Raw genomic sequence first — 57,671 nt, 5'->3', positions numbered from 1 at the left:
TCACTTAGTTTACAATCCACCTAAAGTGGAAGGTAAGGATGATGAAACTGGCGAAGACCTAGTACAACGTCCTGATGATCAAGAAGAAACAATCCGTAAGCGTTTAGCTTCTTACCATAGTGAAACTGAGCAATTGGTTGGCTTCTATCAAGGTCGTGCTGCTTCAGGCGAAAATGCACCGACTTACGATAAGTTGAATGGCTTGCGTGCGATTGATGAAGTTCAAAAAGATCTTTTTGCTATTTTGGATAAATAATCTAAACAGCAAATTTAAAAGAGCTCTTTAAATAGGGCTCTTTTTATTTTGGAGAGGTAAATGTTGAAGTTTGTTCTTATCCTTGTCGTTATTTTAAGTGTTTTACTGTTACTTTTTCTATTATACCAAAGTCAAAAAATGCTACGTCATGTGCAGAAACAGCAGGCGATTGAAAATAAAAAATATGGCAAGCCACGCCAGTTACACCCAAAATTACAGCAGACTAAAAAAGATCAGGATTAATGTATTTCTTTGAGTTTGATGGGCTTTGTCGCTCCAAACTCAAAACGATCTTTCCAATTACAGACATCGGCTACGATACATTCACCACATTTCGGTTTACGTGCGATGCAACAGTAACGACCATGTAAAATAAGCCAATGATGTGCATCAACAATGAATTCTTTTGGAATAACTTTGATGAGTCGATGTTCTACTTCTAGAACATTTTTTCCTATCGCAAGTCCAGTGCGATTACCGACACGAAAGATATGCGTATCGACCGCCATAGTTGGATGACCGAAAGCTGTATTCAAAACAACATTCGCTGTTTTTCGACCCACACCAGGAAGTGCTTCGAGTTCTTTACGTGTTTCTGGAATATTTCCTTGATATTGATCAACTAAAATTTGACAGGTTTTAATGACGTTTTCAGCTTTAGAGTTATAGAGTCCGATGGTTTTAATATAACTCTTTAATCCTTCAACACCGAGATTTAGAATGGATTGTGCTGTATTGGCAATAGGGTAAAGTTTATCAGTTGCTTTATTTACACTCACATCAGTGGCTTGGGCTGAAAGCATAACTGCAATCAATAGCTCAAAAGGAGATGAGTAATTGAGTTCAGTTTGTGGAATCGGTCTTTGTTCTCGTAAGCGCTCGAAGAAAGTTTGAACTTGCTTCTTAGTCATATTTTTACTCGACATTTAGACCTCCTGTAATTCTTTTAATTGTGTTTGTAGGGCATCAAGTTGTGCTTGCTTTCGCGGATCAAGTCGAACACTTAATTGTTTCTCCAGTTTTTTGATTTGAGTTCGTATTTTGGCGAGCTCAATAGTGGTTTTAGCATCTTGTGTGCTATGGTCTTTTGCTTTTTCAACTAATGTTATAGTCGGAACATTTTTCAAAGCCTGTGAAAATTGTGCGAAAAATTCAGTGTCAATTTCGGCTCTAACTACAGGACCTTTGCGGTCGATACGACGTTTTTCTTCACGTTGAATATGTGCGTAGTAACGCTGACGGAGATTATCCTGCTCGTTAATGCGTTGATCCTCCGTGGGGATGGGATTGTTATCAGGGACTAGGTCAATACAATCAACAGGACAAGGAGGGATGCAGAGCTCACAACCTGTACACAAATCTGTCAGAATTGTGTGCATGAGCTTACCACTTCCGATAATTGCATCAACAGGGCAAGCACTGATGCACTTGGTACAACCAATGCATTCATCTTCGCGAATAATGGCTTTCATTTGCTGAGGACGACCATCAGCTTGGATATCCCAAACACTCGATTCAGCTATTAAACGTGGTCGCTCAAGTAACAGAGCGAGTGCATCCGCTACAGGTTGCCCGCCGGGTACACATTTGTTTGCTGCTTCACCCTCGCTAATCGACTTTGCATATGGCAAACACCCATCACGGTGTCCACATAAACCACATTGTGTTTGAGGCAGTAATTGGTCTATTTGAACGATAAGAGAGACTTGCTGATCAGAAAGTAACATAGAAGCAGTGAGGTGAAAGTAAGAGCAGAAGTGAATTATAACAAATAATCCTTTATTTAGAGACTGTGGATTTATTTAAACACCTAGCAGCAGTTTTTTGATGTTTTAAGATGGTGCTAAATATGTATTATTTTGGTGCTTGATTGAATTTCTTGACTTTAATTTTGTTTATTTAGTTGATTGTTCATATATTTGTGTGCGTATTTATAAAATAAATAATGAGTATTTAATATTGTAAGCTTATGAAATAAATAATTTTATATTTTTGTGGATAGAAAACTAACGCCTCTTGGATAGTAATTTATGGTTGTTTTATGAGATATTCTATTTTAGTGCAAAATTAGCACTAATTTGAATCATTGACTCGGGGGTGAGTGTTGAAATACGGTAGCTTAAATGAATTTTTGGATTACGTTAAACGCAGAGATCCTCATCAACCAGAATTCCTACAAGCTGTGGAAGAGGTGATGACCAGTCTGTGGCCATTTATTCAGAAAAACCCTAAGTACGCACAATATGGTTTACTTGAACGACTGATTGAGCCTGAGCGTGTGATTCAATTTCGTGTTTCTTGGATGGATGACCAAGGTCAAACTCATGTGAATCGTGCTTTTCGAGTTCAATATAATTCTGCCATTGGTCCTTTTAAAGGTGGGATGAGATTTCATCCTTCAGTCAATTTATCGATTTTGAAGTTTTTGGGATTCGAGCAAACTTTTAAAAATGCACTTACAACTTTACCGATGGGTGGTGGTAAAGGTGGTTCAGATTTTGATCCAAAAGGAAAATCTGAGGCCGAAGTGATGCGGTTTTGCCAAGCCTTGATGATTGAGTTATATCGACATTTAGGTGCAAATACAGATGTTCCTGCGGGAGATATCGGTGTAGGCGGACGAGAGGTCGGTTATATGGCTGGCATGATGAAAAAGTTGAGTAACGATACTGCATGTGTTTTTACTGGGAAGGGAATTTCCTTTGGCGGTAGTCTTATGCGTCCTGAAGCAACAGGCTATGGAACTGTTTACTTTGCTGAAGAAATGTTGAAAACACGTGGCGAAAGTTTTGATGGCAAAACGGTATCAATTTCAGGTTCTGGTAACGTTGCTCAATATGCTGCTGAAAAAGCCATGTTCCTCGGTGCAAAAGTCGTAACTTTATCGGATTCAAATGGAACTGTTTATCTCAAGAACGGATTTACAGATGAGTTACTTGCAGAAGTTATGGAACTCAAAAATGTTCAACGTGGACGTATTTCTGAGTTTGCTTCAAAGCATGGTTTTGAATATTTTGAAGGTCAGACACCTTGGCATATTGCTGTTGATATTGCTCTACCGTGTGCCACACAAAATGAATTAATGGGTACTGATGCTGATAATCTATTAGCAAATGGCGTAATCTGCGTAGCTGAAGGTGCAAACATGCCTTCTACCTTGGAAGCTGTCGAAAAATTTATTGCAGCGAAGATTCTTTATGCTCCTGGTAAAGCCTCAAATGCTGGTGGAGTTGCAACATCAGGACTGGAGATGTCACAAAATGCTCTACGTTTTGGTTGGACACATGGTGAGGTAGATGAAAGACTTCATGCGATTATGAAAGACATTCACGCAAACTGCTTACGATATGGTACTCAAGAAGATGGTACTGTGAACTATGTCGATGGTGCAAATATCGCTGGTTTTGTGAAAGTAGCAGATGCAATTCTGGCTCAAGGGATGTATTAATCTTTGAACAAAAAAATCCGATGCAGATGCATCGGATTTTTTGACTGAAATTATGATTATTTAACGATTTCTTGTTCAACAACCATATCTAATACATCAGCAAGACTTGACTGATCCGCTGCCGGATTTTTTATCTCAAAACGTTTTACTCGTACGATCACGCGTTGCTTAGGATTGTGTTCAAACCCTTCGATTTGACCGTAGTATAAAGACCAGTTTTTATCAGTATATGTTTTGATACCTTTTTCGTCGTATTTAACTTCACGTACTTGCATACAAGTTTGTGGTGCAACGCCTGTACATGATTTAGTTTCAGGTGAGATTTCTAAAAATACGGTTTTAGGCTCTGATTGATATTTTGTCTCAGGTGTCATTTTACCGATGAAATGATATTTTTGACCTTTAGCATCTGTAAGCGTCAAAGTCGGTTCGTGTAAGTTTGTAGTATTCACTTCAAATGGGATTTGACGTTTTTGTAATAATTCACCTGCAAACTTCTCTTGCTGCATCAGTGCTGGTTCACATGCCATCATCGTTGATGCGCCATCACCCGTCACGATCAAACCATTCTCGACTTTCCAAGATGTATTTAAGCGGTTACAGCCTGTATCTACTGATAAGCGATCATTATTTAAGAATGTTAAGACGATAGGTTTTTGTGTATTTGTCGGCTGGTACGACCATGTGTAATTGCTTAATACATTAGCATTCACAATTTTAGTTCCTGTAAATACATGTTTTTGCCCTTTATTGTCGGTTACAGTCAGGACTGCTTGATCATTGCTTGTACTAAGTGAAAAAGGTACTTTCTTTTCGCTAAAAATATCAGATGACAAACGCTCTTGTTGCATTAAATCATCAGCACACGCCATCATGGTTGAAACAAGAGGTGAGGTGACAATTTTGTTGCCTTCAACTTTCCAAGTTCCACCTTGATTATTACAACCTGTTTGAATCGTTACTCTTTGATCAGCATTAAATGAAAGCACGAATGGTTTTGAAGCTGTAGAACCTTGATAAGTCCAATTATATTCAGTTAGATTTTTTTCAGCATTTGAGTTGATTTGAGAAACTACACCGTCAGTTACATTTTGTACTGTTTGACAAGCCATTAAAGAAAGGGGAAGTAGAGCAAGAACTAAATATTTAATTTTCATCGTTAAAACAACAGTTAATAAATCACAGCCTCAAGCTTAAAGTATTCTTAAAAAAAGAAAATGTAATCCAGTTAGCGGTTAAGTTTGTTAAATGTATCTGATTGTAATTTTTAGAAAAGCATAATAGATACTGAGGTTTAAACAAAATTGTTAAACCTCGATTTAAATATTTGGTAAATAATCATCTTTAGTCGAAACGATAGATATCCATACCAAGTGAGCCCATCGAGAAACTACTGTGCACGATATTAAATCGATGACCTGTGCCCATAGCGAAAAAAAGTGGGGCGAAATGCTCAAGCGTAGGGTGGTTACGTTCTACAAATGGCAATGAAGGCCAATCAAGGACAGCATCAAAATTTTGATGTTGGAGTCGATTGACGACAGTATTTCTAAAAGTACTAGCCCAAGTGGGAACTTGTGCATCTGCATGCCATGATAACTCAGCCAAATTGTGCGTTATGCTTCCTGATCCGATTAATAAAATCTGTTGTTCACGCAGGGGAGATAAAGCTTGTCCAATCTTGTAAATTTCTTCTGCATTCATTTTTGTTGGCAGTGAAATTTCTATCACAGGAATATCTGCATCTGGATACATATGTAATAAAGGCATCCATACACCGTGATCACGAGGACGTGTGCTATTGGCGTGTGCCTGAATACCAGCTTCTGCAAACATGGATAATATCTTTTCAGCAATTGTTGGTGATCCTGGAGCTGGATAGCGAATTTCATAAAGTTCTTTAGGAAAACCTCTAAAGTCATGCCAAGTCTCTGGTCGAGTGGCAATATTGACTTCAAGAACTTGACTTTCCCAGTGTGCAGACATGACAACAATCGCTTGTGGCTCAGGTAAGTTGATACTCAAGCGATGTAGTGCAGGACCAACCTGCTCCGGATCAAGTGCAAGCATAGGCGAACCGTGGGAGATAAATAAGCCTGGTAAAGTTTGCACATTCATAATTGGGCACCTGATCGAAATTACCTATTTATCCTGACAAAAACATCAAGACAATGATAGCGGATTAAACTCAACAGATTGTTCTATAATCAGAACGAACACATTCAACGTTAAGCACGATGGTAGGGATGATTATGGTTAATGCTCATGGCTCTATACAATTGTTCAATTAATAAGATTCGAACCATTGGGTGAGGCATCGTTAATTTAGATAAAGACCAATGCCATGCTGCTGCTTTGCGTACTGCATCAGAATGTCCGTCAGGCCCTCCAATTGCGAGTGCGATATCGTTACCATCAAGCATCCATTGTTTCATGGTGTCGGCAAGCTTTTCTGTACTGAGTTCTCTGCCACCGACTTCCAGTGCAATTAGGGTTTCATTGGGTTTGAGCGCATTTAAGATACTCTCACCTTCGATTTGACAATATTTTAAAATATCTGCTTCTGAATCATTTTTACCACGTTTAGCCATAGGTAATTCAATGACTTGGGTTTGAACGAAAGGCTGAATTCGTTTGAAATAATCCTCAAACCCAGTGAGAACCCATGCAGGCATTTTTTGCCCAATAGTCAGAATACGAATCTTCATAAAATTTAAAGGTAAAAATAATTTATGCGGATTATAAACTGAGTCGAAGTTGCTAGGTAATTTAGATCTAAGTAATAGCTGTAATAAAAACTAAAAAAAGAAAATTTATACTCGCCATAAAAAACGCAGCTCAAAATGTGTATGAGCTGCGATCAAAGTGCCTTCCGTCTGGAGTTCAGAGGGCACTAAAAATTAGTTTCAGAGTCAATGTTAGCCTTTATTTTTATCGACTCTATTTTATTATGCAATAAATTGGTTGTTTTTCAATCAAATTGTGTAACAAAAAAAGAGAGCCGAAGCTCTCTCTTTAATCATGATCTTTACATCAATGACGTGCAGCTTTTGCATCTTCAACTGGTTTAACAATTGGTGTCTTAGGCAATGGCTTTGGTGTATCTGTCAACGCCAAAGGTAAGATTTCATCAATGCTTTTCACAGCTTTGATTTCTAAACCTTCTTTTACGTTATCAGGTATTTCAGCCAAGTCACGGACATTGTCTTGTGGAATAAATACAAGTTTGATTCCACCACGGTGAGCTGCTAAAAGTTTTTCTTTTAAGCCGCCAATACGTAATGCGCGACCGCCTAAGCTAGTTTCACCTGTCATCGCAATATCAGGGCGAATTGCGATACCAGTAAACGCTGACACTAGCGCTGTAGTCAAAGCTAAACCTGCCGATGGACCATCTTTCGGTGTAGCACCTTCTGGTAAGTGGACATGGACATCAGTTTCATCGAAACGTGATGCTTCAATACCCAACTCATCAGCACGAGTACGAACAACTGTCATCGCAGTGGTAATTGACTCTTTCATTACATCACCGAGCGAACCCGTAGTAATGAATTTCCCTTTACCTTTTACAGCTGCGACTTCAATAGTCAATAACTCACCACCAACAGATGTCCAAGCCAAACCATTTACACGACCTACTTGGGCTTCATCTTCTGCGATACCAAAGTCAAACTTATGTGGACCTAAGTATTCAGGAAGATTTGCCGATGTCACATCAAGCTGTAAGTTTTTAGATTTTTTGCTGACTGCTTCTTTAACAACTTTACGTGCAATTTTAGACACTTCACGTTCTAGACTACGTACACCAGCTTCACGTGTATAACGTTGCACGATGTCACGAATCGCTTCTTCATGAATTGTTAATTCTTTTGCACGTAAACCATTGTTCTTGATTGCTTTCGGAACAAGGTAGCGTTCAGCAATATTTACTTTTTCATCTTCGGTATAACCCGGTAGACGAATGACTTCCATACGATCCAGCAAAGCTTCAGGAATATTCATGCTGTTAGCTGTACAGATGAACATTACTTCTGAAAGATCAAGATCAAGGTCTAAATAATGATCGTTGAACTTGCTATTTTGTGATGGATCTAATACTTCAAGCAATGCAGAAGCTGGATCGCCACGATAGTCTTGTGCCATCTTGTCAATTTCGTCGAGCAAGAATAATGGATTCTTCACGCCGACTTTTGTTAAAGACTGCACAATTTTACCTGGCATCGCACCGATGTAAGTACGACGATGACCACGAATTTCGGCTTCATCACGCACGCCACCTAGCGCCATACGTACAAATTCACGACCTGTTGCTTTAGCAACCGATTCACCTAGTGAGGTTTTACCTACACCTGGAGGACCAACTAGACAAAGAATAGGACCACGGAGTTTTTTCACACGTGATTGAACAGCAAGGTATTCAACAATGCGATCTTTAACGTCATCGAGACCGTAATGATCTGCATCCAGAATTTCTTGTGCTTTTGCCAAGTTAATGCTGACTTTGCTTGCCTTGTTCCAAGGTGTATCTAAAATCACTTCTAAATAGTTGCGAACAACTGCCGCTTCACTTGAAGCAGGTTGCATTGCTTTGAGTTTACGAAACTCAGCTTCAGCTTTTTTACGTACATGTTCAGGTAAGTCAGCTTCAGCAAGACGCTTCTCAATCTCAGCAACATCATCCTCAGCACCGCCGTTCATATCAGACAGTTCACGTTGAATGACTTTCATTTTTTCATTTAGAAAGTATTCACGTTGGTTTTTTTCCATCTGACGTTTAACGCTGTCGTGTAGGGTTTGTTCAATTTGCTGTTCAGCAGATTGATTCATCAAATAACCCATCAACTCTTGTAAATGTGCCTCGAACTCATCGTGTTCTAAAAATTTCTGTTTGACTTCGATATTTAAAGGCACACGAGTTGCAACGAAGAACATCAATTGCAGAAGATCTTCAATTTTGTTTGCTGCCGCAACAAGTTCTCGTGCATTACGAAGTTTAGCTTCGGCATACTGAGCAAAGAGTGTACGTAATTCATTCAAGCGAGTTTCTTTACTTTCTTGATCCAATTCCACTGTCATTGGGCTTAAATGATGTTCAGCAGTTAGATACTCTTCACCATCAATAATACGCTCTAGCTTCGAACGATGTAGTCCTTCAATCAATACTTTAATGCAGTTTTCATCATTCTCATGATTGACCACTTGAACGATTTTAGCCACAGTTCCGTACTGATACAGATTATCGTGATCAATTTCTTCTGTAAGCGAATCTTTTTGCGCAACTACAAATACTAAATTGTCACCGTTACGAGCCACATCCACTGCATTGATCGATTTTTCACGACCCACGAATAGCGCAATTTGCATGTGTGGATAGACCACAACATCACGCAATGCTAATAGTGGTAATACACTTGGAACCTGTGGCTCTAAGCTTGTTTCATTATTTAAAATATATTCAGACATGGGCACTCCTAATGAGTGACAACGGTGTTGCCATGTTTTTATAGTGATGTGCATTTCAAAAATTACAAGGGTTTTAGAGTAGAAAATATAAAAAAAGACAAAATTAGTTGGTTTTAATATTCAAATAACTCTAAAAATAATGTTTGTGAGATGGTGTGATGAGTGCATCAAGTGGTTGGTCCCAGATGTTGCGGTGTAAAGTTTCTTCAATATATTGAAAATCATGTGCTATCCCTAAACGAAAGGGAAAATGGCGGGCTGATGCAAGAGTACGGTCATAGAATCCGCCACCCATACCAATTCGAGTACCATGATGATCACAAGCGAGTAGGGGCATGATCAAAAGATCCAACTTTGAAACATGATGTCCACGACTAGCCATTGGTTCTTTCATACCCAAAGGATGATGGGAAAAGCGTTTGTTTTTATATTGTTGGAGATTGATTTTTACCCAGACTAAATTCTGATTCATGTTGCAAATCATGGGTAAATAAACATCTTTGTGATGTTGGAAACAAAGTTGAATAATTTTTTGAGTACGTATTTCCCCAAATGCATCTAGGTACAGACCAATTTTTTGAGACGTTTTAAATTGTGGGGTGTTTTTAAGTCTGTTTAAGACCTGATGTTCGTTTTTTTTATGTTGTGAAATACTGACATTTTTACGTTTTCGACGAATGTCACTGCGCAGAGATTTCAGATGATCTTTCATAGATGCCACAACAATTTTAATTACTGTAAATCTTACTTGATTTGATCCCTATATTTAATCAGATTGCTCATCTAAATATTTTTTATGTCTGGAAAAGCTTCCACGCATTTTTTTTAAAGTGCTCCTCAAGATGCCTTAAGTCACTCTATGAATTTTTTTGGTAAAAATCTTATTTAGAGTTTACTGAATAGTCTAAATTAAGCTAATGCATAAATTCTTATTTCTTTATGAAAATATTGAATAAGAACAATGCTTTTTCGAATATGCATCACTCAAATATCATCAATGAAAAATAGAAAAATCGCACTTAACTGGTGCAATTCCCTATTTTTTGATCAAACTTTTATTTCTTGATACAAATTTCCATCTAATAAATCAGGAATTAAAAGTTATTTACTGTCAATTATTGTCATGTATACACATTTTTTTGCGTCAGGTTAAATATCATTATGTGAAAGTTATTGTTTAATTTAATTAAATAATAAATATAAATTCATGTTTTAAAATAAATATTTTAATATTATTTAATTTATCACTTTTTATTTTTCATGTGTTTTTTTGCTCATAATAATTTTGAAGTGTGATTTACTTCGCATTAAAAAAAAGCTATTTTACCACTCAATAAATTACATTTTTTTACTTAGTAGACAAACTTGTATACAAAAATACGAGTTGTTAGAAATCTTCTGCTTTTGGAAATTATTATGAATAAAGTTTACAAAGTTGTTTGGAATGCATCTTTAGGCGTATGGGTGGCGGTTTCTGAAATTGCCAAAGGGAAAACAAAAAATAGTGGAAGTGTTGGGCAAACTCTTTCTTTAGAACAAAAAGAACCACAGAGTTTAGGTAATCTTTTTTTTAATTACAAAGCTTTAACTCTTGCTATTTTCGCAGCATTTACTGCTGATTTTGCCTATGCAGGTTATGAAGCTGGAGGGGGTACTACTCGGACCAACTGTACTAGAACTTCAAATGGGACTGTATTTGCAGATAAAGCTGCCGCAATTGCCATTGCGAATGAAAATAGTACAGCCTGCGCATCAGCAGTTGAAGCAATAGCAATTGGTGCAAATATTGCTGCTCAAGGTGAACAATCAACAGTTATTGGTAATGATATAATTGCTTCCAGTACTGCAATTCAATCGGTCATTATCGGTTCTAATTTTAACGCCAATCCAGTGACATCAAATGGTAAAGGTGGTGTAGCGATTGGAAGTGGATTATCTACAACACATAAAAGCCCAATCGCTGATGGTCAAGGCTCTTTGGCTTTAGGTTCAAGTGGTGACGGCACTACAATAAACGGAACAACATACAATCAACAGGGACCTGATGCTAAGGCAGCTTATAGTGCTGCATTAATGGCGGGCTCTCAAACTGCAACTGGTGCAGATAGATCTATAGCTTTTGGTGTAGATGCTAAAGTTGCAGCTAATACAGTTGATAGTATTGCACTAGGAACAACAAGTGCTACTTCTGCTAATAACACCGTTGCTATAGGTAAAAATGCAAATGCCAATGTTCTTAACTCCGTTGCATTAGGTGCGGGTTCGACTACAACTGCACAGTCGGGTAATTCTTTTCTAACGAATGTTGCACCATCTGCTACGAATGGCGTAGTTTCAGTTGGCACAACTGGTACAACTCGACGCATTCAGAATGTCGCTGATGGTGCTGCACTTACTGATGCAGTTAATGTAGCGCAATTGGATAAGGCTTATGATGACGCACATAGCCGATTAGCAACAGCTTTGGGTGGTGGGGCAACGTATGATCCAGTCACAAATGCCTATACAGCACCAACCTATAATGTCACTACAGATCCAAATGCAGGAACAAAAACTGGTAATGTAAATAATGTTGGTGCTGCACTTTCTGGTTTAGATACAGCGGTAAATAAATCAATAACATTTAATGCTAATACAGGCAGTTCAACTAATAAACTAGGGTCAACATTAAATATTACTGGAACAGGTTCAACAGCTGGAACTTATTCTGGAAATAATTTAAAAACGTCAGTAAGTGGAAATACTGTTAGTATTCAAATGGCTGATGCACCAGTATTTACAGGTACAGTTACAGCTGGAAATCTTGCAACTGGTGGCACATTAAGTGTTACAGGCGTGAGTAATTTAAATGGTGGGGCAAACTTAAATAACCAAAAAATTACTAATCTTGCTGCAGGTACAGCACCTGGTGATGCGGTTAACTTTGGTCAGTTAACTACCACGAATAACAATGTAACGACTGCGCAAAATGCAGCAAATGCGGCACAGACATCGGCAAATGCAGCTCAAACTACTGCGAATTCAGCATTAACAGAAGCACAAAAAGGTTTGAATTTTAGAGCAAATGCAGGTGCTACAGATAAAGTTAGCTTAGGTGAAACAGTTACTTTAGCGGATGGTACTAATACCACTGTAACTTATGATGCTGCTACGAATACGTATAAATATAGCGTAGTAGATTCACCAACATTTACAGGAACAGTCACAGCTGGAAATCTTGCAACTGTTGGCACATTGAGTGTTACGGGTGTAAGTAATTTAAATGGCGGTGCAAACCTAAATAATCAAAAGATCACAAATGTTGCAGCAGGTACAGCATCAGGTGATGCGGTTAACTTTGGTCAGTTAACTACCACGAATAACAATGTAACGACTGCGCAAAATGCAGCAAATGCGGCACAGACATCGGCAAATGCAGCTCAAACTACTGCGAATTCAGCATTAACAGAAGCACAAAAAGGTTTGAATTTTAGAGCAAATGCAGGTGCTACAGATAAAGTTAGTTTAGGTGAAACAGTTACTTTAGCGGATGGTACCAATACCACTGTAACTTATGATGCTGCTACGAATACGTATAAATATAGCGTAGTAGATGCACCAACATTTACAGGAACAGTCACAGCAGGAAATCTTGCAACTGGTGGCACATTAAGTGTAACGGGAGTAAGTAATCTAAATGGTGGTGCAAACCTAAATAATCAAAAGATCACAAATGTTGCAGCAGGTACAGCATCAGGTGATGCGGTTAACTTTGGTCAGTTAACTACCACGAATAACAATGTAACGACTGCGCAAAATGCAGCAAATGCGGCACAGACATCGGCAAATGCAGCTCAAACTACTGCGAATTCAGCATTAACAGAAGCACAAAAAGGCATTAATTTTGGTGATGGTAGTACCTCAAATAACTATGCGTTGGGAGAAACTATCAATGTTAAAGGTGATAGTAATATCAACAGTGTTACTACTGCAGATGGTGTGCAATTAAGTTTAGCATCGGATATTAGTGTCGACAGCGTAACCACAGGCAACAGCAAGCTCGACAACAGTGGCTTAACCATCACCGGTGGTCCAAGCATCACCACAGCGGGCATTGATGCGGCGAACACCAACATCAGCAATGTTGCCGATGCGACCACAGCAGACCAAGCGGTGAACAAAGGCCAATTGGATGCAGCGACAGCCGCAGCGGATGACAAGACCGATGCCTTAGGCAACAGCACCGCCAGCAACCTCGGTGGCGGAGCAACCTATAACAGTACTACAGGCGCAGTGACTGCACCGACCTATACCGTGAATGGCACAGACGTGAACAACGTAGGTGCTGCGATCAGTGAATTAGACAAAGGCTGGAACTTAGCTAGCAATGGTGCCAATGCAGGTGCGATCAAAGCGGGTGATACGGTCGATATCGGCACGGCAGCAGGCGAAACGAACTTACAAGTTGCGAAGAGTGGCAACACCATTCAATACAGCCTAAGCCGTGACCTTGACCTTGATAGCGTAACCACAGGCAACAGCAAATTAGACAACAGTGGTTTAACTATCACCGGTGGTCCAAGCATTACCACAGCGGGCATTGATGCTGCGAACACCAACATCAGCAATGTTGCCGATGCGACCACAGCAGACCAAGCGGTGAACAAAGGCCAATTGGATGCAGCGACAGCCGCAGCGGATGACAAGACCGATGCATTGGGCAACAGCACAGCCAGCAACCTCGGTGGTGGAGCAACCTATAACAGCACCACAGGCGCAGTGACTGCACCGACCTATACCGTGAATGGCACAGACGTGAACAACGTAGGTGCTGCGATCAGTGAATTAGACAAAGGCTGGAACTTAGCTAGCAATGGTGCCAATGCAGGTGCGATCAAAGCGGGTGATACGGTCGATATCGGCACAGCAGCAGGCGAAACGAACTTACAAGTTGCGAAGAGTGGCAACACCATTCAATACAGCCTAAGCCGTGACCTTGACCTTGATAGCGTAACCACAGGCGACAGCAAATTAGACAACAGTGGTTTAACTATCACCGGTGGTCCAAGCATTACCACAGCGGGCATTGATGCTGCGAACACCAACATCAGCAATGTTGCCGATGCGACCACAGCAGACCAAGCGGTGAACAAAGGCCAATTGGATGCAGCGACAGCCGCAGCGGATGACAAGACCGATGCATTGGGCAACAGCACAGCCAGCAACCTCGGTGGTGGAGCAACCTATAACAGCACCACAGGCGCAGTGACTGCACCGACCTATACCGTGAATGGCACAGACGTGAACAACGTAGGTGCTGCGATCAGTGAATTAGACAAAGGCTGGAACTTAGCTAGCAATGGTGCCAATGCAGGTGCGATCAAAGCGGGTGATACGGTCGATATCGGCACGGCAGCAGGCGAAACGAACTTACAAGTTGCGAAGAGTGGCAACACCATTCAATACAGCCTAAGCCGTGACCTTGACCTTGATAGCGTAACCACAGGCAACAGCAAATTAGACAACAGTGGTTTAACTATCACCGGTGGTCCAAGCATTACCACAGCGGGCATTGATGCTGCGAACACCAACATCAGCAATGTTGCCGATGCGACCACAGCAGACCAAGCGGTGAACAAAGGCCAATTGGATGCAGCGACAGCCGCAGCGGATGACAAGACCGATGCATTGGGCAACAGCACAGCCAGCAACCTCGGTGGTGGAGCAACCTATAACAGCACCACAGGCGCAGTGACTGCACCGACCTATACCGTGAATGGCACAGACGTGAACAACGTAGGTGCTGCGATCAGTGAATTAGACAAAGGCTGGAACTTAGCTAGCAATGGTGCCAATGCAGGTGCGATCAAAGCGGGTGATACGGTCGATATCGGCACAGCAGCAGGCGAAACGAACTTACAAGTTGCGAAGAGTGGCAACACCATTCAATACAGCCTAAGCCGTGACCTTGACCTTGATAGCGTAACCACAGGCGACAGCAAATTAGACAACAGTGGTTTAACTATCACCGGTGGTCCAAGCATTACCACAGCGGGCATTGATGCTGCGAACACCAACATCAGCAATGTTGCCGATGCGACCACAGCAGACCAAGCGGTGAACAAAGGCCAATTGGATGCAGCGACAGCCGCAGCGGATGACAAGACCGATGCATTGGGCAACAGCACAGCCAGCAACCTCGGTGGTGGAGCAACCTATAACAGCACCACAGGCGCAGTGACTGCACCGACCTATACCGTGAATGGCACAGACGTGAACAACGTAGGTGCTGCGATCAGTGAATTAGACAAAGGCTGGAACTTAGCTAGCAATGGTGCCAATGCAGGTGCGATCAAAGCGGGTGATACGGTCGATATCGGCACGGCAGCAGGCGAAACGAACTTACAAGTTGCGAAGAGTGGCAACACCATTCAATACAGCCTAAGCCGTGACCTTGACCTAGATAGCGTGACTACAGGCAACAGCAAATTAGACAACAGTGGTTTAACTATCACCGGTGGTCCAAGCATTACCACAGCGGGCATTGATGCTGCGAACACCAACATCAGCAATGTTGCCGATGCGACCACAGCAGACCAAGCGGTGAACAAAGGCCAATTGGATGCAGCGACAGCCGCAGCGGATGACAAGACTGATGCCTTGGGCAACAGCACCGCCAGCAACCTCGGTGGTGGAGCAACCTATAACAGCACCACAGGCGCAGTGACTGCACCGACCTATACCGTGAATGGCACAGACGTGAACAACGTAGGTGCTGCGATCAGTGAATTAGACAAAGGCTGGGATTTAGCTAGCAATGGTGCCAATGCAGGTGCGATCAAAGCGGGTGATACGGTCGATATCGGCACAGCAGCAGGCGAAACGAACTTACAAGTTGCGAAGAGTGGTAACACCATTCAATACAGCCTAAGCCGTGACCTTGACCTAGATAGCGTGACTACAGGCAACAGCAAATTAGACAACAGTGGCTTAACCATCACCGGTGGTCCAAGCATCACCACAGCAGGCATTGATGCTGCGAACACCAACATCAGCAATGTTGCCGATGCGACCACAGCAGACCAAGCGGTGAACAAAGGCCAATTGGATGCAGCGACAGCCGCAGCGGATGACAAGACCGATGCCTTAGGCAACAGCACCGCCAGCAACCTCGGTGGTGGAGCAACCTATAACAGCACCACAGGCGCAGTGACTGCACCGACCTATACCGTGAATGGCACAGACGTCAACAACGTAGGTGCTGCGATCAGTGAATTAGACAAAGGCTGGAACTTAGCCAGCAATGGTGCCAATGCAGGTGCGATCAAAGCGGGTGATACGGTCGATATCGGCACAGCAGCAGGCGAAACGAACTTACAAGTTGCGAAGAGTGGTAACACCATTCAATACAGCCTAAGCCGTGACCTTGACCTAGATAGCGTGACTACAGGCAACAGCAAATTAGACAACAGTGGTTTAACCATCACCGGTGGTCCAAGCATCACCACAGCAGGCATTGATGCGGCGAACACCAACATCAGCAATGTTGCCGATGCGACCACAGCAGACCAAGCGGTGAACAAAGGCCAATTGGATGCAGCGACAGCCGCAGCGGATGACAAGACCGATGCCTTAGGCAACAGCACCGCCAGCAACCTCGGTGGTGGAGCAACCTATAACAGCACCACAGGCGCAGTGACTGCACCGACCTATACCGTGAATGGCACAGACGTGAACAACGTAGGTGCTGCGATCAGTGAATTAGACAAAGGCTGGGATTTAGCCAGCAATGGTGCCAATGCAGGTGCGATCAAAGCGGGTGATACGGTCGATATCGGCACAGCAGCAGGCGAAACGAACTTACAAGTTGCGAAGAGTGGTAACACCATTCAATACAGCCTAAGCCGTGACCTTGACCTAGATAGCGTGACCACAGGCAACAGCAAATTAGACAACAGTGGTTTAACTATCACCGGTGGTCCAAGCATCACCACAGCGGGCATTGATGCTGCGAACACCAACATCAGCAATGTTGCCGATGCGACCACAGCAGACCAAGCGGTGAACAAAGGCCAATTGGATGCAGCGACAGCCGCAGCGGATGACAAGACCGATGCATTGGGCAACAGCACAGCCAGCAACCTCGGTGGTGGAGCAACCTATAACAGCACCACAGGCGCAGTGACTGCACCGACCTATACCGTGAATGGCACAGACGTGAACAACGTAGGTGCTGCGATCAGTGAATTAGACAAAGGCTGGAACTTAGCTAGCAATGGTGCCAATGCAGGTGCGATCAAAGCGGGTGATACGGTCGATATCGGCACGGCAGCAGGCGAAACGAACTTACAAGTTGCGAAGAGTGGCAACACCATTCAATACAGCCTAAGCCGTGACCTTGACCTAGATAGCGTGACTACAGGCAACAGCAAATTAGACAACAGTGGTTTAACTATCACCGGTGGTCCAAGCATTACCACAGCGGGCATTGATGCTGCGAACACCAACATCAGCAATGTTGCCGATGCGACCACAGCAGACCAAGCGGTGAACAAAGGCCAATTGGATGCAGCGACAGCCGCAGCGGATGACAAGACTGATGCCTTGGGCAACAGCACCGCCAGCAACCTCGGTGGCGGAGCAACCTATAACAGTACTACAGGCGCAGTGACTGCACCGACCTATACCGTGAATGGCACAGACGTCAACAACGTAGGTGCTGCGATCAGTGAATTAGACAAAGGCTGGAACTTAGCCAGCAATGGTGCCAATGCAGGTGCGATCAAAGCGGGTGATACGGTCGATATCGGCACAGCAGCAGGCGAAACGAACTTACAAGTTGCGAAGAGTGGCAACACCATTCAATACAGCCTAAGCCGTGACCTTGACCTTGATAGCGTAACCACAGGCGACAGCAAATTAGACAACAGTGGTTTAACTATCACCGGTGGTCCAAGCATTACCACAGCGGGCATTGATGCTGCGAACACCAACATCAGCAATGTTGCCGATGCGACCACAGCAGACCAAGCGGTGAACAAAGGCCAATTGGATGCAGCGACAGCCGCAGCGGATGACAAGACCGATGCATTGGGCAACAGCACAGCCAGCAACCTCGGTGGTGGAGCAACCTATAACAGCACCACAGGCGCAGTGACTGCACCGACCTATACCGTGAATGGCACAGACGTGAACAACGTAGGTGCTGCGATCAGTGAATTAGACAAAGGCTGGAACTTAGCTAGCAATGGTGCCAATGCAGGTGCGATCAAAGCGGGTGATACGGTCGATATCGGCACGGCAGCAGGCGAAACGAACTTACAAGTTGCGAAGAGTGGCAACACCATTCAATACAGCCTAAGCCGTGACCTTGACCTAGATAGCGTGACCACAGGCAACAGCAAATTAGACAACAGTGGTTTAACCATCACCGGTGGTCCAAGCATCACCACAGCGGGCATTGATGCTGCGAACACCAACATCAGCAATGTTGCCGATGCGACCACAGCAGACCAAGCGGTGAACAAAGGCCAATTGGATGCAGCGACAGCCGCAGCGGATGACAAGACCGATGCCTTAGGCAACAGCACCGCCAGCAACCTCGGTGGCGGAGCAACCTATAACAGTACCACAGGCGCAGTGACTGCACCGACCTATACCGTGAATGGCACAGACGTGAACAACGTAGGTGCTGCGATCAGTGAATTAGACAAAGGCTGGGATTTAGCCAGCAATGGTGCCAATGCAGGTGCGATCAAAGCGGGTGATACGGTCGATATCGGCACAGCAGCAGGCGAAACGAACTTACAAGTTGCGAAGAGTGGTAACACCATTCAATACAGCCTAAGCCGTGACCTTGACCTAGATAGCGTGACCACAGGCAACAGCAAATTAGACAACAGTGGTTTAACTATCACCGGTGGTCCAAGCATCACCACAGCGGGCATTGATGCTGCGAACACCAACATCAGCAATGTTGCCGATGCGACCACAGCAGACCAAGCGGTGAACAAAGGCCAATTGGATGCAGCGACAGCCGCAGCGGATGACAAGACCGATGCATTGGGCAACAGCACAGCCAGCAACCTCGGTGGTGGAGCAACCTATAACAGCACCACAGGCGCAGTAACCGCACCGACCTATACCGTGAATGGCACAGACGTGAACAACGTAGGTGCTGCGATCAGTGAATTAGACAAAGGCTGGAACTTAGCTAGCAATGGTGCCAATGCAGGTGCGATCAAAGCGGGTGATACGGTCGATATCGGCACGGCAGCAGGCGAAACGAACTTACAAGTTGCGAAGAGTGGCAACACCATTCAATACAGCCTAAGCCGTGACCTTGACCTTGATAGCGTAACCACAGGCAACAGCAAATTAGACAACAGTGGTTTAACTATCACCGGTGGTCCAAGCATTACCACAGCGGGCATTGATGCTGCGAACACCAACATCAGCAATGTTGCCGATGCGACCACAGCAGACCAAGCGGTGAACAAAGGCCAATTGGATGCAGCGACAGCCGCAGCGGATGACAAGACCGATGCATTGGGCAACAGCACAGCCAGCAACCTCGGTGGTGGAGCAACCTATAACAGCACCACAGGCGCAGTGACTGCACCGACCTATACCGTGAATGGCACAGACGTGAACAACGTAGGTGCTGCGATCAGTGAATTAGACAAAGGCTGGAACTTAGCTAGCAATGGTGCCAATGCAGGTGCGATCAAAGCGGGTGATACGGTCGATATCGGCACGGCAGCAGGCGAAACGAACTTACAAGTTGCGAAGAGTGGCAACACCATTCAATACAGCCTAAGCCGTGACCTTGACCTTGATAGCGTAACCACAGGCAACAGCAAATTAGACAACAGTGGTTTAACTATCACCGGTGGTCCAAGCATTACCACAGCGGGCATTGATGCTGCGAACACCAACATCAGCAATGTTGCCGATGCGACCACAGCAGACCAAGCGGTGAACAAAGGCCAATTGGATGCAGCGACAGCCGCAGCGGATGACAAGACCGATGCATTGGGCAACAGCACAGCCAGCAACCTCGGTGGTGGAGCAACCTATAACAGCACCACAGGCGCAGTGACTGCACCGACCTATACCGTGAATGGCACAGACGTGAACAACGTAGGTGCTGCGATCAGTGAATTAGACAAAGGCTGGAACTTAGCTAGCAATGGTGCCAATGCAGGTGCGATCAAAGCGGGTGATACGGTCGATATCGGCACAGCAGCAGGCGAAACGAACTTACAAGTTGCGAAGAGTGGCAACACCATTCAATACAGCCTAAGCCGTGACCTTGACCTTGATAGCGTAACCACAGGCGACAGCAAATTAGACAACAGTGGTTTAACTATCACCGGTGGTCCAAGCATTACCACAGCGGGCATTGATGCTGCGAACACCAACATCAGCAATGTTGCCGATGCGACCACAGCAGACCAAGCGGTGAACAAAGGCCAATTGGATGCAGCGACAGCCGCAGCGGATGACAAGACCGATGCATTGGGCAACAGCACAGCCAGCAACCTCGGTGGTGGAGCAACCTATAACAGCACCACAGGCGCAGTGACTGCACCGACCTATACCGTGAATGGCACAGACGTGAACAACGTAGGTGCTGCGATCAGTGAATTAGACAAAGGCTGGAACTTAGCTAGCAATGGTGCCAATGCAGGTGCGATCAAAGCGGGTGATACGGTCGATATCGGCACGGCAGCAGGCGAAACGAACTTACAAGTTGCGAAGAGTGGCAACACCATTCAATACAGCCTAAGCCGTGACCTTGACCTTGATAGCGTAACCACAGGCAACAGCAAATTAGACAACAGTGGTTTAACTATCACCGGTGGTCCAAGCATTACCACAGCGGGCATTGATGCTGCGAACACCAACATCAGCAATGTTGCCGATGCGACCACAGCAGACCAAGCGGTGAACAAAGGCCAATTGGATGCAGCGACAGCCGCAGCGGATGACAAGACTGATGCCTTGGGCAACAGCACCGCCAGCAACCTCGGTGGTGGAGCAACCTATAACAGCACCACAGGCGCAGTGACTGCACCGACCTATACCGTGAATGGCACAGACGTGAACAACGTAGGTGCTGCGATCAGTGAATTAGACAAAGGCTGGAACTTAGCTAGCAATGGTGCCAATGCAGGTGCGATCAAAGCGGGTGATACGGTCGATATCGGCACAGCAGCAGGCGAAACGAACTTACAAGTTGCGAAGAGTGGCAACACCATTCAATACAGCCTAAGCCGTGACCTTGACCTTGATAGCGTAACCACAGGCGACAGCAAATTAGACAACAGTGGTTTAACTATCACCGGTGGTCCAAGCATTACCACAGCGGGCATTGATGCTGCGAACACCAACATCAGCAATGTTGCCGATGCGACCACAGCAGACCAAGCGGTGAACAAAGGCCAATTGGATGCAGCGACAGCCGCAGCGGATGACAAGACCGATGCATTGGGCAACAGCACAGCCAGCAACCTCGGTGGTGGAGCAACCTATAACAGCACCACAGGCGCAGTGACTGCACCGACCTATACCGTGAATGGCACAGACGTGAACAACGTAGGTGCTGCGATCAGTGAATTAGACAAAGGCTGGAACTTAGCTAGCAATGGTGCCAATGCAGGTGCGATCAAAGCGGGTGATACGGTCGATATCGGCACGGCAGCAGGCGAAACGAACTTACAAGTTGCGAAGAGTGGCAACACCATTCAATACAGCCTAAGCCGTGACCTTGACCTAGATAGCGTGACCACAGGCAACAGCAAATTAGACAACAGTGGCTTAACCATCACCGGTGGTCCAAGCATCACCACAGCAGGCATTGATGCGGCGAACACCAACATCAGCAATGTTGCCGATGCGACCACAGCAGACCAAGCGGTGAACAAAGGCCAATTGGATGCAGCGACAGCCGCAGCGGATGACAAGACCGATGCCTTAGGCAACAGCACCGCCAGCAACCTCGGTGGCGGAGCAACCTATAACAGTACTACAGGCGCAGTGACTGCACCGACCTATACCGTGAATGGCACAGACGTCAACAACGTAGGTGCTGCGATCAGTGAATTAGACAAAGGCTGGAACTTAGCCAGCAATGGTGCCAATGCAGGTGCGATCAAAGCGGGTGATACGGTCGATATCGGCACAGCAGCAGGCGAAACGAACTTACAAGTTGCGAAGAGTGGCAACACCATTCAATACAGCCTAAGCCGTGACCTTGACCTTGATAGCGTAACCACAGGCGACAGCAAATTAGACAACAGTGGTTTAACTATCACCGGTGGTCCAAGCATTACCACAGCGGGCATTGATGCTGCGAACACCAACATCAGCAATGTTGCCGATGCGACCACAGCAGACCAAGCGGTGAACAAAGGCCAATTGGATGCAGCGACAGCCGCAGCGGATGACAAGACCGATGCATTGGGCAACAGCACAGCCAGCAACCTCGGTGGTGGAGCAACCTATAACAGCACCACAGGCGCAGTGACTGCACCGACCTATACCGTGAATGGCACAGACGTGAACAACGTAGGTGCTGCGATCAGTGAATTAGACAAAGGCTGGGATTTAGCTAGCAATGGTGCCAATGCAGGTGCGATCAAAGCGGGTGATACGGTCGATATCGGCACAGCAGCAGGCGAAACGAACTTACAAGTTGCGAAGAGTGGTAACACCATTCAATACAGCCTAAGCCGTGACCTTGACCTAGATAGCGTGACTACAGGCAACAGCAAATTAGACAACAGTGGCTTAACCATCACCGGTGGTCCAAGCATCACCACAGCAGGCATTGATGCTGCGAACACCAACATCAGCAATGTTGCCGATGCGACCACAGCAGACCAAGCGGTGAACAAAGGCCAATTGGATGCAGCGACAGCCGCAGCGGATGACAAGACCGATGCCTTAGGCAACAGCACCGCCAGCAACCTCGGTGGTGGAGCAACCTATAACAGCACCACAGGCGCAGTGACTGCACCGACCTATACCGTGAATGGCACAGACGTCAACAACGTAGGTGCTGCGATCAGTGAATTAGACAAAGGCTGGGATTTAGCTAGCAATGGTGCTAATGCAGGTGCGATCAAAGCGGGTGATACGGTCGATATCGGCACAGCAGCAGGCGAAACGAACTTACAAGTTGCGAAGAGTGGCAACACCATTCAATACAGCCTAAGCCGTGACCTTGACCTTGATAGCGTAACCACAGGCAACAGCAAATTAGACAACAGTGGTTTAACTATCACCGGTGGTCCAAGCATCACCACAGCGGGCATTGATGCTGCGAACACCAACATCAGCAATGTTGCCGATGCGACCACAGCAGACCAAGCGGTGAACAAAGGCCAATTGGATGCAGCGACAGCCGCAGCGGATGACAAGACCGATGCATTGGGCAACAGCACAGCCAGCAACCTCGGTGGTGGAGCAACCTATAACAGCACCACAGGCGCAGTAACCGCACCGACCTATACCGTGAATGGCACAGACGTAAACAACGTAGGTGCTGCGATCAGTGAATTAGACAAAGGCTGGGATTTAGCCAGCAATGGTGCCAATGCAGGTGCGATCAAAGCGGGTGATACGGTCGATATCGGCACAGCAGCAGGCGAAACGAACTTACAAGTTGCGAAGAGTGGCAACACCATTCAATACAGCCTAAGCCGTGACCTTGACCTAGATAGCGTGACTACAGGCAACAGCAAATTAGACAACAGTGGCTTAACCATCACCGGTGGTCCAAGCATCACCACAGCGGGCATTGATGCTGCGAACACCAACATCAGCAATGTTGCCGATGCGACCACAGCAGACCAAGCGGTGAACAAAGGCCAATTGGATGCATTAGCATCTGATCTTGCAGCGTCTGACAATGCAGCAGTTAGATATGATGATGCAGCAGTTAAAGACAAAGTGACTTTAGCTGGAGCAACAGGCACAACATTGACCAATGTTAAAGCTGGTGATGTTTCTGCGACTTCAACTGATGCAGTGAACGGTAGTCAATTGTTCACGACCAACCAAAAGGTTGATCAAAACACTACGAACATTGCGACTAACACTGCAAATATCGCGAAGAACACAGGTGACATTAGTACACTGAATACGACTGTAACCAATCAGGGTAATGAAATTACAACGCTTAAAGGTGGTTTCAATTTACAAACTAATGGTACCAATGCAGGTGCAATTAAAGCGGGTGACACAGTTGATATTGGTGTCGTTGATCCAGCAGACACGAATTTAACTGCGACGAAGACAGCTAATAACGTTGCATTTGCATTAAGCAAAGACTTGACGTTGACCAGCGTAACCACAGGTAACACGGTGATCAATAGTGCAGGTTTGACAGCAGACAAACTGACTGTTGGTAATGTTGTTATTGATAAAGCAACTAATAAGATTAGTGGTGTAGAAGCAGGTACAGATATAAAAGATGTGGTGAACAAAGGTCAATTAGATGCATTAGCATCTGATCTTGCAGCGTCTGACAATGCAGCAGTTAGATATGATGATGCAGCAGTTAAAGACAAAGTGACTTTAGCTGGAGCAACAGGCACAACATTGACCAATGTTAAAGCTGGTGATGTTTCTGCGACTTCAACTGATGCAGTGAACGGTAGTCAATTGTTCACGACCAACCAAAAGGTTGATCAAAACACTACGAACATTGCGACTAACACTGCAAATATCGCGAAGAACACAGGTGACATTAGTACACTGAATACGACTGTAACCAATCAGGGTAATGAAATCACAACGCTTAAAGGTGGTTTCAATTTACAAACTAATGGTACCAATGCAGGTGCAATCAAAGCAGGTGACACAGTTGATATTGGTGTCGCTGATCCAGCAGACACGAATTTAACTGCGACGAAGACAGGTAATAATGTTGCATTCGCATTAAGTAAAGATTTAAGCCTTAATAGCGTGAATGCAAACCAGTTAGCTGTGGGTGATGTTGTAGTTGATAAATCTACAAACACGATTTCTGGATTGAGCAATAAAGATTTGACTGCTGCTGACTTCGCAACTCAAGGTCGTGCAGCGACTGAAGAACAGTTGAAACAAGTTATCAGCAGCAACATCACTGAAGTTGTTGATGGTAATGGAAACAAGGTGAATATTATTGATCAGGTTGTAAATACAAAACCTGACAATAAAAACCAAGATTCTTTGTTCTTAACTTATGACAAGCAAGGTCAAGAAACAACAGATCGTCTAACGATTGCTCAGACAGTTCAGAAGATGAATACAGAAGGTGTGAAATTCTTCCATACCAATGCAGATACTTCTAAAGGTGATCTTGGTACAACGAATGACTCAAGTGCGGGCGGATTGAATTCTACGGCTGTTGGTGTAAACGCAATTGTTGAAACAGATGCAGTGAGTGCACTTGCAGTTGGTCACAATACTAAAGCTGGTGGTGCTCAATCTATCGCGATTGGTAATGGGGCAGAAGCTTTAGGTACGCAATCAATTAGTATTGGTACTGGTAATAAGGTTACTGGTGATCATTCGGGCGCAATTGGTGATCCAACGATTGTTGACGGAAGCAATAGCTACTCTGTAGGTAACAATAACCAAGTCTTAACAGATGACACATTTGTACTTGGAAATAATGTTACGCAAACAGTTACAGGTTCAGTTGTTTTAGGCACAGGTTCGGCAGCGACTACTGGTGCTGGTGTTGCAGGCTATGCATTATCAACAGCAACCACTGCTGATAAAACTGCGATTAGTAATACAACTTCTACCACTGGTGCTGTGGCAATCGGTGATGCGGCGAATGGTATTTATCGTCAAATCACAGGTGTAGCTGCTGGCTCACAAGATTCTGATGCTGTAAACGTTGCACAGTTGAAGGCAGTTGGTAATCAAGTGACGACCACACAAACATCATTAGTCAACAGTCTTGGTGGAAACGCAAAGGTAAATGCTGACGGTTCAATTACTGGACCAACGTATAATGTTGCTCAAGGTACACAGACTAACGTTGGTGATGCATTAACAGCACTTGACCAAGCGATTGGTAATGCTGCTACAACGTCTAAAACAACGGTATCGAATGGTGAAAATATCGTTGTAAGTAAGACTAAGAATGCTGATGGTTCTGACAACTATCAGGTTTCTACTGCTAAGGACTTAACTGTTGACTCAATTAAAACGGGTGAGACTGTACTGAATAATGCTGGCATTGCAATTGCTAACAACGCTGTTGTTTTAAACAACACCGGTTTAGTGATTGCTGGTGGTCCAAGTGTAACTACACAAGGCATTAATGCAGGTAATAAACAAGTCACTAATGTAGCAGCTGGTACAAATGCTACAGATGCAGTCAACAAAGGTCAGTTAGACAGTGCGATTAACAATGTGAACAACAATGTAAATCAACTTGCTAACAATGCTGTGAAGTACGATGACGCGACTAAAGACAAAATCACATTGGGTGGTGCTAATGGCACAACCATCAGTAATGTGAAAGATGGAACAGTTGCTCAAGGCTCTAAAGAGGCTGTGAATGGTGGTCAATTGTGGAATGTTCAACAACAAGTGAACCAAAACACAAGTGATATTGAGAATATTCAGACCAACATTAACAACATCAATAATGGCAAGTCAGGTCTTGTTCAACAACAAACACCGAATGGTGATATTACGATTGGCAAAGACACTGGCGGTACTAAAGTAAGTGTAGCTGGTAAAGATGGTGATCGTGTTGTAACAGGTGTTAAAGATGGTGTAATCAGTGCGACATCTAAAGATGCTGTAAATGGTTCACAATTAAATGTGACAAATAACAAAGTTGTTGAGTTCTTAGGTGGTGGTGCAGGTTATGACAACATAACCAATAGCTTCACGAATCCAACGTATACCGTTGGTGGAAAAGAATATAACAACGTTGGTGGCGCAGTAGATGCATTGAACAAAGCTGACCAAGCATTGGATAGTAAAATTGATAATGTGAGTAACCGTTTAGAGCAAGCATTCTATTCAACAAATCAACGTATCGATGATGTAGAAAAGAGAGCGAATGCAGGTATTGCCGCGGCAATGGCATTGGAAGCAGCGCCATTTGTTGCTGGTAAATATACTTATGCAGCAGGTGCTTCTTATCATGGTGGTGAAAATGCAGTCGGCGTAACTTTACGTAAAACTGCTGACAACGGACGTTGGTCAATTACAGGTGGTGTCGCAGCTGCATCACAAGGTGATCCAAGTGTTCGTATCGGCATCAGTGGCGTAATTGACTAAGACTAAGTTGTTAAGGAGAAGTTTGAATATCAAACTTCTCCATATCACACCAATAAGATAAAGTGAGTTCGAATATGAAACATATGATAAAAGCATTAGTTTTTGGGGTTGTATCTAGCTTAGTTGTTACTGCCTATGCAGATGAAGCAGCAACTGAACAACAAGAAGAAATCAAATTCCCAGCTGTTGAAAAGAGCTATCTAAAACAAGTGAAACGTTATGAATATGATAATGTTGCACGCTTAGATAAAGGTTTAACCAAAGATCAAATTCGTCATTTATTGGGAAATCCTCAATTCAGTGAAGGTTTATTCTTTGTGAAAACTTGGAACTATGTTTTAGATATTCGTCAGCCAAATAGCCAAGACTATTTACGTTGCCAACTTCGTGTAGATTTTGACAAGCAAAGACTTTCTGAGCGTTTATCTTGGAAGGGTGAAGCCTGTGAAGGTTTGATGGCATGGGGTGCAAACAATCAAGTTCCAGCAAATACGAACTTAAATAATGCACGTTCAGGAAGTGTTTTCTTTACTTTTGATCGTTCAAATGCCAATGCAATTGAGCGCGGGAGTGATTCTGTTACTTCAATTGCAAAACGTATTAAACAGAGTAACGCGACTGGACCTGTGATTGTGGCTGGATTTGCAGATCCACTTGGCAAATTTGCTTACAATCAACAGTTGTCATCACAACGTGCAAACACCGTTGCAAAGCTATTGGTCAATGAAGGAATTGACGTGAATCGTATTCAAATTCAAGCCAACAGCCAAACAGATTTATATCAACAATGTGCAGGTCATAAAGCCAATAATCAGCTTGTAAATTGTTTGGCACCAAATCGTCGAGTTAATATTATTTGGTAATTGAGTTTAAATGCAGAATGGCTACTTTGAAGTAGCCATTTTTTTTATCAAAAAACTGGTGCGACAATAAATGTCGCACATGCCTCATCCTGAGATTAACTCTCAGTAATATTTCTTTATAATCAAAACATCAGAAAATAGTCGTTGGATGAAGATGAATTGTTATAGAATCTTGGAATTAAAAGAAATCTTATATTGATTTTTAAACCAAAAAATCAAAAGTAATTAAAAAATTGGGGAAAATAAGAGGTTATTTTATGTTTGAAAGTATTAAGAATAAAGTCGCTGAATTAATCAATCCACAGAGTCAAAACTCACTAGATTCAGAAAGTTTGGCGTTACTCACTACCATTGTTGAACCTTTATCTGAAGTAGAGGCAACGTTACCAAATCAAGTTTTAAACTTTATCGTGAATGGTCAAAAACCAGAGGTTTTATTGACATTACAGCAGCAAGCGACAGATAAAGTATGCGCCTTACTAGGTAGCCCTGGAACTTATGGATGGTATTGGCCATCAACTGAGCTTACTAAAGCACAAGAAAAACTATGTAAAGCCTCACAAAATGCGCGATATAAACTATATATCAATATCTTTTCAAAACTGAGTAGTGATCAAATTATTCGCTATGGAAAATTCTTAGAAGCCGCAACTCAGCAACGTAATTATTCTCAACTTTCTAAACAAACTCCAGTTTGGTTTAGCTATGTACTGGTAGATGGATTATTAACAAGTTTTAATCATCAAAGTTTTGATGATCGTCAGAAAAAATCACATCGCGATCTTTGGTCACTTACAGCATTAAAGCAACTTTATTTATTTGAACCTGAAAATAATATTGAAGGGTTTATTACGACTTTATTTGAGCGTAATGGCGTAAATAGTTATCACTACGATCAATTAAATTTCTTGTTTAAGCTTTCGGATAGTGTCCAGTTCTTCACTGATTATGCACAAGAAATTCGTGAGACTTTACCTAAACTTTCTGCCGCAGCGCAGGGGATTTTCCTAGAGTTTATTGCTCAGCATCACGACTTATTACAACAGCAAACTGAACTTATCATCATGCTCGCATTAAGTTCGAGCAAAGGTGTTCGCGAGCAAGCGACTGTTTTACTCACACATCTTAACGATGCTCAAAGCCAGCAACATTTGCAAAATTTCTTGATCAATGGCGAAAGCAAACAACGTAGTTTTGCCGCGGATTTGCTAGCACGTTTAGGAGAGCAAAATCGGGAAATCTTGCAGCAAGCAGCAGAAAATGAAAAATTAAAATCAGTTCAGGCAAATATCCTTTCTGCTTTACAACGACTCGAATCTTTGGGTCAAGTGGTCGAGCTTGAATATACCTTACCTGATATTGAAGTGATTGAGGCTCAAGACATTCCTGAAAGTTTTGTTCAGGTTCTACAGGATAATTATTTGGCAGTAAAAGAAAAATATCGTCAAGCTGCAGAACAGGAAGTTGAAGATAATAAAGCTGTTGAGAAAGGTGGATACAAAAGCCATTGGAGACAGAATAACTACCGAGACTTCTGCAAATCATATGACAAAGTTGAAAATGTTGGGCAATTAATTCTTGGTCATCTAAATGGTCAAAAAAACTATCGTTCCTATATTGAAGAAATTGCCAATTATCAAAAAAAATTACAGCAGTTACCTGAGTTTAGTTTGATTCATGCAGCGCGTTTGGTGCTAGGGCATCGAAACAATGATTGGATCAACTGGTATCAGTTTTTCCAGTTTTTAGAGACTAAGAGTTGGGAAACAATTGAGTTACGTCAGTTAGCCCAAGTTTTGCAACAAGTCGGTATTTCAGAAGAGAGTAGTAAACGTTGTATTGCAAATGAATACCTAGAAAACTATAGCGGTGATGAACTAAATACTCGAATTACTGATGATGAAAAAGTCATTCCTTTTTTTGTTGAGAACATTGATTTAATTGCTGAAGCTTTAGGGCTACTACCATGTAAAAATCAAAATTCATGGCGCTATTATGATCCAATCAAGGCATTAGCTCTATTACAACGTTTTCCACAAGTACCTAAACAGTTTATTCCTCGATTACTTGAGTTTGCTTTGGGGGATGGAAAACGTTTACGTTTTGACGCTCAGGAAGTATTAAAAAAACTCCCTGATATTCATTTAAGAGCGATTGAAGCTTTAGAAAATGGTAAACAAGAAATTCGTATTACAGCAGTCGAATGGTTAGCGCGTTTACAACATCCCTCTGCGGTCACAGCGCTTTATAATTTATTAAAAAAAGAGAAAAAAGAAGTTGTTATTGCTGCAATTCTGACGGCTTTAGAGCAGTTAGGTGAGGATATTAATATTTATCTTTCGCCAAAAGCATTGCTTAAAGATGCTGAAAAGGGTTTGAAAGCTAAGATTGCTAGTAGTTTTACTTGGTTTGATTTACAGCATTTACCTCAAGCGCAGTGGCAAGATGGTACAACAGTTGATCCTCAAATTATTCAATGGTGGATCGTTTTAGCAGACAAATTGAAAGACCCTGTGCCCAATGCACTGTTACAGCGTTATATGGGACTGTTAAATGATAAAAGCCAACAAACGCTTGCATTGTATTTACTGCAAAGCTTTATATATCAAGATACTCGTAATCCAACTTTAGAAGAGGCGATGGAGGTTGCAACGAAAGAAGCACCGAGTCGTTTAGCATCTTATCAAGATTCATTTAAACGCTGGGGACAAAAGTACCCGGAATATTATGGACGTTATGAACACATCACACTGGAAGAAGTGGTTGAAGAAATTAAACGTGAGCGTTTAGCAATTTATTTAGGTTCTGCAATTAAAAGTAAAGGAATGTTGGCACTGACTTTTAAAACGCAAGGTAGTGTTGCGGTGAAATTGTTGCAAGATTATATGAAGCAACATTACCAACGTCGTGCACAAATCGAAGCGATGTTGAGTAGTTTTTCAATTAGTGATGATCCATTGATCATTCAATTACTTCTGAGTTTGTCACGTCGTTACCGCACTGCATCTGTTCAGAATCTAGCGAAACAATTGGTTGAACAAATCGCAGAGCGCAATCAATGGAGTAGTGATGAATTGGCAGATCGCACAATTCCGACCGCAGGCTTAGACGATGTAGGTGTGCTGAGTTTAGAGTACGGTTCTCGAGTCTTAACTGCCTATGTAGACGATAAAGATAAGTTCGTACTTAAAAATGAAGATGGAAAAATAATTAAAGCCTTGCCTGCTGCACGACAAGGTGATGACGAAGGCTTAATTAAAGAAGCTAAATCATTATTCAGCAGTAGTAAGAAAGAGTTTAAACAAGTGATTGATCTACAAACACAACGCTTGTATGAAGCGATGTGTAGTGAGCGAGCTTGGAGCAGTACGGATTGGCAAGAATACCTGTTTACACACCCAATTATGAAACGTTTGATTCAACGTTTAGTTTGGTTAGAAGTTTCTTCAGAAGGTACTATTTTACAAAGTTTCCGTCCTAGTGATGACGGCAGTTTATTAAATCTTGAAGATGATGAAATTGAATTAGCACAAGATAGCCAAATCAAAGTTGCACATGGTGTTTTGATCAGTGCTGAAGATGCAGAAGCATGGCAAGCACATTTTAAAGATTATAAAGTGAAGTTCCTATTTGAGCAGATGACACACCAGCTTCCTGTTTTTGAAGCACATGCAGAAATTATTGAGGATCGTAAAGGCTGGTTAACCGATACATTTACTTTACGTGGAGTGATTACCAAGCTTGGTTATCAACGTGCTTCAATTGAAGATGGTGGTTCTTTTGATAGTTACTTTAAACCATTTAGCCAAATTGGTTTATCTGCGGTGATTCGTTTTAGTGGCAGTTATGTGCCTGAGGAAAATCTTGCAGCTGTATTGTACGACCTCAGTTTTGAGAAAAAGAATGTACGTTCTTGGCGTGACAGTGGAATGAATTTAGCAGATGTACCGCCAGTGTTATTAGCTGAAACTTATGCTGATTATTTAAAAGTTGCTGAGGCATGTTCTGGTTTTGATCCTGAATGGCAGAAGAAAACACCTTGGTAAAATGGTAAAGATATGAATCCACAAGACATTATTAAATTAAGTGCTGAACAACGTTTTGCAGAAGAACTTGCAATAATTAGTGAGCATGACCATGCGCCTAAACCACAAGGTTGGTTACGTTCACCACGTGCGGTACGCCAATTTATTCTCGGTGATGAGAAATTAGCGATTAGCCGTAAATTTTATGGTGATGATGCTTTAGTTGACAGAGCGATTGTGACTTTACTGGGCAAACAAGGTCTCATGTTGGTTGGTGAACCAGGTACAGCAAAATCTATGCTGTCCGAATTATTAGCAGCAGCGATTAGTGGTGATTCAGGATTAACCATTCAAGGAACAGCAGGCACGACTGAAGATCATCTCAAATATTCATGGAACTATGCTTTATTACTTGCTGAAGGTCCTAATGAGAAGTCTTTAGTTGCATCATCTGTTTACCAAGCGATGCAGCATGGCAAGATCATTCGTTTCGAGGAAATCACGCGTTGTCCACCTGAAATTCAGGATGTTTTAGTTTCATTAATGTCTGAAAAGACCATGATGATTCCTGAGCTTGGGGATCAAGGTCGTGTTTATGCCAAAGCAGGATTTAATATTATTGCTACCGCCAATTTAAGAGATCGCGGTGTGCATGAGATGTCATCGGCATTGAAACGTCGTTTTAATTTTGAAACTGTACGACCGATTGCTGATCCTGTTTTTGAACGTGAGCTTGTACTGACTCAGTTGAAACGCGAGTTAGGAGAGTTATCTGATCAGATTCAAATGTCTGAATCTGTGGTTGATCTACTGGTCACAGTTTTTCAAGAGTTACGCCAAGGCACAACCAAAGACGGTACATCAATTAAAACACCTGATGCGGTGATGTCGACTGCTGAAGCGGTCAATATCGCTTATGCAGCTGCTTTAGAAGGTTATTATTTAGGTGATCAATCTTTGAGTGGTGCTGCGATTGCACGTCAGTTGATTGGCGTGGTGTTAAAAGATAATGCTGACGATGCCAAGCGGATGCGTTTTTATATGGATAATGTTGCCCGTGAACGTGCCAAACAGGATGTAACTTGGAAGGCTTTTTTTGATGCTGGAAAAACGTTTTGGCAGTAGATTTTTTGAGTCTTAACTGAGTCGTGCCGAGTTCTCATCTTATTTGAGGATAAGCCTTCGGCTCGACCTACTTTTGTTTAGACAAAAGTAGGCAAAACCATTTGTCATTCACAGAACCTGTTGACTTCTTACATTTAGTTAATCGAGTCGCAGAAACAACATTTGACAGATACCACACAGGCTGTGAATGACGTTCCGAGTATCAGATGTTGTATGTAGTTTATATAAAAAGTGAAAATTTATTGAAATAAAGAATATGACGATACCACAACGCTTACAACAAGCAATACAACAGCAAAAGGCTTTGGCAGATAAGGGTATTCATTTTTTACCTATTCGCCATCATAGCCCAGCGTGTGCTTATGCTGCTTTACAATCGTTGCAGCAATTACAGCCTAAACACATATTGATTGAAGCACCACGTTCATTTAATCGTTTAATTGCAGATTTACAGCATCCAGATAGTCAGCCACCACTAGCTGTACTGTGTCAAACCGAAATCATCGAAGCAAATAATAATGCTGCTGATGATGAAAAGACGGAACAGAAACAAACGCGTACTGCTTATTATCCATTTTGCGATTATTCACCTGAATGGGTTGCGCTGCGATATGCGCCAGAAATTAATGCTGAGGTTGAGTTTATTGATTTAGCATGGACAAGTCAGATTGATCATGAATTAAAGACGATCACCAAACAAACTTGGCAAAGTCGAAGCTTACAGCAAGAGCGCTATTTGGCTCATAGTCAGTATTTACAAACCCTAGCACAGAAGTTGCACTGTCGAAATCATGATGAACTTTGGGATCACTTATTTGAGTTAAAGCCAAAGCTGGAGATGCATGATTGGCAAAGCTTTTTCCATGAGGTGCTCGTTTGGTGTGCTATGTCTCGTTTAGATTATGAGGATAGCGTTTTAGAAGCCGATGCTTCTTTAATCCGAGAACAATGCATGCTGCAAAGCATCTTAGAATGCTATGCAAATAAAAAAGGCACAATCTGTATCCTTACAGGTGGTTTTCACACCTTGGCCTTAATTGAGCAATTGGCAGCACATTTATTGGTTGAGAAACCTAAGAAAATTAAAAAAATAAAGTCAGCCGATCAGGATGACCAAGCGTGGTTGATTCGTTATAGTTTTGATCGTCTTGATGCTTTAAATGGTTATGCTTCTGGTATGCCATCACCTGCATTTTATCAACGTTGCTGGCAACATATGATGGAGAAATCCTTTGATGCTGCTGAACAGCGACAAGCCTTGATCGTTGAGTTACTGTCTGATTTTTCTACGCAATTACGCGAACAGCAGATTTTGGAAAGTAGTTTTATTACGGTTAAAAATGCAACTGAACAGGCGATTAGATTAGCGGCTCTAAGAGAACATCATTTAATTAGTCGTTTTGATTTGATTGATGCCTGTCAAAGTAGTTTTGTCAAAGGCAGTTTAGATGAGGGACAACAAGCATTTCAAAGCCTATTGAAGCAAATTTTGGGTGGTGCGCGTCTTGGACAAGTGGTGCAATCCACACAGACCCCACCATTGTTAGCTCAAGTCTATGACTTAGCAAAAGTTCATCGTTTTAAATTGGATGAAACGACGACCAAACGCGCAAAACTGGATGTCTTTCGTAATCAAAAACATCGTTTGCGCAGTCGTTTTCTACATTTACTTGATTTCTTGCAAGTGGGATTTGCCAAGTCAGTGAGCGGCCCAGATTTATTAGGTGGTGGGCGCTTACATTTATTATTTGAAGAATGGGATTATGCATGGACACCACATGTTGAAGCTCAGTTGATTGAATTATCAGAGTTAGGAAGTGAGTTAAATACTGTTGCAGTACAAAAACTCTTGTATATCAAACAGACTTTTTCTCAGGCAGGACAAGGACGGTCATCACATCTTGCAGTACAGCTTTTAATTCGAGCAGCATTGATGGGATTGCACAAACAAATTCCAATTCTGTTTGCTGAAGTTCAACAATTCTTACCCACTGATCCTGATTTGGATTCGGTGATTCAATGTGGACAAAAATTATTAAATTTATGGACAGGCAAAGATTTCTTAGCTTTTCAGCAACAACCTGAACTTAAAGCACTGATGCAGCAAGTCATTCCCACAGCATTATTTTTACTGTCTCAGTTGGCAACGCCACCAGCAGACCAACAACAGCAAATTCTGAATCGAGTTTTGCAATTACGCAATTTGTCTAAGCAGATAAATCGTGTAGTGGGTGGTGAGCTAAATTTCCTAGCACAATTTTATAATGCTTTAGCACGATTAAATACGGACTGGCAAAAGCTAGATGTGTTAGCGGGTGCGGTTGACGCCTTACGTTTTATTGATGGTGATTTGACTGAACAGGATTTACAGCAATCAGTTCAGCGACATTTTGGTTTAGGTGCTAACCCTGAACATGCAGTTGCTTATCTATCTGGAATGATGCAAAGCGCACCTGAATTATTATTGCGTTATCCTGCAATGGCACAACTACTGAATCAACTGTTATTAAAATGGGACGAGGCTGCCTTTGTGGCGATTCTGCCTGATTTACGCCAAGCATTTACTCATTTTAAACCGAAGGAAACAGCGGCTTTTGCTGAGCAGATTGCGCAGCTGAATGAAGTTTCAAGTTTGGATATCTCTCAATATATCAGTGAGGTTTCACAAGCTGAAATGCTACAAGGTGTTCAATTAAATCAACAACTACAAGAATTTTTGATCGAGCGAAATTTACAAGGTTGGTTAGTATAATGAATGATTCAAACTCTAATAACCTTGCAGCACGTTGGCGCTTGATTTTGGGGCGCTATAGTGATCGAGCTTTGGATCAGGTACAGCTTGATGCAGAACAATTACGTTTGGAACGTACTCTCGATTATTTATACAACCGTGAGTATGAACAACGTGGTCATGTTGCAGGGGAGTCTCGTCATGGCTCATTAGATGACTCACAGCTCACTGCAATTAATTGGCTCAATCAAGCGCGAAAATTATTTCCGCAAAGTACTTTTGAACGTATTCAAACTCAAGCAGTTGAACGCTACCAATTAGATGCATTACTCAAAGATCCGCAAAGCTTAAAAAGTTTAGAACCTACACCTCAACTTGCTAAAGCCTTATTGACGATGCGTGGGCGAATGAATGCGCAAACTCGAGATGCTGTCCGAGAGATTATTCAAACCGTAGTAGAGCAAATCGTTGCACGATTAAAACCTAACTTTATCAATACGATTCATGGTCGACGCAATCGTTTTCGCCGTTCTTTGATCGCAAATAGTCAGAACTTTGACTGGCGACGAACGATTCGGGAAAATCTAAAACACTATAACGCTGATTTAAATAAGCTTATTATTCAACAACCATTCTTCAATGCGAGGGTACAACGTCATTTACCTTGGACTGTCGTGTTGTGCGTGGACCAAAGTGGTTCAATGATGAACTCTGTTATGTACAGTGCGATTTGTGCAAGCATCCTCGCAAGTTTACCTGCTGTAAAAGTACATCTCGTATTATTTGATACCAATATTGTTGATTTATCTCATATGGCACATGACCCCGTTGAAGTGCTATTGACTGTTCAGCTTGGTGGTGGCACAGACATTGCCAAAGCGGTGAATTATTGCGAACGTTTTATCACACAACCAAATCGCACGATTTTTACGTTAATCAGTGATTTTGAAGAAGGTGGTTCTGTAGCACATTTACTCAATGCGATTAGTCGCTTGCAAAGTCAACACGTAAAGTTATTGGGCTTAGCTGCTTTAGATGAACAAGCTAACCCTGTCTATGATATTCAAATGGCACAGAGGCTGAATGAGAGGGGCATGTCTGTTGCAGCGCTAACCCCTGAACATTTTGCTGAATGGATGGCGGAGGTGATGCAATGAGCTGGCAACACCAATATTTGGCTTATGATCAAGACAGTCTTGCTACTTATGCAAATACTGGTTTGGTTCGCCGTGCCTTAAAAGATATTGAGGCAGGAAAGGTTATTTTACAAACGGAGCAATCTGAACACATCACCATTGAGAGTGATGGTCAACAGGTTGGTTTATCATCGGCAGGTTTAGTCAATGCATCATGTAGTTGCCCTGCAACAGGTGCTTGTAAGCACATTGTCGCAGCCGTTTTATATCTGCAACAACATTTACAAAATTCAGTTCAGCAACCAATCGAAAATCTAACAACAGACTCAGCTGAGGATATTCAAAGTACGACTGTTGAATTGGTTGAACAACTTGAAAATAATTTCCAAGCCAATCTGATCGAAGAAATATTGAGAGTTGATCTCAACCAAATCGCCAAGAAAATAGGTAAAGCTCAAACTCAAAAAGCCATCAAACTCGCTCGGCTTTGGCAAAAAGAACAACAAACAGAATTATTTGAAGAAGAATACAGTTTAAAAATTCGTATCAAGAGTCTGGCTGAAGACATTATTTATGTGGCAGGGGCTGGTTTTGCTGGAATGCTGTCAAATTTAGAAAAGGATCAGTCAGCATATTATCTAGCTGCTTTAAGTGAAGTACAGCGACTGCAAGGAAAATTCTGGACTGAGTTGGAATTCAATGAGACAGAGAATCCCGCAGTTCTGAGTGAGAGTGAAGGTCAATTTATTATTGAATTAAAAGATGATCTTGCTCAGTTGATTGAGTTTGGTTTATCGCATGTAAATGAAATGACTGCACGACAATTACATCTACTGAATATGTCTGCTAGAAGTGAGTCGTTACCTCGTTTGGCTGCAATGTTAAGGCAGCTGAGTGGTCAGGTCAGTAGACTTTTAAATCGTGACGAACATAGTTCTGAACACGAAACATTATTATATTTAGCTCAAATCAATGCGTATCTTTACCAGTTAGAACATACTGAGGGTGAGGCTTTAGTTCGCTTAAGAGGGAAGTCACGTCGTCAATATGAAGTAGATCAAGAACAAATAGATTTAGAGCTTTTACCTTTAGGTGCACGTTGGTGGCGAACATTGGGTGGTGCTAGAGGAATAACTTTATATTTCTCAGAGCAAGAAAACCCTCAAATTTTTGAGGTGACACTAGCGCGTACTGAAAATAATGATCCGAACTTTAATCGTTATAATGCATGGTCTCAGCAAAGCATTTGGATGATGACAGCTCAACAACTTATGCAAAAAAAAGTACGATTACAACAGCCACGATTTTCTGAGGATGATCGTTTATCTGCTTCAGGACAAAGTCGAGCCTTACCACTTAATAGCTTAAAAGATCTTCAGGATTTTAGTATTTATCAACACATCGGATTTGATAATTGGCACAAACTACAGCAACGTTGGCAGCAACAATTACAAAGTATTGAAGGTGTTGATCAAACAGTAATGCTTAATATTTCTAGCTATGACAATCCTCAAGTTGATGAAATTGAGCAATGTTTGTGGTGGACGGTCTATGATCAGAATCAATCAGCGATACATTTACGTTTAGATTGGAAAACGTCAGAAATAGAAAAAATTCGTCAGCTTGAACGCTTGTGTAATCAAAAAACTCAAATCAACTCTGTTTTTGTATATTGCCAGATTAAAGGGCATACCTTGGTGTTATCGCCAATTAGTTTATTGATCACGCAAAATGAAAAAACTCGCTTGTTTAACCTAGATTTTGATCAATTCACTGAATCAAAAAAGACTTTGAAAGAAAGTATCGTTGGACGGATTGAACAACTCTTAATGATGAAACAACAACAGAGAGCAAAATTTTCATCTATTCAAATGAGTTTAAGTCAAAAAGTGTGTGAACCAATTTTTGATGTATTACTTAGTCTGAGTTGCTCTGGGCGTATGATGCTGAGTTCATCACAGATCGAAACATTGCAACAACAACGTCAGTTGGCATTAGATGCAGGAATGAACATACTTGCAAAGCAAATCACATCACTTTTAGCCGAGTCTAAAATCAATGTTGAGTCAATTTTACGGCTTATTTATCTCTGTGATTTAATTCTACGAATGCAAGTGGAGTTACCAATTCAACTGAATCAAAACTTGTAATATGTTTGATATTTGATTTTTAGTTAAAGAAAACTCGTTGGATTAATTCTAGATTTTTCATACTTTATATTGTTTGGAAAAGCCGATTTGGGGTTTTACTAAGGTATAAAAGCTGGTTTTCGATTGTTTTAGTCGGATAAATATTGTCTCTCGTATTCTATAAACTTCGATAAAATATAGACTATTATCAAATAACGAGAGTTTTTATACTTTTCTTGACTTAATTGACATCATCTAAGTAAAAGCAGTCAATTCTATTTTGATTTAATGACCTTAACTTGAATAAAAACTATTGGGAAATAGCTAAAAATGGACCGTTTAATCCAAAAAAATAAGTGCAGGATGTCAATTAAATCAATTCTTATCACAGGAATGTTGGTCTCGTCATTCGCCATGATGAGTCCAACCTATGCTGCACCTGAAGGGAAGTTAGATCTAACGCTTTCAACTCATTCGCAGAATAAAGTTAAAAAACTACTCAATGACCCTAAAACTTGGCAGCAGATTCCTAAACAGGTCACTTTATGTGTGTATTCGCCGAATGGTGAGCATAGTGAAGCATTTGAACAAGCAACTAGCTATATCACTGAAATTCCAAGAATGGTAAACGTCGCCAAGCAGTTTGGTGTCAATATGAAGGTTGCTCGTCCTTCGCATTTACAATTTAAACTGGATTTTGATTATCCTAAACTTAAAAAAACAGCATCTACATTGGTGAACCTAAAGGTTTATACCAATGAAGCTGTCTTAACCGAAGATTTCCGCAGTAAACGCTGTGATGGCGCAGGTATTAGTAATCTACGAGCGAAACAATTTAATAAATTTGTTGGAAGTATTGATGCAATTGGTGCACTACAAACATACAAACAATTGAGTGCAGTGATCCAAGTTTTGGCAAATCCAAAGTTTGATGAAAAGATGGTGAACAAAGACTATGAGGTTGTCGGGGTAGTACCATTAGGTGCTGCTTATATTATGGTCAACGATCGAAATATTAATACTCTAGCTAAAGCTGCAGGTAAAAAGATTGCTGTATTCCAATTTGATGAAACCCAAAAGAAATTAGTTCAAAATGTAGGTGCTCAACCTATTTCGGTAGATTTAGTGAGTGTTGGTGGTAAATTCAACAATAAAGAAGTCGATATTATGGCTGGACCTGCGATATTGTTTGAACCACTAGAGTTACATAAAGGGATGAGTGATAAGTCTGGCAAAGTTGTTGGTGGGATTATTAAGTTCCCTGTCATTCAAGTGACAGGCACATTGATCATGCATCGCAATAAATTCCCAGCAGGAATGGGATCAATTGCGCGTGAGGTCATTTCTAAACAGCTCAATCCAGCATTTGAATTTGTCGATAAATTGGAAGCTAAAATTCCAAGTAAATATTGGTTAACACTAAATGAAAGTGATAAGCCAGGTTATGTTCGACTTATGCGTGAAGCACGGATCCAAATGACGAAAGAAGGCTATTACGATCCAGATATGATGAAGTTGCTGAAACAGGTTCGTTGTTCGCAAGCGCCAAGTCACTATGAATGTGCCTTGAACGATGAATAGACCTTAAAATTTTGAAGTGATAACGCCATAGTACATATAGCATGTGCTATGGTTTTTTAATTTGAAATGTACTAAAAATAAGAAGAGTTTTGATGGTTATAAAAATAAAAAAACGTTTTGATTGAGAGGGGATTATAAATTGAATTTTCTTTTGGTGAGAACCATTAGAAAAGTAATGCTCCAGAGGTGCCGCTGCATGGTCGTTACCCTGAACCCGATGAGTTCAAGGTGGAGGTGACGTACACTTACTGGGTTTCCTACTCGAGGCAGGCATACACTCAAAATGTACAGGACACATCCATAAATTTAAGTATCGGCAGGGGACTAGACGTACTGGCGAACACCCTAGAGACAGTTTTAGTATAACTGATCTTTACACGATGACAATCCTTGCAGATCACATATCTGTAAAGATACTTACTAATTGATGGGGCTTTGTGCAATTTTACTCAACAGTTTGTTCGACATCTTCCAAGATCGTTTGAAGTAGGCGCTCACAGTGAGCATATTCCTGCAAAGATTTATTCAAACTAAAGACATCTTGTGCCATCTGTAAGGCAACCATAATGACTAACTTATTGTGTTCTACACGAGGAGCGTTACGTCGCATATCCTGAAACTTTTGATTCAGTAATTCAGCTGCACGTTCTAATTCTTCACGTTTATCTTCAGTGGTATTTAAGCGAAAAGTCTGTTCAATTAAACGAAGTTCTACTGTCACTTGTTCACTCATGATCAGTTTTCCTCTTGTAGTTCAGCATTTGGGTGAGCAAGTTGCTGAATTTCTTGTGCATGATGATCTTGCGCAGTACCTAGGATGGCAAGACGCTGAATAATTGCTTCAACTTTTGATTTTGCAAGCTCATTTTTTTGCAATAAACGATCACGATCTTGCTGAAGATCTTGGATTTCTTGCTGGCTATGACGTTGTTGTGCTTGGAGCTTCTCTTTAGTCACACGTAAATCATTACGCTCTGCCAAAATCTCTTGAAAGCGATTTTTTAAGTCAGTGGTACTTTTTTCCAAGCGGCTATAGCGTTCAGCAAGTGTTGTTGCATCTTGATTCAGCTGCTTAAATTGATCTTGTAACTGAGTTAATTGTTCAGTTAAGTTATCAACTTCGTCCTGCTTTTGCGTGATGATGCTATTTTTTTGCACGATTTGTGCATGATGTTCTGTTTCAGCTAAAGCTTTAGCTTCAGTGAGCGAAGTGTTTTCGCGCTCTAAATGATGTAAACGTGTTTTTAAAACACCAATATGCGCTTGTAGACGCTGTAATTGTTCTAACATAACGAGGTCGCACAGAGTTGCAATCAAAGGTAATATATACAGCAGTATAGAGATTGGATAAACGAATGCAAGACGATATTTCAGGTTGGACGGATTGGAATGCCCATTTTGATGGGATTGAAGAGATTTCAAGTCCAAGTGAGTTACATGGATTACTCACAGGTATAGTTTGTGTCACACAAGCACCAACCAAAGACGAATGGTCACAAATTTTAAATACTTTAAATGTTCCTGCATTATCGGAAGAGGCATTAGAAAGCTTAACTGACGAAAGCGAAGATGTTTCTCATGCCTTGTCTGACGATGAGTTAGATTATTTGCCGATGTTGCCAGATGATAGTCATCTACTTGTTGATCGAGTTCAAGCTTTGGCTGATTGGTGTGCTGGTGTGGTTCTAGGCTTTGGTTTAGCATCGGGACATATTCGTGCTGATGAACAAGAACTCATTGAACACTTACAAGATGTTGCAGCAGTAGAGTTTGAAGATTCAGATAATGATGACGAAGGTGAAGCAAGCTATGAAGAGTTATACGAGTTTGTTCGTTTAATTCCAGTGAGCTTATCGATTGGTCGCAAAAAGATTTCTGTTAGTGAAAGTTCGCTCTTAAAAAACTTTCACGCCAAAAGCAGAAATCAAGAAAGCACAGCTGATCCACAAACTATTGTAGAAATGTTTACACCGCATCGTCCGAGTTAATGCGGTATTAAATCTCCCTAATAAATCCCTCTTACTTTTTAGAGGGACTTTCAAGCTGTAGGATAATATGAAACTAACTCAAGCTGATTTTAAACAACGCCGTGATGATTTAGCTCATAAAATGGGTGCAAATAGTGTTGCTATTATTGCGACACGTGCAGAAATGTACCGCAATCGCGATGCAGACTATAAATATCGAGCTGACAGTAGTTTTTATTATTTAACTGGTTTTGCTGAACCTGAAGCAGTTGCGGTTTTGGAAACCTTCGCTGAAGGTGAAATGTATCGTTATTCCTTATTTTGCCGAGAGCGTAATCGCGAAATGGAGATTTGGAATGGTTACCGTGCTGGTGTGGAAGGAGCTGTTGAAATCTATGGTGCAGATGAAGCATTTGCAATAGATTTATTGGATCAGGAAATCATTGCTAAGCTCTTAAATAAAGATCGTCTGTATTTTCGAATTGGTCATCAAGCTGAGTTTGATGCCAGAGTAAGTCAATGGATTCAAAAAGCTGATGCTCAACAACGTCGTGGATCAACCTCTCCAGCAGAGGTTATTCAGCTTGATCGACTTATAGATGAGATGCGTCTGAAAAAATCAGCGCAAGAAATCGAGCTAATGCAGATCGCATCAAATATCAGTGCAGATGCACATACACGTGCTATGCAAGCAGTGAAACCAGAAATGATGGAGTATGCACTTGAAGCAGAACTCAATTATATTTTTGGTAAAAATGGTTGTGTGCCAGCCTACAATAGTATTGTTGGTGGTGGAGAGAATGCGTGCATTTTGCATTACGTAGAAAACAATAAACCATTAAAAGATGGTGATTTGGTTTTAATAGATGCTGCTTGTGAATATGAATTCTATGCATCTGATATCACTCGTACTTTCCCAGTCAATGGTAAGTTCAGTCCTGAGCAAAAAGCACTTTACAATATTGTATTAGATGCACAACTAGCTGCGATTGATGCAACACGTATCGGCAATCAATACAAATATCCACATGAAGTCGCTGTAAAAATTTTAACTCAAGGTTTGGTTGATCTTGGCTTACTTAGCGGTAACGTAAATGAGTTGGTTGAAAGTGAAGCATTCCGTCAATTCTTTATGCATGGAACTGGGCATTGGCTTGGTATGGATGTGCATGATGTCGGTGCTTATAAGCATGGCGAAGACTGGCGTGCTTATGAAGCAGGTATGGTAGTCACCGTTGAGCCTGGTTTATACGTCGCACCCGATGATGAAACGGTTGATGCGAAATGGCGTGGTATTGGTATTCGTATTGAAGATGATATTGTAGTCACTGAAAATGGACCGTTGGTTTTGACTAAGAATGTAGTGAAAACTGTTGAAGAAATTGAGCAATTAATGGCTAGTTAAGTCAGAAATATTGATCTAAAGGCTTATTCTAGGATAAGCCTTTTTTATTTGTCGAATTAAAATAAAACACAGACCAAACAAAGTACAAATTCCAATCCCAATTTGAGTTAGAGTAAGATAGGCTAGGGTCTGTAGATATTTCATAAATGCTTGCGACAGTGGATATTTTTTAGGTGATACAAGGCATGGCTTATGAAATTTAGTCATTCTAAATAAATAAGCCATAACGCAGTAGCGACAAAAAATATCCCTGTCCCACAGGGTTATGGCTAAAACTTCCTTAAACTTTGTTATGAAACTTGACAAGGAGTTGCCATTGCCTACGTTTCATGCCTCGTTTAAGTTGTTTTAGCCTATAACGCAACCATAGATGAAATATCAACAGACCCTTAACATCAAGTCATGAAAAACTGATAAGGAATAATATTATGCAGCAACAAGTCATCATTGTCGGTGGGGGTATGGTTGGACTCAGCCTTGCTTTAATGTTGGCAAAATCTAATATTGCCGTAAAGCTATTAGAAGCTGTGAAATATCCAAATTACGATGACGAAAATCTAGCTCCATATCACTCAAGTTTTGATGCGCGTAACACCGCTTTGTCACGCCGTAGCGTGCAAATTTATCAAAAGTTAGGATTGTGGGATGCATTACAACAGCATGCGACCCCAATTTTACAAGTGCATATCACAGAGCAGGGTAGCTTTGGTAAAGCACGACTAGTCGCAGAACAAGAGAAAGTAGAAAGCTTTGGGCAAGTAATTGAAAATGCGTGGTTAGGTCGAGTATTACTCACCCAAGTTCGTCAGCAGCCTCTGATTGAATTAATTGATGGGGTACAAGTGACGTCACTGACACAAGATGCAGATGAGGTTCACATTGAAGCCATGCGTAATGGTGAATATATACACTCGCTCAAATCAAAGTTAGTGATTGCAGCAGATGGTCGTGATTCTTTCTGTCGTCAAGCAATTGGTGTGGGTGTGGATGAACATGATTATGACCAAGTTGCGATTGTCACAACAGTTCAAACCTCTAAACCTCATCAACAGGTTGGTTTTGAGCGTTTTAGCGCATTAGGACCATTGGCGTTATTACCTTTACCTGGTGAATATCGTCGTTCTGTCGTTTGGCCAGTTAAAAAAGGTACTGAAGCTGAATGGTTGGGTGAAGAAAATGATCAACACTTCTTAGATGCCCTACAAGAAACTTATGGCGATCGTGCGGGTAAATTTGAAAAAACGGGTAAACGTTTTAGTTATCCATTGTCACAAGTTCTGGCTCACAAACAGGCAGTTGGTCGTGTAGTCCTCATGGGTAATGCAGCGCACACAATTCATCCTGTTGCAGGGCAAGGCTTTAACCTTTGTTTACGTGATGCTGATGTATTGGTTCGTTATTTACTAGAACAGTTAGCGAAGTCTGATGATATTGGTCATCCTGATAATTTATTGGCTTATGAGCAAGCACGTTTAACAGATCAGCAGCGTGTGATTAAGTTCTGTGATTCAGTTGTGCGTGGTTTTAGTAATCAAAATCCGCTTCTTAAATTAATAAGAAATACAGGATTGATTGCATTTGATGTGATTCCTGGAATTAAGCCTTTGGTTGCGAATTATGCGATGGGGCTAAAAGCATGAGTGAAATGTTAGATGTCGTCATTGTTGGTGGTGGATTAGTCGGTGGTTTAACAGCGTTGTTGCTAGCACAAGGTGGCGTGCAAGCAACTGTATTGGATGCTGCACCAGTGCTTGATCAAGACAAAACTTTAGCCGTGATGAATCCACGTGTGTTAGCTTTAAGTCAAGCAACGATTCATCTACTAAAGACGGTTGATGTTTGGAATGATTTAGCACGACAAATGCCATATTCAGGTATGCAAGTCTGGAATAAAAATGGTTATGGTGAAATAAATTTTGGGCATGCTTCTGAAGAGCAACCTCGTGCAGATCAAGCTTTAGGTTCAATGGTTGAGCCAAGTGTTTTGAATATTGCGATACAGCAAAAAATGTTACAGCAGCTCAAAGATTACCGTACCCAAGTAAAAGTTATTCGCATTGAGCAAATTGCAAAAGGTTGGTCGATTCAACTCGCCGATGGCACGATCCTCAAAACTAAGTTATTGATCGGTGCTGATGGTGCAAACTCATTTGTACGTGAGCAAGCTTATATTGATTTAGATATTTTAGACTACAAACAAGCTGCAATCAGTTGTGCGATTAAAACGACACAACCGAATCAATATGTCGCACGCCAAATTTTTCTACCTACTGGTCCACTTGCATTTCTACCTATGGCAAGCTTAGATCAACAAGAAAATGGCTACTGGCAATCAATTGTATGGACTCTACCTGATGATTATGCGGATGAATATTCGAAGTTATCAGATCAGGAGTTTATGCAATTACTGACACATGAAAGTTTGCAAATGTTGGGTGAAGTGGTCGATGTAAGATCAAGAGCACAATTCCCACTTAAAGCAAGAGCAGCTCAGCGTTATATCAAATCTGGTTTAGCTTTGATTGGAGATGCTGCACATGTCATCCATCCTTTGGCAGGTCAGGGCGTAAATATCGGTTGCTTAGACGCAGCAGTTTTATGTGATGTTTTATTGCATGATTTAAAACGTGGTGTATGGGCAAATGAGCAAACTTTGCTTCGCTATGAACATCAACGTAAAGGTCAAAACGACGCTATGATGCACAGTATGTCAGCAATCGGGTGGTTAGAAAGTTCAGAGCTATTTCCATTTGTTTGGGCAAGGAACTTTGGATTAAAGCAAGTCGAACAATTTGAAGTACTAAAGGATCGCTTTATGCAACAAGCGAATGGATTGGGTGCATTGCAACACACACGCTACGCTTGCTAAAAAATAGTAGATATTTTTTATACAATCATTTATAAATCAGAGTGAATTTGGTCGTTAAAAGTACAATTTGTTAAACATTCTACTTTGATAAATGAGAAGAGCTTGTTACATTTCACAAAGTTCTGATGACCAAATAACGATGATGAAGATTTAGTCATTGTGGGGAGAGTAATATGACGGAAATTAATGATTACGATGAAAATACTGAAGACTCTGCTGTAGACGATGAAGAGGCGAAAGCAGCAGAAAGCGGTGCAGATAGCGAAGAAGCAACGATTGATGATGCTGATCTAGCTGAAGCTGAAACGCTAACGGTGACTGCTAAACAGAAGCAGCGTCAGGCTTTGGAAGATGAAGTGGCTGCGTTCCTTGCTCGTGGTGGCAGAATTACTGAAGTTCCTCCTGGTGAACATCACGACTGAATTTAAAGCATTTGAAAGGCATCACGATTGTGATGCTTTTTTATGTTGATGTAATGTGAGATCACATTCTAGTGGCTGATGTAATCCTTTTAAAATTCCGCATTGTTCTATCGTGCGGTGTTGAGAGCATTGTTGTTTCAGTTGAATAAAGTCTTGCTTGAGGTGCTCTAAGTTTTGAATCTTTTGAGAAACCTCATTAATGTAATGATCAATCAAGTGATCAACTTCGATACAGGTTTGGTTGGGATGAGTTGATAACTCTTTCAACTTTTGAATATCTTGCAGGGTTATGCCCAATTCGCGGCAATGTTTTAAAAATAAAAGTTCTGAAAGTATCTCTTCAGAATAATGTCGATAATTTCCTGCTGTACGTTTTGCTTTTTCAAGTAATCCAATCTTTTCATAATAACGAATTGTATCTATTGAAACACCTGACTTTTTAGATAATTGCCCAATTGTAAAATTCATTATGCTTGACTCTAGATCTACTCAAGGGTTTTTAATCACTATAAAAGATTCTTTGAGAAAAGTCATGGCAGGATGTGGTTGTACTACAGCGTGTGCCCCAGCAAAAACAATGAGTCCTAAGTTTAGAAAGGCATTATGGATCGCTTTGATTTTAAATGCGCTAATGTTTTTTGTAGAAATCATCGGAGGAGCGCATGCACAATCTGTGTCTTTATGGGCTGATGCACTAGATTTTGCAGGAGATGCTGCAAACTATGCTATTTCATTAATTGTGCTTTCTATGAGTTTGTATTGGCGAGCAACGGCAGCTTTACTGAAAGGAATCACAATGGCTGCTTTTGGTATCTTTGTTATCATTAAAGTGATTTGGTCATGGTGGATAGGTGTGATACCTGAACCTATGCTAATGGGAGCTATTGGGATATTGGCATTACTGGTTAACGTATTTGTTGCCATCATGCTTTATACATTTCGAGATGGTGATGCCAATATGCGTTCCGTATGGTTGTGTAGCCGTAATGATGCGATCGCAAATATTGCGGTAATTTTCGCTGCAGCAAGTGTTTGGGGAACAGGAACCGTCTATCCAGATTTATTGGTCGCTTTTATTATTGCTTATCTCGGTGTGAGTTCAGGATTGAGCGTAATTCAACAGGCTAGATCAGAGCGAAAAATGGATCAAAGTCGAATTTAACAAAAACGCTAAGTTGATAATCTTTTCTAAAAAATGGATGTAGATATTTTCAGTAATCTACATCCATTTTATTTTAATCTTGTTGTGTAAGTTCTAAAGCACGTTGGTAGGCAACTTTCTTTTTGATACCTGTTAAATCAGCTGCCAATTGTGAAGCCGCTTTGACGGAGAGATCTTGTAGTAATCTTTTCAATAAGTCATCTAGCTTATCTTGTTCCATATCTTTTTCAGTCGTAGCACCACCAACGACAACTACGATTTCACCTTTTTCTTGGTTGTGATCATTCTGAATAAACGTTACGAGTTCTTTTAACGTCATTTTTTTGATCGTTTCAAAAGTTTTGGTAATTTCGCGAGCAAAACCTACAGGTCGATCTTCACCAAAGACCTGAACCATGTCTTGGATACATGCCAAAATTCGATGAGGTGCTTCGTAGAAAATTAATGTTTGTGTTTCATCTTTTAGCTTTTCAAGTTGGCTAATGCGTTGAGAAGCTTTGGATGGAAGAAATCCTTCGAAACTAAAACGATCGCTAGGTAAACCAACAGCACTTAATGCTGCGATCGCTGCGCATGCACCAGGTACAGGAATGACACGTATTCCATGTTCTTGAGCAGCACGAACCAGTTTGAAACCAGGGTCACTAATTAATGGCGTTCCAGCATCACTGATTAGCGCGACGTCTTCACCATTTAACATTTTTTGGAGAAGTTGATCAATTTTGTTACTTTCATTGTGATCATGACACGCAGTTAATTGAGTTGAGATATTATAGTGTTTAAATAACTGTGCAGATTGACGAGTGTCTTCTGCCGCAACTACCGATACAGACTTTAAAATATCAATTGCACGATAGGTCATGTCATCTAAGTGCCCAATCGGGGTTGCTACAACAAATAATTGAGCACTCATAAAAGGTAACTCCCTAATGTATATAAAAAAATATTGGCTGCCACTTTTTTTTGCAGCATTCGTGAGCCCAGCTTATGCGGACATCTTGGTGATTCTACCTGAATCTGGTGCTATGGCGCGAGCGAGTGAAAACATTAAACGTGGTTTCTTGAGTGCTTATGCAGCATCTGGCAGTCAAGAAAAAATAATTTTTGCCGATTCAACTAAAAATAGTATGGATTACATCTTTAAGAAGAAGGTGAATAACAAAATTAAATTGGTCGTTGGTCCTTTGGCTAGAACTGATATTGATGCTGTCATGCAACTGGAGCCTAAACTTCCTGTACTGGCACTAAATGATGTGAATCAACATGCCGAAAATGTGTGGCAATTTAGTTTGTCGAAACAACATGATGCAGCTGTCTTGACCCAATTATTAAAAAACGATCGCGTAAAAAAATTATGGGTTCTGCGTGAAACTGGTACTGAAGCAGCCACAGAATTATTTATGCAGGCTCTTTCGGTAGAATTCGGTTCAGAAATACAAGTTATAGACACTCTGCCTAAAAAAATCTCAAGAAAGGAAGGGTTGTTACTGCTGGGGCATCATCAATGGATTCAACAACTAGGTGAGCTACCTGAAAAGAAAGTCTATGCAACACCATTAAGTATCGAGCAGGGACAGACTATTCCTTTAGGACTTAGCTTTTGTGATACGCCTGCATTGTATAATGGACAATGGGTAGATCTTATTGAAGCGTATAAAGAGCAGCCTGAAAATATGGCATTTCAACGCTTACTTGCTTTTGGTGGTGATGCATGGACAATCACTCAATATTTATTGAGTAATCAGAATCAGCAAGAAACTTCATTTGTGGGGCGAACAGGTGTAATAAGTTTTAAAGACAATAAAATTTTCAGACAACCAACTTGCTACCAGCAACAAGAGCACGGAATCCAAATCTTAAAATAAGAAATAAATGTCATGACAGAAAACGCAAATGAACTCGGTCATTGGGCTGAGCAACAAGCATTAATCTATCTTCAACAATTTCAATATGAATGTGTCGCTCAAAATTACCATTCACGTTATGGAGAAATCGATTTAATTGTAAAACGGCAGAATGAGTTGATCTTTGTTGAGATAAAGGCACGATCGGCAGGGAGCTATGCGGAGTCATGTGAAGTGATTACACGCTCGCAACAACGAAAAATAATAAAGACCGCGCAGCAGTTTTTACAGAAAAATCCTGATTATGAGGATTTTGATTGTCGTTTTGATGTGATTTGTTTTGATTTTCCACAGAAAATTGCAAAAACAGTACAACCAGACTTTTCAAAATTGCAGTATGATCAGCAGTGGATTGAACATGCATTTACTTTAGATTGAGCATTAATTTGGTCATTTTGAGATAAATACCTAAGATTGAACAAGTTTGTAGATAGGGAGTCTTGCCAAGTGTTAAAACGTTTAACGATTACGTTACTTTGCGCTGCAAGTTTATCAGGATGTGCGAGTTTTATTTCGGGTGGAACAGGAACTTCACCTGTCGGCACAGATAGTGGGGAACGTAGTCTCGGACAAGTATTTATTGATTCGTCTATCAAGCGTACAGCCAATATTAATTTGTATAAATTAGATCACCGTTTTAAACAGTCCCGCATCAATATTGAAAGTTTTCATAGTAATGTCTTGTTAACGGGGCAGGTACCTGATCCATACTTGAAGCAATTAGCTGAAGATAATCTTCGAGCAATGAGTGATGTCAAAGCTGTACATAACTACATTACTGTTGGTGATAAAGTTGGCTACAACACGATTATGCAAGATGCAACAGTAACCGCAAATACTCGTGGTTTACTGATGAAAGCACCTGTAGTTTCAGATAGTAAAGTGTTGGTACACACTGAAAATGGTGTTCTTTATGTCATGGGACGTCTAAATACTGCGGAAATAAGAGATTTGGATGACGTCTTACAAAAAGTTGGTAATGTGAGTAAAATTGTTACTCTGATTGATAATATTGACCAATCATCTGGAACGATGGCGAGTTCAACCACAGCAACTCCTATGGTGGGTACTACAGTGACGACACAACCTCTCGTTGAAACTCCAGTAGCAATTGATCCCGATCAGGCAGAACCTGCGACTTCTACACCGACTGTACCCTAATTTATGAAGCAACTTATTCAACAAGTTCAAGAAAATGTGACACGGGCGAAAAGCTTTTATCAAGAGTTTCGTCTGTATGATCTAGCCAGTTACTCAATCAATTATCTGACACCAAAGGATACCTTTGAAAAGGAAGAGCATCTTGCCTATGGTTTAAAGGCAAGACATCGTTTAGACCTTTATCGAACTAAAAATCCTAAAAAGCAGCGACCATTGATTGTGTTCGTGCATGGTGGGTCATGGCAACATGGTAATAAACGTGATTATCTTTTCGTAGGCGAAAGTTTTGCTCGAGAAGGTTTTGATGTCGCTGTTATTAATTATCAACTAGCCCCAGAACAAATTTTTCCTGCATTTGTTGATGATCTTGCTCAGGCAATTCATTATCTAAATCAAAACCAAGCAAAACTGAATATTTCTACTGAAAACATTATCTTAATGGGGCATTCCGCGGGTGCTTTTAATGTAATGTCAGTAGTTTATTCTCCGTACGCTCAGAACTTCAAATATACTGATAAGATCAAAGCAATCGTGGGAATGGCTGGTCCATATCATTTTGATTATAAAGATGATCCTCTTTCTGAACATGCCTTTGATCAGCGCGTACCATATAAGCAAGTGATGCCATATTATTTTGTCAATCCGAACAAGATTAAACACTATTTGTTGATGGCGGAAAACGATCAGTTAGTAGGTAGTCATAATACATTTGATCTGGATAAAGCACTAAGAGAAAAAGGCAATCATAGCCATGTGATGGTGATTCCAAAAACAGGACATATTACCATCGTGGCAACACTTGCAAGTTTTGTCAGTCACTACTTCAAAACGAAACGCACCATTATGCATTTCTTAGAAGAGGCTTTAGAAGACTAAATAAAAAAGCATCTTAATTAAGATGCTTTTTTTTGACCTGTGATTTGCGTAATCATACTATGAGCGATACTGCCTTTGAATGGGATTTCAGGTAATTCATTAAACTTGAAGAACTGAGCGTCACTAATTTCTTCTACTTGCAATTCAATGTCACCAGATTCGTATTCAGCATGAAACGCTATCATTAAGTTACTAGGGAATGGCCAAGGTTGGCTAGACATGTAACGAATATTTTTGAGCTTTAAACCAACTTCTTCAAGTGTCTCACGTTGTACAGCTTCTTCGAGAGTTTCACCGACTTCAACAAAGCCTGCAATCAAACCATACATATTTGATTTGTTATGAGCGGATTTTGCTAGAAGAATCTCGTCAGTCCCTTTTGTGATCACTGTAATAATACAAGGCTGAACTCGAGGATATTGGTGGTACCCACAAGCAGGGCAAACCATCGCATATTCTCTCGAATGCACCTCGGTCATATGACCACAATGACTACAGAATTTATGGTTACGACGCCACTCAAGTAATTGGACAGCACGGCTTGCTTGTAAGAAATCCGAAGTATCCCATGATTGTATGAGTTCTCTGATCGGAACTAATTGATAGCCCTCTGGAATTGGCTCGTCATCAAGAAGATCACGTGCAATTACTTGATCATCGTGATGAATAGGCAAATCACTTGCTAACTTTTCAACTTGAGGTAACTGTAAATTTTCATCTACTAAGAGCTTTTGATGTTGAAAAATATAAGCAAGTGATAGTTGGGTCATTATGCCGCTGCGCTTTGTAACTGTTGACTGTTTGATAATGCCACATCAAACATAGATTGCAACACAGGTTGTTTGTTCTTTAAGTTATCAACTAATAGATCAAGTCCTGCGACAACATTTAAAATACAGTTAATGTGTTCAGCCTCAAAGGTTTCATTTTGAGCAAGTCGATGTTCAGCAAATTGAACTGCACCTAACAAAGCTGTTTGTTGTGCAGTACTTCCCAAGAATAGGGCAGCACCTGATAGTTCTTTGAGATAAATAGGCAGAGACTCTAAATTGTGTGCTGTAGAGTCTTGAGCGTAAAGACTAAGTGTTTGAGTCAGTGTTTCAATCAGAGTTTTGGTTTCGCTTAATAAAGCTTTGTGCGCTTCATCTAAACGATCCAAAGAGATTTGCATGTTATTCACACGTAACTGTAAACGACTTGAAGTATAGTTACGCTCAAGAATCCCAATAGAATTCATCGAAGCCAAGATACTATTCATTAAATGTTGTACTGATGCTGCATCAGTTAATGTATTTGGTTGACTGAGTTTTTCTGCTTGCTGCGTCAGTTCTTTTGCCGCTTCATTTAGATTGAGAACTTTAAAAACATTTGAGAGTTGATGAAGTTTTTGCTGAAGTTCTTGAGTTTTTTCAGCGGACATATTTTGATGGTTATATTCAATCTCGTTACGGATTTGAGCCATCTCATCCGTCATTAGTTGGCTAATGGTATGAATGGTTTCGTAGTCTGGTCCGTACAAATGGCGACTCAAAACTTGTAACTGAGTATCACTGAGTAATTCATCACCAATATTAAGCTGTTCACGAATATGATGAGAAAGATCATCTTCTTGACTGATACAAATACTTAAAATATCTGCTAGATCATTTAAGTCAGTTTGAAATGCATTTGGATTAGCAAGAAATTGACCAATATTGGTTTCAATCTTAATAAATGTACGTATGCGTGCTTCAGTAATTAGTAGATCTTCAATATGTCCTAAACCTACATTCACAAGTTGCCAATATTGTTGACTTGGCAAACCCGATGCTAAACCAGCCATATAAACCGCAACAAGTTTTAAGCCTTGTAAATCCAAAGGTGTTTCTGCTTGTTTAATCAGTTTGTTTAAGCACAATTTATATAACTGATGGACGTACTGTGATTTTTCTAAATCAGGGGCTTTTGGCAAATCAAAATTTGGCGTAAAACAATCCAATAAAGGTTGAATCGTTTGACCTTCTTTAGTGATTGGCTTGCCTAATGCTTTTTCTAAACGATTGAGTGTATCTAATAGGAATTGCGGAACTTTTACTTCACGTAAACAAATGAATTCGATATAACGTTTCAGCATGGTTGTGCCTTCGCTCAAAGCCACAACATCACTAGTTTTAATTTGTTCAGGTTGAGCCATGATTTTACGCATAAGCTCAGCAGAGTATTGCGTAATCTGCGATAGGTGTGGGATATCAATCAACGCTAGAACATTCGTACATTGTTCAAACTGATTGAGAGCATCATCAATCCCAAATGGCAAGGCTTGTTCTTCGGCAAGAGTATTGACTGCAGTCTCTACCAATTTAATCGAATTATCGATCTCATTTTTTATTATTAATAATGCCGTTGGGTCGAAATGAATCGAGGTTTGGTAAGACATATGACCTACACCTTTCCTAAGTTGTTATATCCATGAACCCTCTATGGAGAGGGTTTAAATCTTTAAGAGTTAATATAACTTAACTTTGAAAGCTTGAAACAAAAAAACCTGAACTTATAAGCAAATTTATTTTGCAAAAAAGCATGGTTTTCCATGTTTTTCTTCGAATTGTTTGACCCAAGTCTCATGTTGCTGAAGTTCATCATTAGTCGGGTAAATAATTGGCAAATCAATTTGTACGCGTTGACGAGTGGTTTTATTCTGTTGTTGTTCGGTTTGGGATAAGGCATCCATATCAAATGAGACTTGTCCACCTGTCATCGCCAAGTAAACATCAGCCAAAATTTCAGCATCGAGTAATGCACCGTGGAAGGTACGATCGCGAGCAGGAATTTCATAACGACGGACTAAGGCATCAAGTGAATTTTTTTGACCAGGATGCTTGTTTTTAGCAAGGGCGAGTGTATCCGTAACTTCACAAACTTCAGATAATGCTGGAAGTCCTGCGCGTTTAAACTCCATATCTAAGAAGTTCATATCGAAGGTCGCATTATGTGCAATAATTTCAGCACCTTTTAAAAATTCGAAAAGTACATCTGCGATTTCAGCATATTTAGGTTTGTCCGCTAAAAACTCATCAGTGATACCGTGTACATCGACTGAGTCGCCAACTGGTTTTTCTGGGTTAATATAAATATGAATTGAACTACCAGTAAGCTTACGATTAATCATTTCGATTGCACCCACCTCAATGATTCGATCGTTGTCTTGATAATAGAAACCTGTCGTTTCTGTATCGAGAATCAATTGGCGAGGGCCTTGTAGATTTAATTTTGCATCTGTAATTACAATGTATGGGTTTGAAGATTCATTTACAGATTTAACCTCTATAATTTCTTCAATTTGCTCTGTAACTTGTAAATCAATTTCAATCTCTTCAATCAACTCATCTGCTTCTGCATCGAGGTCTAAACCAAAGGGATCATCGAGTAGCCAATCAGATTCAGGCTTTTTTGTATCAGCGTTAGCCTGCGTCATTTTTAAGTTTTGTTTAGCAGTTTGTTCAGCACCCATGTTTGCTAGTTGATCAGCCATTTCATTTCCTGGATGACCCGCATGACCTTTGATCCAGTTCCACTCAATATTTCTATTTGCGCACACGGCGTCTAATTTTTTCCACAAATCAGGGTTTTTAACATCTTTCCAATTTTTCTTTTTCCAACCATGTATCCATTCAGTGATACCTTGTTTTACATAGTTTGAATCTGTCCAGATAATGAGGTGAGCATCGACTGGGCAAAAAGAAACACCTTCTATCGCTGCAGTTAATTCCATTCGATTATTGGTCGTTTCTAGCTCACCACCATAAATTTTATGCTCTTCGGTTTCTGTAATGATATAAGCCCCCCAACCACCTAATCCTGGATTGCCTTTACATGCGCCATCTACATAAAGTGTGATTGTTTGAGACATAGTTGAACCTAAAAGTTTAAACGAGAATGGTAGAGCGGATCATCATCAAAATAAGCAGAGTACTTTTTTAAAAAGTACAAGCGAAAACAGTGTATCACCCCTTGATTACGGGCGGTATTGTAAAGCTAAATTGCATTGATGAACGTTACAAAACTCATCTTTTTTAATTTCTTGTAACATTTCGATGCGAATCACGTTAAATTATTGCCTTGTCTAAGTGACATGCTTTACTACAATGGCAAATCGAAGAAATAAACTAGCGTGAGTTGACTGGAAGTTTTTATGTATAAATCGACCACATTGGTGTGGCAACAATCTGCAACATCATTATTTAAAATTACTGTACTGACTTCTGCTTTAGCTGCGCTAGGAATCACGACAGGGTGTTCATCTACACCTCAGTCTTCTAAAGTCTCATCATCAAAACAATTAGGTTCTGGCTATTTGGATGCTAGTAGTTTGGATTCGCTTGAGGATTTACTATCAGCAACCGACATGCGTGCAGTAGAGGGTGATCGATTACTGGTTTTAAAACACGGTGATGTGTGGAAACGTATGACTGTTGGATTCAAAATGGATTTAAACCATTGGGATTCACGTATCGAAGCACAGCGTGGTTGGTTTATTTCTCGTCAACCTTATTTAGATCGTTTGAGTGCGCGTGCCAGTCGATATCTTTATCACACTGTGAAAGAGGCTGAACGCCGTGGTATGCCAACGGAATTGGCTTTGCTACCAGTTATCGAAAGTTCATACGATCCAGCAGCAACGAGTAGTGCAGCAGCAGCAGGATTATGGCAATTTATTCCAAGTACTGGACGTATTTATGGTTTACAGCAAACCAGTCTGTATGATGGTCGACGTGACGTAGTTGAATCTACGCGTGCTGCATATGAGTTTTTAGGTAGCTTGTACAACCAGTTTGGATCATGGGAGTTAGCATTAGCTGCTTACAACGCAGGTCCTGGACGTATTCAACA

36 protein-coding genes and 1 other RNA gene (2 of these 37 cut by a window edge) are annotated in these 57,671 nt (G+C 41.3%); 22 read left to right on the top strand and 15 right to left on the bottom strand.

What is annotated here, in order from left to right:
* Together adk and H2677_RS10785 are read left to right on the top strand one after the other, a co-directional pair.
* Nucleotides 1-256 carry the end of an adenylate kinase gene (adk, locus tag H2677_RS10790; RefSeq protein ID WP_212638528.1) on the top strand. 398 nt of this gene lie to the left of the window's left edge, so only the last 256 of its 654 coding nucleotides appear in the window; its start codon lies off the left edge, out of view; the stop codon is at nucleotides 254-256.
* A 60-nt stretch (nucleotides 257-316) separates the two neighbouring features.
* Entirely contained in the window at nucleotides 317-499 is a 183-nt protein-coding gene (locus H2677_RS10785; RefSeq protein WP_004956301.1) for a hypothetical protein, read from the top strand.
* Here the strand turns inward: H2677_RS10785 and nth are convergent.
* Nucleotides 496-1,182 (bottom strand): endonuclease III, encoded by a 687-nt coding sequence (nth, locus tag H2677_RS10780; protein WP_212638527.1) that lies wholly within the window; start codon nucleotides 1,180-1,182, stop codon nucleotides 496-498. The two genes, H2677_RS10785 and nth, sit on opposite strands and share 4 nt — an antisense overlap.
* Nucleotides 1,183-1,983 (bottom strand): RnfABCDGE type electron transport complex subunit B, encoded by an 801-nt coding sequence (locus tag H2677_RS10775; protein WP_212638526.1) that lies wholly within the window; start codon nucleotides 1,981-1,983, stop codon nucleotides 1,183-1,185.
* Nucleotides 1,984-2,357: 374 nt separating this feature from the next.
* On the opposite strand from H2677_RS10775, the gene gdhA reads away from it, so the two are divergent.
* Nucleotides 2,358-3,704, top strand: a complete 1,347-nt coding sequence (gene gdhA, locus H2677_RS10770) for an NADP-specific glutamate dehydrogenase (protein ID WP_212638525.1) — start codon at nucleotides 2,358-2,360, stop codon at nucleotides 3,702-3,704.
* 56 nt (nucleotides 3,705-3,760) lie between these two features.
* On the opposite strand, the gene H2677_RS10765 is transcribed toward gdhA, so the two are convergent.
* The 5 genes from H2677_RS10765 to H2677_RS10745 all read right to left on the bottom strand — a co-directional run bounded on the left by H2677_RS10765 (nucleotide 3,761) and on the right by H2677_RS10745 (nucleotide 9,879).
* Nucleotides 3,761-4,861 (bottom strand): META and DUF4377 domain-containing protein, encoded by a 1,101-nt coding sequence (locus H2677_RS10765; RefSeq protein WP_212638524.1) that lies wholly within the window; start codon nucleotides 4,859-4,861, stop codon nucleotides 3,761-3,763.
* 187 nt (nucleotides 4,862-5,048) lie between these two features.
* Nucleotides 5,049-5,822, bottom strand: coding sequence for a DODA-type extradiol aromatic ring-opening family dioxygenase (locus tag H2677_RS10760; RefSeq protein ID WP_125299640.1), 774 nt, complete (start codon nucleotides 5,820-5,822; stop codon nucleotides 5,049-5,051).
* A gap of 110 nt (nucleotides 5,823-5,932) precedes the next feature.
* Nucleotides 5,933-6,412, bottom strand: coding sequence for a 23S rRNA (pseudouridine(1915)-N(3))-methyltransferase RlmH (gene rlmH / locus H2677_RS10755; RefSeq protein ID WP_004912481.1), 480 nt, complete (start codon nucleotides 6,410-6,412; stop codon nucleotides 5,933-5,935).
* Nucleotides 6,413-6,737: 325 nt separating this feature from the next.
* A complete protein-coding gene (lon, locus tag H2677_RS10750) occupies nucleotides 6,738-9,167 on the bottom strand; it encodes an endopeptidase La (RefSeq protein WP_004912478.1) in 2,430 nt (809 codons plus the stop codon).
* A 130-nt stretch (nucleotides 9,168-9,297) separates the two neighbouring features.
* Nucleotides 9,298-9,879 (bottom strand): 5-formyltetrahydrofolate cyclo-ligase, encoded by a 582-nt coding sequence (locus H2677_RS10745; protein ID WP_125272747.1) that lies wholly within the window; start codon nucleotides 9,877-9,879, stop codon nucleotides 9,298-9,300.
* 704 nt (nucleotides 9,880-10,583) lie between these two features.
* On the opposite strand from H2677_RS10745, the gene H2677_RS10740 reads away from it, so the two are divergent.
* The 8 genes from H2677_RS10740 to H2677_RS10705 all read left to right on the top strand — a co-directional run bounded on the left by H2677_RS10740 (nucleotide 10,584) and on the right by H2677_RS10705 (nucleotide 41,036).
* Nucleotides 10,584-27,446 (top strand): ESPR-type extended signal peptide-containing protein, encoded by a 16,863-nt coding sequence (locus tag H2677_RS10740; RefSeq protein ID WP_212638523.1) that lies wholly within the window; start codon nucleotides 10,584-10,586, stop codon nucleotides 27,444-27,446.
* A 74-nt stretch (nucleotides 27,447-27,520) separates the two neighbouring features.
* Nucleotides 27,521-28,309 (top strand): trimeric autotransporter adhesin/peptidogylcan-associated protein TpgA, encoded by a 789-nt coding sequence (tpgA, locus tag H2677_RS10735; protein WP_099948940.1) that lies wholly within the window; start codon nucleotides 27,521-27,523, stop codon nucleotides 28,307-28,309.
* A gap of 257 nt (nucleotides 28,310-28,566) precedes the next feature.
* Nucleotides 28,567-32,355 carry a DUF4132 domain-containing protein gene (locus H2677_RS10730; RefSeq protein ID WP_212638522.1) on the top strand — a complete coding sequence of 1,263 codons (3,789 nt, stop codon included), beginning with the start codon at nucleotides 28,567-28,569 and terminating at the stop codon, nucleotides 32,353-32,355.
* A gap of 12 nt (nucleotides 32,356-32,367) precedes the next feature.
* Complete coding sequence (locus H2677_RS10725) at nucleotides 32,368-33,459, top strand: ATP-binding protein (protein ID WP_212638521.1); 1,092 nt, start codon at nucleotides 32,368-32,370, stop codon at nucleotides 33,457-33,459.
* A gap of 256 nt (nucleotides 33,460-33,715) precedes the next feature.
* Nucleotides 33,716-36,211 (top strand): DUF5682 family protein, encoded by a 2,496-nt coding sequence (locus H2677_RS10720; RefSeq protein ID WP_212638520.1) that lies wholly within the window; start codon nucleotides 33,716-33,718, stop codon nucleotides 36,209-36,211.
* Nucleotides 36,211-37,347 (top strand): VWA domain-containing protein, encoded by a 1,137-nt coding sequence (locus H2677_RS10715; protein WP_212638519.1) that lies wholly within the window; start codon nucleotides 36,211-36,213, stop codon nucleotides 37,345-37,347. The genes H2677_RS10720 and H2677_RS10715 overlap by 1 nt, the downstream gene beginning before the upstream one ends.
* Nucleotides 37,344-39,476, top strand: a complete 2,133-nt coding sequence (locus tag H2677_RS10710) for an SWIM zinc finger family protein (RefSeq protein ID WP_212638518.1) — start codon at nucleotides 37,344-37,346, stop codon at nucleotides 39,474-39,476. The genes H2677_RS10715 and H2677_RS10710 overlap by 4 nt, the downstream gene beginning before the upstream one ends.
* Before the next feature lie 372 nt (nucleotides 39,477-39,848).
* Complete coding sequence (locus H2677_RS10705) at nucleotides 39,849-41,036, top strand: putative solute-binding protein (RefSeq protein ID WP_373865849.1); 1,188 nt, start codon at nucleotides 39,849-39,851, stop codon at nucleotides 41,034-41,036.
* Nucleotides 41,037-41,209: 173 nt separating this feature from the next.
* Here the strand turns inward: H2677_RS10705 and ssrS are convergent.
* The 3 genes from ssrS to H2677_RS10690 all read right to left on the bottom strand — a co-directional run bounded on the left by ssrS (nucleotide 41,210) and on the right by H2677_RS10690 (nucleotide 42,326).
* Nucleotides 41,210-41,391: non-coding RNA, 6S RNA (gene ssrS, locus H2677_RS10700), on the bottom strand.
* 90 nt (nucleotides 41,392-41,481) lie between these two features.
* A complete protein-coding gene (locus H2677_RS10695) occupies nucleotides 41,482-41,769 on the bottom strand; it encodes a cell division protein ZapA (RefSeq protein ID WP_004912439.1) in 288 nt (95 codons plus the stop codon).
* A 2-nt stretch (nucleotides 41,770-41,771) separates the two neighbouring features.
* Nucleotides 41,772-42,326, bottom strand: coding sequence for a hypothetical protein (locus H2677_RS10690; protein WP_042890824.1), 555 nt, complete (start codon nucleotides 42,324-42,326; stop codon nucleotides 41,772-41,774).
* A gap of 65 nt (nucleotides 42,327-42,391) precedes the next feature.
* On the opposite strand from H2677_RS10690, the gene H2677_RS10685 reads away from it, so the two are divergent.
* The 5 genes from H2677_RS10685 (at nucleotide 42,392) to H2677_RS10665 (ending at nucleotide 47,699) form a co-directional block, all read left to right on the top strand.
* Nucleotides 42,392-43,024: a UPF0149 family protein gene (locus H2677_RS10685; protein ID WP_004912433.1), complete on the top strand. Its 633-nt coding sequence runs from the start codon at nucleotides 42,392-42,394 to the stop codon at nucleotides 43,022-43,024.
* Between the two features lie 67 nt (nucleotides 43,025-43,091).
* Complete coding sequence (gene pepP / locus H2677_RS10680) at nucleotides 43,092-44,408, top strand: Xaa-Pro aminopeptidase (RefSeq protein ID WP_212638516.1); 1,317 nt, start codon at nucleotides 43,092-43,094, stop codon at nucleotides 44,406-44,408.
* 428 nt (nucleotides 44,409-44,836) lie between these two features.
* A complete protein-coding gene (ubiH, locus tag H2677_RS10675) occupies nucleotides 44,837-46,048 on the top strand; it encodes a 2-octaprenyl-6-methoxyphenyl hydroxylase (protein WP_004955280.1) in 1,212 nt (403 codons plus the stop codon).
* The gene (locus tag H2677_RS10670; protein ID WP_212638515.1) at nucleotides 46,045-47,277 is read left to right on the top strand and encodes an FAD-dependent monooxygenase; all 1,233 of its coding nucleotides are present in this window, start codon (nucleotides 46,045-46,047) and stop codon (nucleotides 47,275-47,277) included. Before ubiH ends, H2677_RS10670 begins: the two co-directional genes overlap by 4 nt.
* A gap of 173 nt (nucleotides 47,278-47,450) precedes the next feature.
* Complete coding sequence (locus H2677_RS10665; protein ID WP_004912421.1) at nucleotides 47,451-47,699, top strand: hypothetical protein; 249 nt, start codon at nucleotides 47,451-47,453, stop codon at nucleotides 47,697-47,699.
* 21 nt (nucleotides 47,700-47,720) lie between these two features.
* Here H2677_RS10665 and H2677_RS10660 read toward each other — a convergent pair whose 3' ends face one another.
* Nucleotides 47,721-48,170: a MerR family transcriptional regulator gene (locus H2677_RS10660; protein ID WP_199955848.1), complete on the bottom strand. Its 450-nt coding sequence runs from the start codon at nucleotides 48,168-48,170 to the stop codon at nucleotides 47,721-47,723.
* A 61-nt stretch (nucleotides 48,171-48,231) separates the two neighbouring features.
* Between H2677_RS10660 and H2677_RS10655 the strand changes: the two genes are divergently transcribed.
* A complete protein-coding gene (locus tag H2677_RS10655; protein ID WP_212638514.1) occupies nucleotides 48,232-48,861 on the top strand; it encodes a cation transporter in 630 nt (209 codons plus the stop codon).
* A 73-nt stretch (nucleotides 48,862-48,934) separates the two neighbouring features.
* Here the strand turns inward: H2677_RS10655 and rsmI are convergent, their stop codons facing one another.
* A complete protein-coding gene (rsmI, locus tag H2677_RS10650; protein ID WP_004955272.1) occupies nucleotides 48,935-49,774 on the bottom strand; it encodes a 16S rRNA (cytidine(1402)-2'-O)-methyltransferase in 840 nt (279 codons plus the stop codon).
* 16 nt (nucleotides 49,775-49,790) lie between these two features.
* Here rsmI and H2677_RS10645 point away from each other — a divergent pair, with 16 nt between their 5' ends.
* From H2677_RS10645 to H2677_RS10630, 4 genes are all read left to right on the top strand, one after another.
* Nucleotides 49,791-50,726, top strand: coding sequence for a penicillin-binding protein activator (locus tag H2677_RS10645; RefSeq protein ID WP_212638513.1), 936 nt, complete (start codon nucleotides 49,791-49,793; stop codon nucleotides 50,724-50,726).
* Between the two features lie 12 nt (nucleotides 50,727-50,738).
* Nucleotides 50,739-51,143 (top strand): YraN family protein, encoded by a 405-nt coding sequence (locus H2677_RS10640; RefSeq protein ID WP_004955268.1) that lies wholly within the window; start codon nucleotides 50,739-50,741, stop codon nucleotides 51,141-51,143.
* A gap of 69 nt (nucleotides 51,144-51,212) precedes the next feature.
* Nucleotides 51,213-51,926, top strand: coding sequence for a BON domain-containing protein (locus H2677_RS10635; RefSeq protein ID WP_212638512.1), 714 nt, complete (start codon nucleotides 51,213-51,215; stop codon nucleotides 51,924-51,926).
* A 3-nt stretch (nucleotides 51,927-51,929) separates the two neighbouring features.
* Nucleotides 51,930-52,802, top strand: a complete 873-nt coding sequence (locus H2677_RS10630) for an alpha/beta hydrolase (RefSeq protein ID WP_125299481.1) — start codon at nucleotides 51,930-51,932, stop codon at nucleotides 52,800-52,802.
* Nucleotides 52,803-52,819: 17 nt separating this feature from the next.
* On the opposite strand, the gene nudC is transcribed toward H2677_RS10630, so the two are convergent.
* From nudC to dnaQ, 3 genes are all read right to left on the bottom strand, one after another.
* Nucleotides 52,820-53,572 carry an NAD(+) diphosphatase gene (gene nudC / locus H2677_RS10625; RefSeq protein ID WP_212638511.1) on the bottom strand — a complete coding sequence of 251 codons (753 nt, stop codon included), beginning with the start codon at nucleotides 53,570-53,572 and terminating at the stop codon, nucleotides 52,820-52,822.
* Nucleotides 53,572-55,218, bottom strand: a complete 1,647-nt coding sequence (locus tag H2677_RS10620; protein WP_129263388.1) for a chemotaxis protein — start codon at nucleotides 55,216-55,218, stop codon at nucleotides 53,572-53,574. The genes nudC and H2677_RS10620 overlap by 1 nt, the downstream gene beginning before the upstream one ends.
* 126 nt (nucleotides 55,219-55,344) lie before the next feature.
* Nucleotides 55,345-56,691 carry a DNA polymerase III subunit epsilon gene (gene dnaQ / locus H2677_RS10615; RefSeq protein WP_151723065.1) on the bottom strand — a complete coding sequence of 449 codons (1,347 nt, stop codon included), beginning with the start codon at nucleotides 56,689-56,691 and terminating at the stop codon, nucleotides 55,345-55,347.
* 282 nt (nucleotides 56,692-56,973) lie between these two features.
* On the opposite strand from dnaQ, the gene H2677_RS10610 reads away from it, so the two are divergent.
* Nucleotides 56,974-57,671, top strand: the beginning of a protein-coding gene (locus tag H2677_RS10610; RefSeq protein WP_212638510.1) for a lytic transglycosylase. Its footprint extends 2,548 nt past the window's final position; only the first 698 of its 3,246 coding nucleotides appear in the window; the start codon lies at nucleotides 56,974-56,976; its stop codon lies off the right edge, out of view.

Origin of the sequence: Acinetobacter junii, from assembly GCF_018336855.1 — a bacterium.
In the GTDB taxonomy this organism is placed as follows: Bacteria; Pseudomonadota; Gammaproteobacteria; order Pseudomonadales; family Moraxellaceae; genus Acinetobacter; species Acinetobacter junii.
The sequence above is the reverse complement of the archived record's forward strand: the minus strand, read 5'-3'. Positions and strand labels throughout refer to the sequence as shown.

Excerpts from the sequence above, each read along its gene's own strand:
- H2677_RS10785 (WP_004956301.1), top strand. The coding sequence starts at position 317 with ATGTTGAAGTTTGTTCTTATCCTTGTCGTTATTTTAAGTGTTTTACTG.
- nth (WP_212638527.1), bottom strand. The coding sequence starts at position 1,182 with ATGTCGAGTAAAAATATGACTAAGAAGCAAGTTCAAACTTTCTTCGAG.
- H2677_RS10775 (WP_212638526.1), bottom strand. The coding sequence starts at position 1,983 with ATGTTACTTTCTGATCAGCAAGTCTCTCTTATCGTTCAAATAGACCAA.
- H2677_RS10765 (WP_212638524.1), bottom strand. The coding sequence starts at position 4,861 with ATGAAAATTAAATATTTAGTTCTTGCTCTACTTCCCCTTTCTTTAATG.
- H2677_RS10760 (WP_125299640.1), bottom strand. The coding sequence starts at position 5,822 with ATGAATGTGCAAACTTTACCAGGCTTATTTATCTCCCACGGTTCGCCT.
- rlmH (WP_004912481.1), bottom strand. The coding sequence starts at position 6,412 with ATGAAGATTCGTATTCTGACTATTGGGCAAAAAATGCCTGCATGGGTT.
- lon (WP_004912478.1), bottom strand. The coding sequence starts at position 9,167 with ATGTCTGAATATATTTTAAATAATGAAACAAGCTTAGAGCCACAGGTT.
- H2677_RS10745 (WP_125272747.1), bottom strand. The coding sequence starts at position 9,879 with ATGAAAGATCATCTGAAATCTCTGCGCAGTGACATTCGTCGAAAACGT.
- H2677_RS10740 (WP_212638523.1), top strand. The coding sequence starts at position 10,584 with ATGAATAAAGTTTACAAAGTTGTTTGGAATGCATCTTTAGGCGTATGG.
- tpgA (WP_099948940.1), top strand. The coding sequence starts at position 27,521 with ATGAAACATATGATAAAAGCATTAGTTTTTGGGGTTGTATCTAGCTTA.
- H2677_RS10730 (WP_212638522.1), top strand. The coding sequence starts at position 28,567 with ATGTTTGAAAGTATTAAGAATAAAGTCGCTGAATTAATCAATCCACAG.
- H2677_RS10725 (WP_212638521.1), top strand. The coding sequence starts at position 32,368 with ATGAATCCACAAGACATTATTAAATTAAGTGCTGAACAACGTTTTGCA.
- H2677_RS10720 (WP_212638520.1), top strand. The coding sequence starts at position 33,716 with ATGACGATACCACAACGCTTACAACAAGCAATACAACAGCAAAAGGCT.
- H2677_RS10715 (WP_212638519.1), top strand. The coding sequence starts at position 36,211 with ATGAATGATTCAAACTCTAATAACCTTGCAGCACGTTGGCGCTTGATT.
- H2677_RS10710 (WP_212638518.1), top strand. The coding sequence starts at position 37,344 with ATGAGCTGGCAACACCAATATTTGGCTTATGATCAAGACAGTCTTGCT.
- H2677_RS10705 (WP_373865849.1), top strand. The coding sequence starts at position 39,849 with ATGTTGGTCTCGTCATTCGCCATGATGAGTCCAACCTATGCTGCACCT.
- H2677_RS10695 (WP_004912439.1), bottom strand. The coding sequence starts at position 41,769 with ATGAGTGAACAAGTGACAGTAGAACTTCGTTTAATTGAACAGACTTTT.
- H2677_RS10690 (WP_042890824.1), bottom strand. The coding sequence starts at position 42,326 with ATGTTAGAACAATTACAGCGTCTACAAGCGCATATTGGTGTTTTAAAA.
- H2677_RS10685 (WP_004912433.1), top strand. The coding sequence starts at position 42,392 with ATGCAAGACGATATTTCAGGTTGGACGGATTGGAATGCCCATTTTGAT.
- pepP (WP_212638516.1), top strand. The coding sequence starts at position 43,092 with ATGAAACTAACTCAAGCTGATTTTAAACAACGCCGTGATGATTTAGCT.
- ubiH (WP_004955280.1), top strand. The coding sequence starts at position 44,837 with ATGCAGCAACAAGTCATCATTGTCGGTGGGGGTATGGTTGGACTCAGC.
- H2677_RS10670 (WP_212638515.1), top strand. The coding sequence starts at position 46,045 with ATGAGTGAAATGTTAGATGTCGTCATTGTTGGTGGTGGATTAGTCGGT.
- H2677_RS10665 (WP_004912421.1), top strand. The coding sequence starts at position 47,451 with ATGACGGAAATTAATGATTACGATGAAAATACTGAAGACTCTGCTGTA.
- H2677_RS10655 (WP_212638514.1), top strand. The coding sequence starts at position 48,232 with ATGGCAGGATGTGGTTGTACTACAGCGTGTGCCCCAGCAAAAACAATG.
- rsmI (WP_004955272.1), bottom strand. The coding sequence starts at position 49,774 with ATGAGTGCTCAATTATTTGTTGTAGCAACCCCGATTGGGCACTTAGAT.
- H2677_RS10645 (WP_212638513.1), top strand. The coding sequence starts at position 49,791 with ATGTATATAAAAAAATATTGGCTGCCACTTTTTTTTGCAGCATTCGTG.
- H2677_RS10640 (WP_004955268.1), top strand. The coding sequence starts at position 50,739 with ATGACAGAAAACGCAAATGAACTCGGTCATTGGGCTGAGCAACAAGCA.
- H2677_RS10630 (WP_125299481.1), top strand. The coding sequence starts at position 51,930 with ATGAAGCAACTTATTCAACAAGTTCAAGAAAATGTGACACGGGCGAAA.
- nudC (WP_212638511.1), bottom strand. The coding sequence starts at position 53,572 with ATGACCCAACTATCACTTGCTTATATTTTTCAACATCAAAAGCTCTTA.
- H2677_RS10620 (WP_129263388.1), bottom strand. The coding sequence starts at position 55,218 with ATGTCTTACCAAACCTCGATTCATTTCGACCCAACGGCATTATTAATA.
- dnaQ (WP_151723065.1), bottom strand. The coding sequence starts at position 56,691 with ATGTCTCAAACAATCACACTTTATGTAGATGGCGCATGTAAAGGCAAT.